Origin of the sequence: Paenibacillus sp. oral taxon 786 str. D14 (assembly GCF_000159955.1) — a bacterium.
Classification (GTDB): domain Bacteria; phylum Bacillota; class Bacilli; order Paenibacillales; family Paenibacillaceae; genus Fontibacillus; species Fontibacillus phoenicis.
Genome location: NZ_GG695980.1, coordinates 27,910 through 79,319 on the forward strand (window position 1 = coordinate 27,910; position 51,410 = coordinate 79,319).

34 protein-coding genes and 3 pseudogenes are annotated in these 51,410 nt (G+C 47.2%); 7 read left to right on the top strand and 30 right to left on the bottom strand.

Annotation, left to right across the window (positions count from 1 at the left end):
- From POTG_RS13855 to POTG_RS13865, 3 genes are all read right to left on the bottom strand, one after another.
- Nucleotides 1-1,270: response regulator (locus tag POTG_RS13855; protein WP_009225456.1), on the bottom strand; the 1,270-nt coding region annotated here is incomplete at its 3' end.
- Entirely contained in the window at nucleotides 1,251-3,095 is a 1,845-nt protein-coding gene (locus POTG_RS13860) for a sensor histidine kinase (RefSeq protein WP_009225457.1), read from the bottom strand. The genes POTG_RS13860 and POTG_RS13855, both read right to left, overlap by 20 nt.
- Before the next feature lie 533 nt (nucleotides 3,096-3,628).
- A complete protein-coding gene (locus tag POTG_RS13865) occupies nucleotides 3,629-5,137 on the bottom strand; it encodes a sulfatase family protein (protein ID WP_009225458.1) in 1,509 nt (502 codons plus the stop codon).
- A 126-nt stretch (nucleotides 5,138-5,263) separates the two neighbouring features.
- Between POTG_RS13865 and POTG_RS13870 the strand changes: the two genes are divergently transcribed.
- Nucleotides 5,264-6,196, top strand: coding sequence for an AraC family transcriptional regulator (locus tag POTG_RS13870; protein ID WP_009225459.1), 933 nt, complete (start codon nucleotides 5,264-5,266; stop codon nucleotides 6,194-6,196).
- 87 nt (nucleotides 6,197-6,283) lie between these two features.
- Here POTG_RS13870 and POTG_RS22765 read toward each other — a convergent pair whose 3' ends face one another.
- The 4 genes from POTG_RS22765 to POTG_RS13890 all read right to left on the bottom strand — a co-directional run bounded on the left by POTG_RS22765 (nucleotide 6,284) and on the right by POTG_RS13890 (nucleotide 15,562).
- The gene (locus tag POTG_RS22765) at nucleotides 6,284-11,275 is read right to left on the bottom strand and encodes an S-layer homology domain-containing protein (RefSeq protein WP_009225460.1); all 4,992 of its coding nucleotides are present in this window, start codon (nucleotides 11,273-11,275) and stop codon (nucleotides 6,284-6,286) included.
- Between the two features lie 89 nt (nucleotides 11,276-11,364).
- Entirely contained in the window at nucleotides 11,365-13,293 is a 1,929-nt protein-coding gene (locus POTG_RS13880) for an extracellular solute-binding protein (RefSeq protein WP_050769773.1), read from the bottom strand.
- Between the two features lie 397 nt (nucleotides 13,294-13,690).
- Nucleotides 13,691-14,569, bottom strand: a complete 879-nt coding sequence (locus POTG_RS13885) for a carbohydrate ABC transporter permease (protein WP_009225462.1) — start codon at nucleotides 14,567-14,569, stop codon at nucleotides 13,691-13,693.
- Between the two features lie 18 nt (nucleotides 14,570-14,587).
- The gene (locus POTG_RS13890; RefSeq protein ID WP_009225463.1) at nucleotides 14,588-15,562 is read right to left on the bottom strand and encodes an ABC transporter permease; all 975 of its coding nucleotides are present in this window, start codon (nucleotides 15,560-15,562) and stop codon (nucleotides 14,588-14,590) included.
- Between the two features lie 243 nt (nucleotides 15,563-15,805).
- On the opposite strand from POTG_RS13890, the gene POTG_RS13895 reads away from it, so the two are divergent.
- A complete protein-coding gene (locus POTG_RS13895) occupies nucleotides 15,806-17,440 on the top strand; it encodes an IS5-like element ISPaen2 family transposase (RefSeq protein WP_009225464.1) in 1,635 nt (544 codons plus the stop codon).
- A gap of 162 nt (nucleotides 17,441-17,602) precedes the next feature.
- Here POTG_RS13895 and POTG_RS13900 read toward each other — a convergent pair whose 3' ends face one another.
- From POTG_RS13900 to POTG_RS13970, 15 genes are all read right to left on the bottom strand, one after another.
- Nucleotides 17,603-19,111 (bottom strand): sulfatase family protein, encoded by a 1,509-nt coding sequence (locus tag POTG_RS13900; RefSeq protein WP_009225465.1) that lies wholly within the window; start codon nucleotides 19,109-19,111, stop codon nucleotides 17,603-17,605.
- A gap of 267 nt (nucleotides 19,112-19,378) precedes the next feature.
- Nucleotides 19,379-20,527 carry a galactonate dehydratase gene (gene dgoD / locus POTG_RS13905; protein WP_009225466.1) on the bottom strand — a complete coding sequence of 383 codons (1,149 nt, stop codon included), beginning with the start codon at nucleotides 20,525-20,527 and terminating at the stop codon, nucleotides 19,379-19,381.
- A gap of 286 nt (nucleotides 20,528-20,813) precedes the next feature.
- Entirely contained in the window at nucleotides 20,814-23,357 is a 2,544-nt protein-coding gene (locus tag POTG_RS13910; protein WP_009225467.1) for a glycoside hydrolase family 2 TIM barrel-domain containing protein, read from the bottom strand.
- Nucleotides 23,358-23,487: 130 nt separating this feature from the next.
- Nucleotides 23,488-24,954, bottom strand: a complete 1,467-nt coding sequence (gene aldA, locus POTG_RS13915) for an aldehyde dehydrogenase (protein ID WP_009225468.1) — start codon at nucleotides 24,952-24,954, stop codon at nucleotides 23,488-23,490.
- 77 nt (nucleotides 24,955-25,031) lie between these two features.
- Nucleotides 25,032-25,805: an enoyl-CoA hydratase/isomerase family protein gene (locus tag POTG_RS13920; protein WP_009225469.1), complete on the bottom strand. Its 774-nt coding sequence runs from the start codon at nucleotides 25,803-25,805 to the stop codon at nucleotides 25,032-25,034.
- Nucleotides 25,795-26,985 carry a CaiB/BaiF CoA transferase family protein gene (locus POTG_RS13925; protein ID WP_009225470.1) on the bottom strand — a complete coding sequence of 397 codons (1,191 nt, stop codon included), beginning with the start codon at nucleotides 26,983-26,985 and terminating at the stop codon, nucleotides 25,795-25,797. Before POTG_RS13925 ends, POTG_RS13920 begins: the two co-directional genes overlap by 11 nt.
- Before the next feature lie 5 nt (nucleotides 26,986-26,990).
- Nucleotides 26,991-28,145 (bottom strand): ABC transporter substrate-binding protein, encoded by a 1,155-nt coding sequence (locus tag POTG_RS13930; RefSeq protein WP_232282313.1) that lies wholly within the window; start codon nucleotides 28,143-28,145, stop codon nucleotides 26,991-26,993.
- 56 nt (nucleotides 28,146-28,201) lie between these two features.
- Complete coding sequence (locus POTG_RS13935; protein WP_009225472.1) at nucleotides 28,202-29,326, bottom strand: CaiB/BaiF CoA transferase family protein; 1,125 nt, start codon at nucleotides 29,324-29,326, stop codon at nucleotides 28,202-28,204.
- Nucleotides 29,327-29,368: 42 nt separating this feature from the next.
- On the bottom strand, nucleotides 29,369-30,466 hold the full coding sequence (locus POTG_RS13940; RefSeq protein ID WP_009225473.1) for a CaiB/BaiF CoA transferase family protein: 1,098 nt from the start codon (nucleotides 30,464-30,466) through the stop codon (nucleotides 29,369-29,371).
- Nucleotides 30,467-30,589: 123 nt separating this feature from the next.
- Nucleotides 30,590-32,950 carry a glycoside hydrolase family 2 protein gene (locus POTG_RS13945; protein WP_009225474.1) on the bottom strand — a complete coding sequence of 787 codons (2,361 nt, stop codon included), beginning with the start codon at nucleotides 32,948-32,950 and terminating at the stop codon, nucleotides 30,590-30,592.
- Between the two features lie 134 nt (nucleotides 32,951-33,084).
- Nucleotides 33,085-36,162, bottom strand: coding sequence for a glycoside hydrolase family 2 TIM barrel-domain containing protein (locus tag POTG_RS13950; RefSeq protein ID WP_313955169.1), 3,078 nt, complete (start codon nucleotides 36,160-36,162; stop codon nucleotides 33,085-33,087).
- Between the two features lie 92 nt (nucleotides 36,163-36,254).
- Nucleotides 36,255-37,061, bottom strand: coding sequence for a sugar phosphate isomerase/epimerase family protein (locus tag POTG_RS13955; RefSeq protein WP_036645469.1), 807 nt, complete (start codon nucleotides 37,059-37,061; stop codon nucleotides 36,255-36,257).
- Between the two features lie 133 nt (nucleotides 37,062-37,194).
- Nucleotides 37,195-37,965, bottom strand: coding sequence for an SDR family oxidoreductase (locus POTG_RS13960; protein WP_009225477.1), 771 nt, complete (start codon nucleotides 37,963-37,965; stop codon nucleotides 37,195-37,197).
- A gap of 15 nt (nucleotides 37,966-37,980) precedes the next feature.
- The gene (locus tag POTG_RS13965; protein ID WP_036645471.1) at nucleotides 37,981-38,997 is read right to left on the bottom strand and encodes a (R,R)-butanediol dehydrogenase; all 1,017 of its coding nucleotides are present in this window, start codon (nucleotides 38,995-38,997) and stop codon (nucleotides 37,981-37,983) included.
- A 23-nt stretch (nucleotides 38,998-39,020) separates the two neighbouring features.
- Nucleotides 39,021-40,124, bottom strand: a complete 1,104-nt coding sequence (locus POTG_RS13970) for a mandelate racemase/muconate lactonizing enzyme family protein (protein WP_036645474.1) — start codon at nucleotides 40,122-40,124, stop codon at nucleotides 39,021-39,023.
- Nucleotides 40,125-40,299: 175 nt separating this feature from the next.
- Here POTG_RS13970 and POTG_RS13975 point away from each other — a divergent pair, with 175 nt between their 5' ends.
- On the top strand, nucleotides 40,300-41,103 hold the full coding sequence (locus POTG_RS13975) for an IclR family transcriptional regulator (protein ID WP_260842983.1): 804 nt from the start codon (nucleotides 40,300-40,302) through the stop codon (nucleotides 41,101-41,103).
- Nucleotides 41,104-41,199: 96 nt separating this feature from the next.
- Here POTG_RS13975 and POTG_RS13980 read toward each other — a convergent pair whose 3' ends face one another.
- Nucleotides 41,200-42,297: a glycoside hydrolase family 117 protein gene (locus tag POTG_RS13980; protein WP_143811925.1), complete on the bottom strand. Its 1,098-nt coding sequence runs from the start codon at nucleotides 42,295-42,297 to the stop codon at nucleotides 41,200-41,202.
- A 199-nt stretch (nucleotides 42,298-42,496) separates the two neighbouring features.
- The gene (locus tag POTG_RS13985) at nucleotides 42,497-43,327 is read right to left on the bottom strand and encodes a phytanoyl-CoA dioxygenase family protein (RefSeq protein ID WP_009225482.1); all 831 of its coding nucleotides are present in this window, start codon (nucleotides 43,325-43,327) and stop codon (nucleotides 42,497-42,499) included.
- Between the two features lie 131 nt (nucleotides 43,328-43,458).
- On the opposite strand from POTG_RS13985, the gene POTG_RS13990 reads away from it, so the two are divergent.
- Nucleotides 43,459-44,346: a helix-turn-helix transcriptional regulator gene (locus POTG_RS13990; protein WP_036645477.1), complete on the top strand. Its 888-nt coding sequence runs from the start codon at nucleotides 43,459-43,461 to the stop codon at nucleotides 44,344-44,346.
- 115 nt (nucleotides 44,347-44,461) lie between these two features.
- Here the strand turns inward: POTG_RS13990 and POTG_RS24875 are convergent, their stop codons facing one another.
- Nucleotides 44,462-44,770 carry a hypothetical protein gene (locus tag POTG_RS24875; RefSeq protein ID WP_009225484.1) on the bottom strand — a complete coding sequence of 103 codons (309 nt, stop codon included), beginning with the start codon at nucleotides 44,768-44,770 and terminating at the stop codon, nucleotides 44,462-44,464.
- A gap of 270 nt (nucleotides 44,771-45,040) precedes the next feature.
- Nucleotides 45,041-46,153 (bottom strand): annotated as a pseudogene (locus tag POTG_RS25405) (IS110 family transposase); the annotation flags it as partial.
- A 38-nt stretch (nucleotides 46,154-46,191) separates the two neighbouring features.
- Here POTG_RS25405 and POTG_RS14005 point away from each other — a divergent pair.
- Together POTG_RS14005 and POTG_RS14010 are read left to right on the top strand one after the other, a co-directional pair.
- Entirely contained in the window at nucleotides 46,192-46,584 is a 393-nt protein-coding gene (locus POTG_RS14005) for an SOS response-associated peptidase (RefSeq protein ID WP_009225486.1), read from the top strand.
- A 206-nt stretch (nucleotides 46,585-46,790) separates the two neighbouring features.
- The gene (locus POTG_RS14010) at nucleotides 46,791-47,333 is read left to right on the top strand and encodes a flavin reductase family protein (protein WP_036645480.1); all 543 of its coding nucleotides are present in this window, start codon (nucleotides 46,791-46,793) and stop codon (nucleotides 47,331-47,333) included.
- 86 nt (nucleotides 47,334-47,419) lie between these two features.
- On the opposite strand, the gene POTG_RS14015 is transcribed toward POTG_RS14010, so the two are convergent.
- From POTG_RS14015 to POTG_RS14025, 3 genes and pseudogenes are all read right to left on the bottom strand, one after another.
- Nucleotides 47,420-47,803, bottom strand: a complete 384-nt coding sequence (locus POTG_RS14015) for a DUF488 domain-containing protein (RefSeq protein ID WP_009225488.1) — start codon at nucleotides 47,801-47,803, stop codon at nucleotides 47,420-47,422.
- 31 nt (nucleotides 47,804-47,834) lie between these two features.
- Nucleotides 47,835-48,173, bottom strand: a pseudogene (locus POTG_RS14020) (MFS transporter); the annotation flags it as partial.
- A gap of 18 nt (nucleotides 48,174-48,191) precedes the next feature.
- Nucleotides 48,192-48,626 (bottom strand): MarR family winged helix-turn-helix transcriptional regulator, encoded by a 435-nt coding sequence (locus POTG_RS14025; protein ID WP_379401793.1) that lies wholly within the window; start codon nucleotides 48,624-48,626, stop codon nucleotides 48,192-48,194.
- 384 nt (nucleotides 48,627-49,010) lie between these two features.
- Here POTG_RS14025 and POTG_RS14030 point away from each other — a divergent pair, with 384 nt between their 5' ends.
- On the top strand, nucleotides 49,011-49,922 hold the full coding sequence (locus POTG_RS14030; protein ID WP_036645483.1) for a transposase: 912 nt from the start codon (nucleotides 49,011-49,013) through the stop codon (nucleotides 49,920-49,922).
- 471 nt (nucleotides 49,923-50,393) lie between these two features.
- Here POTG_RS14030 and POTG_RS23915 read toward each other — a convergent pair.
- Nucleotides 50,394-51,410: pseudogene (locus tag POTG_RS23915) on the bottom strand (glycoside hydrolase family 2 TIM barrel-domain containing protein).

The window sequence follows — 51,410 nt, forward strand, 5'->3', positions numbered from 1 at the left end:
ATAAAGCAATCATATTGGTAACAAGCCGCTTCATTCGATCGATAATGTCAGACCATGTGGTCGATTGCTGGAGTTCGCGCTGTAGATCCGCTAATTCTCCGATTGCCCATTTGGAATCGGTAGCATTGGCTAGCAAATATTTGTTGAGGTATAGGTACAAGTCCACACAGAACCATTCTACCATTAGATAAGTAGAGCTTGGATCTTGTACGATCGCTCCAAGTCGGCGTTCTATCCAACGATGTACTTTATCAGTATCCAATTTGTTAATCCATTCTCCCAGCAGCTTCGCATCCTCATTCCCGATAAACGATTTGCGCTGGGTATTATGAGAGGACTCCATCACTTGATTAAACTGATAAATGCGATTGCTGCCATGTAGAATGGCATTCCGAACAAGTTGCTTCGCCTCCCGATAGCTCTCCTGCACCTTGGCAATTTCTATCTGATAAGGGCCAACACCGATTGTAACGCTTAGTTTCAAATATTTGCGAATACCGAAAGATATAGATTCCAGTGTTGAGACTACAACCGCTGCATCTTGTCCATCTTTAAGACCCAACACGTATACAAGCTCATAACGTCTCAAGGAATGGTGGACAAATATTCCTTGTAATCGATTCGTTAAAAATCGTTCTGTTACAATATTTTTGATAGCGAACCACAAGAGTTCCTCCTCCTCAACTCCGAAGGATTCATGCGGCATCTTGAACGGCTCCAGTTGGATAACGATCGCTGTGAACCTATTCGCATAAGCAGCCAATTCGTCTAATTCTTCAACGGCAACAGAAAAGTCCTCTTCTTGAAGAAATTGAGTCAACGCCTGCTGCTTCGCAGCTTCTTGACTGACCTCGGCTACTATCTTCAGCTCCTTGATCATATGATTAGTCTGCATCTCGGATTCCTTCTGTTCAAGCAGAGTAGTGAGTGTCGTGTACAGCTCTTCGTCTTCAACCGGCTTGACAAGATAATTGCATACCCCAAGGCGAATCGCCTGACGAGCATATTCGAACTGGTCATATCCGGTAACGATAACAAACTTCACTTTTGGATCGAGCTCTATCGCCTGTCGAATAAAGCTCAAGCCATCCATTCCCGGCATATGAATATCTGTAATAATAACATCCGGTCGATATTCCTTTATAAGCTCAAGCCCCTTAACACCATCACCACCCTCAGCGATAACTGCAACGGGCAATTGAATTTGTCGAATCTTGTGAACAATACCCTGACGGATAATCGGCTCATCATCAAGAACGATAATGTTCATCCTGCTCTCCTTCCTGCTCTGGCAAGCTCATTTTGATCGTTATAGTAAAGGTTGTGCCGTATTCCTCATCACTGCTAAATGAAAGACCATATGGAGAACCATATAGCATTCGTATACGAGCTTTTACGTTTCTCAAGCCTATTGAAGAGTGACTACTCTTGCCTTCATCATCAATTGAACCGTCGTGCAGCAGATGATGAAGCCAACGCTGACGCTCCTCATTCATAATAGCTCCGTTATTCCATATCCTCACCTGCAAGCTGTCATCATCAATACGCTCCGCCTCGACTCGAACGGTTCCTCCTTCAATACTGGGACTAATGCCATGATTCACGCTATTTTCTACAACCGGCTGGAATAGCAACTTCGGAACAGGCACCTTCTCAAGTCCCGGCTCCAGATATATGGAGTAGTCCAAACGACTATCGAATCGTATCTTCTGTATCGACAGATACAGTCGTATTTGTTGAAATTCTGCTGCTAGATTGGATACATCATTGCCATTAATATTGTATCTGAACATCTTGGCCAACGACCTGCTGATCGTTGACACCCGATCGTCTCCATTCACAGAAGCAATACTGTCGATGATGCCAAGTGTATTATAGAGAAAATGCGGATTAATCTGAGATTGTAACGATTTGATTTCAGCATTTTTTTTCACAATTTCCGATTCATACACTTTGCTGATCAGACGATTTATTTCTCGTGTCATTCGATTGAAGGATGTACTCAAATAGCCGATCTCATCCTCTGTTCGTACCGGAAGAGTAACAGAATAATTCCCCTTCTCAATCGCTTTCATCCCTTTGCTCAGTTCCTTGAGCGGGGTTATGGTACGCGACGAAATCCAGCCAGCCAACAGCATGGAGACCATTAAAGTGAAACCGCCAATCCACATCGTGCGCTTTGTCAAGTCATTCACTGAATTCGTCAACAACCGATCAGGCACTTCAGATACAAGGAGCCAGCCTGTTTGACCAAGACTCTCGAAGACAATAAGCTGATCTTCAGAGAAGCTTGTCCGGTAATAATATCCTTTGTCTACTGTACGTATCATATCCAGCTCCTCTGCAGATAGAACCTGACTGCTTCTCTCATCCATCATGGTAGAGTAAACAATCGTTCCGTTCTGCTTATCGATGATATATGTGCGATTCGTACCATCTCTCTCGATTTCCATCAACCATTGCTTCAAGAATTCAGGGGAGAGCATATAGATCATTACACCAATAATAGGACCAGGAGAGGTCAGAGAAATATTACGAATAGCCTGCACATACGATAGTGTATAATCCAGCTGATTGGAACTGACGCTATACATATGTGTAGAGATCCACTCTCCCCTTCCATTTCCTTCTATAGCAATACTATTCAATCGACGCATCTCATCCTCAGAAATAGAGGTATTGATCATGCCGCCGACTCTCATTGAGACTCCATCCAGCTGCGATATGACTACATTAGACACAATGGGGTGATTATATAAAAAGTTGGAAATTTTGCTTCTATAGGAGCTTTGGCCTTCGGGATCTGTTTCCATTCCCCGTACAAATTGATGAAAGTCGGAATCGCCAAAATAATTCCAGGCAAAACTCTTTACATTCGATAGATACGCGTTAAGTGTCGAGGCCGATTGCTGCGTCATACTCACACGCATATCAACAGCCTGCAATCTTAAATCAGCAGCTGTTCGTGTATAGAAGTCATATACAAGAATGAAGATAATAAGTGCAATAATGAATGTAAAAGAAAAAAGCACCTTGCGATATAAGGACTTTCCGATATAACGGTAAAGCGAAATCTTTCTTAAGAACGACCGCAATCCAGTTTCACCATCCTTGCTATCTATTCATCCGGTTAATGCGATCTTACATGGTTTCACTAACCTATTGCAAGATGAATGCTTGGAATCAAAAATAGAAATGAGCGCTGTTACAAGCTCGCTGAACTCAATTATATAACACACCTAATGAAACAAATATTACTCAGCATGCGACGCAAGACTCCGTCTGCTAGCACGTTCATGATAAATAAGCTTGCTTTTGGCATAAATAATGCAGCTTGAAATCTTTGCCTACTCAAGTGCTTTGTTTAGTTGAGACATCAGCATTTCAGTCATTCCTTACTATATTTTTGCATGATTTTATTATTAATCTCCCTCACGCTGGCTGGAGGCTTGGCACTCCCCGCGACTGGACTTACATCACCTAGAAGAGGCGATTCGCTGAGCGTTCCGTTCAAAAAAAAGACCATCGAGCCAAACATTTAAAAAAACAATGTCTGACTCAATGGTCTGTCGATTATTGGGAACAACCCCTATCCACTTTGAAACCTCAGGTTCTGGTGTATCTGTTTCTAAGCGTGATATATTCTTGGCATCGCTAGCGGTTCCTTGCCAAGCTCGGCCCATACATACTTCAGCAGAAGCTCCGACTTCAAGTTTGCGTAGGACGGATCATTCCATCGATTATTCAACTCGCCAGGGTCCTCCTGAAGATCGAACAGTTCGCCGTATGGCTGATTGTAATAAACCGTCAGCTTGTAGCGCTGATCGACATACGTACGCTGATGAATCGTCGTCGGTTCATGTCGGAATTCGCAGATGATATGGTCGCGCGCACTGCTCTTGCTACCCGTCCATACTGCAGACTGATCAACGCCAGTCATCCAGACCGGAATTGGCAGCCCTGCAAATGACAAAAACGTCGGTGCGAGATCGACAAGCGACACGAGCGCATCCGATTGTACATTCGCTGGCACCTTGCCCGGATAACGGACGATGAACGGCAACTTGATCAAGTCCTCGTACATGAAGCCACCTTTCGCCTGCAGCCCATGCTGACCGAAGAAATGGCCGTGATCTGTTGTAAACACTACAATCGTATCCTCGGCAAGACCGAGTTCATCCAAACGATCCAGAATACGTCCGATGTACTTATCCATCATACTGATCATGCCGTAATACGTTGCAACAAGCTGTTTGCGCTCCGACTCAGGCATCAAGTGGGAGTGGTAGCCATGAATAGCCTGCCCAGTCTCCTTCCAAGCCGAGAAGTCCGGACTCTTCTGCTGCGTCATCCCGAAATGTGGCGGGTTGTTATCATGCTCACCAGGAGATACTTCAGGAATGGTCAGCGACTCGGGATCATACATCGTATCCCACGGCTCGGACACGAGATACGGCGGATGCGGATCGAAGAAGCTGGCCCACAAGAAGAAGCTCTCGTTATTGTTCTTATACTGCTCAAGCAACGCATTCGTACGCTCCGCAATCCATGTATTGTAATGGTACTCTTCAGGCAAGTCCCATCGATGCAGTTGCTTCGGACTCATCGTACCCGTCGGCGGCAAGAAATAATCGCGCCAGTTTGTACAGCCCTTCTCCTCCATCCAAATCGCATAATGTTGCCCAACATGAGCCTCGTTCGTATGATTGCGTGCAAGCTCGACATGGTCGAAGCCATAGAAGCTGTCACTGAACTGACGCCAGTAGTCAAGATCCTGCAGCAGCGGATATGACTCCAGCGATGGATATTCCTCATTCCCCATTAAAGGTTGAAAATGTGCCTTGCCGACCAGAGCCGTACGATAGCCTGCCTCCTTGAAATTAGTCCCGACAACGGGCCGATCCTCCAGTAGCTTCGTACCAAGCGTCCACGCCCCATGCTGACTCGGATATAGTCCAGTGATGATGGAAGCGCGGGTCGGCGTGCATGTCGGATTTGGGCAATACGCCCTCGTGAAGGTCGTCCCTTCTTGCACAAGACGGTCCAGATTCGGTGTCGACAGCTCCGGATTGAAGGCACCGATCGTATTCCAATGCTGCTGGTCGCTCGTAATTAGTAAAATGTTCGGTTTTTTCATCGTTCGCCAACTCCTTCTCTTCTATAAATATTTGATATTATTGATATGTTATCAAAATATGTACACAGGCTACATATCATAATGTTATACTGTTTAACAAAATGTTAGATCAGAGGTTGGTGACACATGAAGGAATACACCCACGAGTACGCGGACATCCGCATGCAGGTGCCGAGCGACCTACAGCGAAGTGCTGGTCTCTATGTGCTCCGCTCCGGTTTCAACCGCGCGAAGCCGGGCTATGATGTCGGGCCGAAGCGAATTGAATGTTACAGCTTCCACTTCATACTGAAAGGAAAGCTGTGCCTAGAGGATGAAGAAAACTCACACGAGCTGCAGGAGGGACAGCTGTTCGTCCTGTTCCCCCATGTCTCCTACAGGTACTACAAGGCAGAAAGCAGTCCAGAACTGTCCCTCAGCTGGATTGCAATGGGAGGGCCGCAGACTTCAGCTGCAGTGGAAGCACTGGGACTGACACAAAGTCGGCCGTCCATGTCCATACGGTTCAATGCAGAGCTGCGTATCTTGTTACGACGCATCCATACCTCCATGGGCGGACGACCGTATCAGCAACTCAGCAACGTATACGCACTATTGGATTTGTTGCTGCTCGGATGTGAGCAATCGTCCGGACACCAGCTAACAATGTCCGCAGTAAACCCCCAAAAAAACGGGCACATGCCGCATAAGGAGCCAATAACTGAAGTGGAGCAACACAAGGGAGAAACGTCCGTCCAAGCACTCTGGCTCGACTATTGCGCACGCTACATGCAGCTGCATTATGCAGAGCCGCTGCGGATTGACAACCTTGCTGCCGAGGTAAGTGTTCACCGTTCTCACTTCTCATTTGCCTTCCGTGAGCGCTTTGGGATGCCGCCTAAAGCCTACTTGACAAAGCTTCGAATGACAAAAGCACACGAGCTCGTCACAACAGACCGAGAAGCGCCCATTCACGAGATCGCACTCACTGTCGGATATCCAGATCTGTTCACCTTCACGCGGGCGTTCTCCCGATATTACGGTATATCGCCGAGCGATGCGAGAAGGCAACAAGAATGAGCATACAACACAAATTTCTCATTCCCGCAAAAAATAACGCGCAAGAGACCTCCATAGAGAAGTCTCTCACGCATCTTTTATACCAAACTAGATTAAATCAGAATTGACAAGCAATCTACGAACGATCTCAGCTACTTCCGCTCTTGTGATGGCTGCCTTGGGCGCAAGTACATCCGCGCTTCTGCCCATAACAAGACCTGCCTTAATGCTGGCTGCAATACCGCTTTTTGCATATGCTGCCGCTTCGGTTCTATCCTTGAATTTTGTCAGAATCTCATCCACTTCGCTCATGTCGGCAACAGCCTCATAACCAGTAATCTCCATTGCTCTTTCCATGATACTCATAACCTGTTCGCGTGTGATCAGTTCATTCGGTCCGAATTGACCATTCGCATAGCCATTGATCAAGCCGTACGTTGTTGCAGTATTCAAATAAGCTTCATACCAGCTGTCTCTAGCAATGTCGCTGTATGACGATTCGCCTTCCTCTGCATTTAAGCCAAAAGCTCTTATTACAATAGCAGTAAACTCGGCACGAGTAATCGAGCGATCAGGCTCGAAGCGAGTGCCGTCAACACCGGATATTATCAATCTGGATCCCAAGTCATTCACAGTGTTCTCTGCCCAATGTCCAGACATATCCTGAAAATTGACAGGGTTCCAAATGACGGCGTAAGTGCCATTCGTCAGACTGTTCATAATTGCATAATAGCTGCCATCCTGTTTGACAAATCTAGTTGGAATCGGTTTCACTGTTCCGTCCTCTTCCACCACTACCCCTGTTGTAATTTGAGTCTGGTTAACATCTTCTGGAATGACGATGGATCTCTCAACAAACGTATCGAATGTACGGACTTCTATTGTTTTCTCCTCATAAGTGTAAGTGATATGGAAATCCACAGGTGGGGACACAACCGTGAATCCGCCCTTCACTGCTGAGCTTTCCAGTGCCTTCTTGGCATCGGCATCCGCTGAACTAATTTTCATATCAATGGATATATCCTCAAGCTTTACATCCGAGCCCAGTTCTTGAACTAATTCGTTCATATTGATCTGCTGAACAGGAAGCTTATATGAGAAAGTATCGGTCCGTAGTTCAATAACAGCATTTTTCTGCTCCAAATCCTTCACACTCTGACCATTAAGCTTGCCGTACACAACATCGGAGCTATTGGCAACAACAATCGCAATGATGGCGTCATTATCCATATTGCCCAGACTGTTCTTCAAGAGCTGCTGATCGACAGTAATCGTTGTAACCGTACGATCTCCCTCTTTTGTTGTAACCGATTTGGCAATATTGTCATGCTTCTTGCCATCCACCAGAACATCTACGTTAGTCGTCTGTGGAATACTTGGCATAGGATTAATCGGACTGTTATTGCCTCCAGGTGAAGTAGGAGTAGCAGCCTTTTGAAGCACCGTTACTTCAATATCCTTGGTTGTGCTTGCCGCTCCAATCGTGATGGTTGCAGTCAGCGTTACAGTTTGATTCCCGCTCCCATACTCAGGTCGCGAAACCGTCCCGTCATTCGTCACTATCGACGGATGGCTGGATATCCATGTAATGCTTGCATTATGCAATCCGACGGATGGCAGCGAAATGTGATTCGTTACAGCTTGTGCCGTATCTCCCTCTGCAAAGATTAAGGAGTCTGCCGACAACGCATCCGCCGCTTCGGCTGCTAGCTGCTCCTCAGTGTGCTCGTTCGGAACATTGCCTATAATTATTCTGTCAAAGGCAAGTGCTGCGTTTGTAATAGGTTCTTCTGTTGGAGAAAATACATAAAATCGAATGGACTTTATATTCTCGGTATCAATTGCCGTATTTCTTGGGAAATTGCCATCTGCAAGCCAGGTTCCTCCCGCAACGCCGAAATCTTCAATGCTGATGCTCCGCGAAGCGTTTGCTCCTAATGCATAATAATAAGTACCTTTAATGTCCGATGTGTCCGAAATTTCTACGCGCAGCTGTATCTTGTAATTTCTCAGATTCGTAACGTCGAATGTGAATGGATCCTCTCCCAGACTCCAGCCTTCCTCTGGCGCTGTGAAATCAAGGCTGCCTGAGTATGTGCCTGTTGTATCCCATGCATAGGAGGTGAAGGATGTAAATTCTGTATGAAGCGCTTTGCTGCCGTCAGTCGCGCCTTGTGAGTCTGTCGTTGTCGTCACGGTATCGACATTGTACGTATAATCTACTGCTTCTCCGTCTTCAAAAGAGATTTTAGCTCCACGATTACCTGTAGGGGTTTCCTTCGTTTTCGTATATTGATCAAAGATCCCCATCGCCTTGGTCAGATCTTCTAGCGCTGTATTAATTTCACTGTCTGTGGCCAAAGCATCCTGTGCAACAACCTCCGCTTTCATCACTTCAATGTTAAGCGTATCGTGAATATGTTTTTCCACCCATTTATTTCCTTGTTCAACTTCATTTCCCGTAGATGATACAACAGTTGACGAAAGCTTCGACTTGGCATCCGCGATAGAAGCAGTAAGCGCATCAGTAGCCACGCCTGTTGGAGCTTCCTGTTCATCGTACTGAATCATTTGTACGCTTGTAATATAGCCGCCATCTTCCGGAATCATAATGTGAATGGTGTTGTCCGCCAGCAGCTTACTCGCATCCAGTTCGAATTCGGCAAAGGTTAGCAAATCACCCGGCTTGTTCGTGTACTCCAGATCCTTACTGAAGTTTTGCGTATTTGCCGGATTGTCCGGATTGACAACAACGGACATGTCCGTCGTAAATCCGCTGCCTGTTTTGCCAAAGCCTATGCGAAGCGTCGCTTTAGCTAGAGTTGTCGGCAAACTTTCAATCTTAAACACAGCAGGGGCATTTGGGCTTGTAGGCACAAGCTCCTCAGGAGCATACGCAAACTGTCTCTCCCACGTTTTCGTGAACGACGGATTGGAATCAAGCGTGATCTCGAAAACACTCATCTCCTGCACTCTCATGTACACGTTATCCAAATCTGCAACATTCTCTTCCTCATAGGTCAGCTTCCCCTTCTCAAGGAAGAAGTGCTTCCGTGTCACGCTTGCAATATTGGCATCTCCTGTGAAAACATTCAGATCAAGATTGACACGCTGCGTGTTGAGATTGTGAACGGCCACATATACCTTGTCATTGTAGCGAACCGCATTCGTGTAGACCCTCTCCTGATCTGCTTCTGAAGGCAGGAACGCTCCCCGATAATCCTTCCACATGTCCAAATAAGCTTCCAGTGGCGTCATCTCTTCCATTAACCCGTTCATCGTTTCATTATATTTATAGAATGTATCGTTGGAGTTAGGGCGCCAGTTAATAATAGGATACAAGTATGGAACCAGCATGCCGATCGTATCGGAATAGTTCATGAAGCGCAGCATGTAGCCATTATGAGCAACCAGCTTCTGGAAGTAGTCTGCGTCACTACCGGCTGTGTTATAAGTACCTTCCTCTGTAATATAGATGGGCTTCACATTATCCGTATTCACCATGTGGGCATTGAGCAAATCGAGCACCGCTTCCATTCGTCCGCTTAGGAAGCCATCCGAATTGTTCTCTCTGTCGTGAATAAACAAGTTCGAATTTTCATAGAAGTGGTGAGAGTACCAGTCCAGAGAATCTTTTGTTTCATCCATAAATTTCAACTGGGCACGCGCCTCGTCAAAATCATTTTTCTCCAAATACATGAATGCGCTTGACGGACCGCCGACTAATACATCTGGATTTTCCGCCTTAACTGCCTCAGCTACCTTGTTATGGAACTCGGACAAATAGCTCCATGCATGCTGTGGATCTGACTGGAAGAACCACCATTCCTGCGGGATGGTCGATTCATTTTTGACTTCCACGTACTTGGGACCAAGTCCATCGAATCTGGTATCGATGCTCTTGATTAACTGGGCAGCTGCATCCGCTGCAGCATCAAAGTTCGAGTAAGACGGTGTGCCGAAATGCTCGGATTGACCGGAATTCGGGTTCTCCCACATCCACTTCGGCCATCCATCAAGTGTAAGCACATAATCTTTGCCAATTGATGGATATAAGCTTTCGAATTTATCAATAGCTGGCTGACTCTTCGCATAAATCTCTTTCGTCGTTGTAAAGTCCGCATAGCCAGGACGCTCCGAATCTTCCTTAAGACCAGCCCAGCTTGTCATCAGTGTGTAATGAAACGCGCCGCGGCCAGGAATAAACCCATAATCATTGGTTGTCTTGTGATAGGCCTCGTCCAGCACTGTGATTTCACCGTCTGCTTGCTCCACGCCGATCGGACCGCTATTCACATGATAGCGCTTGAACACCTCTTCAGGAAGCTTGTTGACACCGTTCATACTTAAATTTGTAAGCGCATCCACATTAACGGATACATCTAGAATCTCCTTGTCTCCTCCGAGAACAGTCCATGCGGATGTATCGAATTCCAACGGTACGCCTTCCTCCTCCCAATGATAAACACTTCGAAGCGTACCATTACCGACGATTTTCATTTTATAACCGTCATAAATGACGTCGCCGTTTTCATCCTTAATTAACCAAGGATGCGTAATTCCTTCCGTTGGGTTGGATTCCTGGAATCCCATCTTCGTATAGTTCGTATATAATCCTGTGACACCGTCTTTCCAGCCACCATTTTTGAATACCGTCCACTGAGTCTCAACGCCATTTGGGTCAATGACATAAAGCTCCATCGTTTGTGCAACGGAACCCTCGAATCGCACATCACCAAACAGACGCCATACTCTCGCATCCATCGCAGGAATGTCAATTGTCACCTGCCCATTAACCTCCAGGTATTCGCCTTCTGGATATTGCAGAAAATTAATACGCTGAATACGGCTCTCTCCGTTTATACTTTTGAAATAGGATACCGCATTATCACCGAACAGTTGCTTGTAATGCTCGGCAACATCAGGAATCGTATCGAAATCAGCTTTATCGACTCTAATATTTTCTGGAAGCTCGTCGCTTGCCTCAACCGCATAGCTTATAGTTGTCGGGCCTGCGAGACAAGATACAATCAGCAATACCGCACATAATAATACAGCCAATATTCGTTTAATCTTTAAATAAGATTTCAACTTTTGCACACCATCCCATCTTAATTTTTGTTTGCGTTTTACATAGAGAACTCCCTCTGGCAACAGTGTTCCAGAGGGACTTCTCCTTGTGAAAGCAATTATGATTGGGCGCTGATGAAGCGGTCGTATGCTGTCTGATAAATACTGATTAACTCGTCAACCTTCATCTTATTCAGATCGTCCAGGTAGTTATCCCATTCCTCTTCTACCCCGCCTTCAAGCAGCCACTTGGCACTCGTTTGATTAATGTAGCTGTTCAAATCGGTGTCCAGCGTTTTAATTCTTTGGGACTCCTCAGCAGTGAACATCACGCCAGGGAACGTTTCCGAAGTCATGTAAGGCAAATAATTTTCTTTGATACCGTCAATCTTGACTTTATCCTTTTCAGCCATTGCCAGTCGAGTACCATACGTATTCTCTAGAATCGCATAAGGAGCTTCTACTGGTGCCGTCTTAAATACATATTGGTCAGTTGTCAAGCCGTCTGGTGCATCCTTGAGCGTCAAAGTACCATCCTTGTCTTCCAATGTCGTTCCAATTGGGCCCCAACCTGCTTCGATGGAGGTATCCGTTGCGTAGGACAGATCGATCCATTGCATTGTAAGCTCTGGATGCTGATTTTCGACTGTCATCGAGAAGGCAAACGGATTAACGCCCTGGTTATTATTCAGTGATTTTCTCCACACTTGATCCCCGTTCGGTCCTTTCAGAGCCGGAACAACAACATATTTCGGATCGTTGTCGACGCCGACTATAGAGAAAGCATTCCAAGCGAAGAAGCCACCCAGACGCTGTTCCGTTCCACTTCCTTTACCAAGCAGTTGATTACGGTCTTGAGCAAGGCTCTCTTTATCAAATAATCCGTCCTCGAAGAAGGTATGGAAATATTGAATTGCTTCTTTGTACTCCGGCTCCTTCGCGGAGAAGACCACCTTGCCATCCTCGACGAAGATATGGGTAGCGGAGTCCGCTCTGCCGAAGGCTCCGAACAAAGAGCCGATGCCATTTACATTGTAGTTCGCAAAATCCCACAGGAAGGAGAACGGAATTTCATCATTTTTGCCATTACCGTTCGGGTCCTGCGTCTTGAACGCTTCCAGAACGTTCCGTAGCTCTTCCATTGTTGTTGGCACTTCAAGTCCTAGATTATCCAACCATTCTTTGTTTAGATACATCATGTCGGGAGAGAGCCACAGCATCAGTTCACGGATGCTCGGTAATGAATAGATATGTCCGTCCGGCGCCGTCAACATGGCTTTATATTTTGGATTCTGCTCGATCAACGCTGACAGATTCGGCATTGTTTCCTTCGTAATGTATTGCTCTAGAGGCACCAGCATGCCCTGACCGCCATAGTTGATGACATCGTTGCCTGTCAGCGCAAGCGTTCCGTAGAAGGCATCAGGCAGCTCTCCGCTGGCAAGAATCAGATTGCGTTGCTCCTCACATTGTGAGAATTCGATGTCCGTCCAATCAATATGCACGTTTGTTTTCTCTTCATATTGCTTAAAAAAGTCCATTTCATTGAACGGTCCATTATTTGGATGCTTACAAGCTACCATCTCCAACGTAACTTTCTCATCCAGTGGGAATACACTCTTCTCTGCGTCTCCATCCGTTGCTTCAGGCGATTGCGAAGCTTCTGATTGATCCGGTTCATTCGAAGTCGGTACATTTTCATTTGTGTTATTCCCTCCACAAGCGGATAACACACTCATGATCAAAACTACTGAAATAAATAAAGCTAACAACTTTTTATTTCGATTTTCCAATTCGACGCCCCCCCAATTTATTGTTAAGCCTCCCGGAATTAAATTTTCCGCATCGGCTCCGACATGACGTCCAGAGGCTTTTCTTCTTTCATCCCAAAACAGGAATGTGAACAAACTGTCCTCTGAACTTTTCAGAACGCCCCAATAATCGCTGATAAGGAATTTTTTCAATCTCTCACGAAATTGGAGATTGTTTTGAAAGTTATATCTCGTTCTCGCCAGGACTACTTGACATTCGTAATCCAACAATCTCATAAGAAGTACGACTCACTGGAAGAGTTGCTGTTTTGCGGAACTTTTACAACGACCTGATCTTCTGAATCACGCCGATTAATCTGTCCGCCACCGCTTCCTTAATGCATTCGGCTTACGCTTCCTATCCCAGAGGCTACAAGCCTCAGGATCCAGCTGAAAAGTAAAAACTATTATTCATTACGAGCCAGTCTGGAACGTCCCATCAATCTTCGAAAACGATTACAATTTCATGCATGCCCTTTCATCGACGCCACCTCCATATCGCCCCCTTATTTCGAACTAACACCCCTGCTGTATTTCCAAGCTCCTAGATTGCAAATATACGCTTAATGCAGTTGCAAATCTCGTTACTTCCAGGCGCCCACCTCCCTTTCATAATAACGTTTGATCTTCTGAATTACCCTTTAATGCTTCCGATCATAACGCCTTTGACGAAGTAGTTCTGCAGGAAAGGATACAGGATCAGCGGCGGCAGCGCCGCAATAATGATCATGCCGTATTTGATGAGCTCCGCCGTTCGAAGCTGATCCCCCATTGTAGATTGATCTGTTATCATGTCACTTTGGATCTGATTCTCGACCAGAATGGAACGAAGTACGAGCTGCAGCGGGAATAACTCTTGATCACGCAGATAGATTAATGCATTGAAGTAGGAGTTCCAGTGAGCAATACCATAGAACAAAATCATGATCGCGATGAGCGCCTGAGAAAGAGGCAGCACCATCTTCCAGAAAAACTTGGCATCCGAGCAGCCGTCGATTTTCGCTGCTTCTAGAAGCTCATCTGGAATTGTAGATTGGAAGAACGTTCGAGCAATAATGAGATTCCATGCACCCACGGCATTGGGAATGACCATCGCCCATACCGAATTCACCAAACCCAGTTCCTTGACTGTCAAGTAAGTTGGAATGAGACCTCCACTGAAAAACATCGTGAATGTAATGAAAAGCATAATCGAGTTGCGCCCCTTCATATCCTTCCGCGACAAAGCATAGGCCGCAGGGAGAGTGAGGCATAAATTAATAAAGGTACCTAATATTGCGTATACAAAAGAGTTTTTATAGCCAATCCATAGATTGTCGCTATCTAATATTTTTTTGTATCCCTCTAAGCTGAACTTCTCCGGCCAGAACAATGTCATTTGAACTGCTCCGGGATCCGTAACAGAGGCCAATACTACGAAGTAGAGGGGATAGATAATGATGGCCAGTCCTGTCAAAATCAACAGCATATTCACTCGATCGAACCAGATATCTGCTAGACTGCGTTTAAACATGTTGACCCTCCCCGCTTATTACCATAACGATATATTTGAAGCTTTTTTTGCTATTTGATTAACCGTTAAAAGAATAATGAAATTAATAATGGAGTTGAATAGTCCTACAGCAGTCGAGAAGCTGTATTGGGCTCCGACCAATCCTGTTTTGTACACATAAGTTGAAATAATCTCTGATGAAGGAAGATTGAGAGATGTTTGCAGAAGATATACCTTTTCAAAACCAAGACTCATAATATTGCCTGTACTCAGAATCAGCAGAATGACTGCTGTCGGCATAATCCCGGGAATATCAATATGCAAGATCCGCTGAAATTTATTCGCGCCGTCCACAACAGCAGATTCATGAAGCTCGGGACTGATCGCCGTAAGCGCTGCCAAATAAATAATCGTTCCCCAGCCGGTATTCTGCCAAATCTCCGACAGCACATATACCGGTCTGAACCAATCCGGGTCCCCCATAAAAAATACGGGTTCTCCGCCAAACGCCTCAATGATTTTGTTGATCAAGCCTGTATCTGGCGATAAAAATAAAAACAGCATGCCTGCAATAACAACCGTCGAGATAAAGTGAGGTGCATAAATAACGGTCTGCACAAATTTTTTGAATTTCTTGTTCATTAACTGATTGAGCATCAACGCGAGCAAAATGGGAGCCGGGAAGCCCACTACAAGCTGCAGGACGCTGAGCTTGATTGTATTCAGAATAATTCTCTCAAACTCAAAGGAATTGAAGAATCGTTCGAAATGCTCGAATCCAACCCAGGGGCTATCTGCTATCCCTTTAAAGGCTAGATAGTTTTTGAAGGCAATCTGAATACCATATAACGGTACGTAATGGAACAGCACATAATACAGTACGACAGGAAGCACAAACAAGTATAACTGGTAACTCTTCATCAGCCTCGAAACCTTTTGTTTGAAAGGCATCTTGCGCTTAATGTCGGGAATATTCAACTGCTGGACTTCTTTTACATTTTCCACAAAAAGCACTCCTTCTCTAGTAAGCCTGTAATCCTTAAATTCATTCCTCCTTAGAAAACGTTTACAATTTGTTAATAAAATATTAACGAAACATAACATCAATATTTTTATTATTAAATAGGGCTTGCTGAACACTTAAAAAAAACAACAAAAACCGCATAACAACAAGGATTCTAAGGCCCATTTGTCGAAATCATATGCAAAGGAAATGTTTGAAAACCACCTAAAACCTTTGCAGATGGAGTGACGAAGATGTTTAAGCCGACCGCGCACCTCGATAATCAATTGATCCTGCCCGGCGATTTCTTTCTGCCCTTTGGCGGAAAGCTGGACGAGGACAATCGCTGGGTCCAGTTGGCGCGGTTGGTGCCGTGGGCGGAGGCTGAGAAAACATACGGTCAATTTTTCAAAGACACCTTTCGCGGCCAGCAAACGATCAGTCTTCGGATGGGGCTCGGTGCGCTCATCATTCAGGAGCGAATGCAACTGACCGACAGAGAAACGTTGGAGTCGATCAGCGAAAATCCTTACATGCAATACTTCATTGGTCTGCCTGGATTCGTCATGAAGCCACCGTTCCATCACTCCATGATGACGCATTTCCGCAAGCGTCTGACGGACGTGCTGGCAGAGTTGAATGAGATCGTCGCCACCGAAGGTGCGAAGGAAACGAAAGATGATGATGACAGCAACGACGCGACCGGCGGCGGTAAAGGCCAAGGGAAGCGCTCGAAGAAGCGCGCCTCTGATGAAGAAGTCGAGCAGCAAACCATGTTTGCACAATCGCAAGTCGCATCGTCAGAAGCAGCGTCTCCCGTGGAGTCGATGGCTACAGAGTCAGAGGTTCCTGAAACGAATAAACTTGTTTGCGAAGCGCATCCGAAATCGACCGCAGAATGGGAAGCCCCTGAGCAGCCGAATCAAGGGACCGTGCTGGTGGATGCCACCTGTGCGCCGGCGGATGTGGCGTATCCGACCGATCTGAATCTGTTGAATGAAGCGCGGGAGAAGCTCGAAGCGATCATCGATACGCTGCATGAGCCGGTCATCGGACAAATGGCGAAACCGCGCACGTACCGGGAAAAAGCGCGCAAACAGTTTCTGGCCGTTTCCAAGCAACGCAGACCGGGGCCGAAAGTGATTCGCAAAGCGATCAGGAGGCAACTCGGTTACGTTGGACGGAACCTCTCCATCATCGCCGAGCAAGCCAAGTCGCAACCGCTCACGCTACTTGGCCGCAAAGCCTATCGCGACCTGCTGGTGATTCACGAACTGTACCGTCAGCAGCTTCACATGTACAACGAGCGTTCCCACCAGATGGAAGACCGGGTCGTCAGCATTCATCAGCCGCATGTCAGGCCGATCGTGCGCGGGAAAGCCAAGGCGCGCGTCGAGTTCGGAGCCAAGATCGCGGTAAGCATGACGAAGGGCTACGCGTTCCTTGATCGGCTATCTTGGGATAACTTCAACGAGAGCACGACGCTCATGGACGTGATCGAGAAGTATCGCAGCCGCATGGGATTCTATCCGGCTGTCGTCCAAGCGGATCAGATCTACCGCACACGCGAAAACCGGAGATTCTGCAAACAGCATGGGATTCGGCTCAGCGGACCGGCACTGGGACGCAAGCCGAAAAACGGCCCGACAAGCGAAGATAGGCAAGTGGCCAAACAGGATACCGGAGAACGAAACGCAATCGAAGGCAAGTTCGGAGAAGGCAAGCGCAAGTACGGGCTTGGCTGTATTCGAGCACGCCTCGCAAAGACAAGTGAATCCGTGATTACGCTGCAACTTCTGGTGATGAACCTGGAGCGCAGGCTCCGCGTTCTTTTTTGCCTCATTTTTACGCTGCTATCTCGCAGTCGCCTAGCCATGAGTTTCGGTTAAAGAATCGTTCAGCAAGCCCTAAATAACTAATCGAAACTTGTTTCGTTTTTATTGTATTCAAACCAACAATCATTGTCAACACGCCTCATAAAATGGAACAAAAAGAAAAGCTGTCTAGGGAAGTAAAAAAATCACTCTCCTAGACAGCCTTAGGCAAGTTGCTTATGCTCCTGTTATTCTAATCGTATCAAATCGATCGGTACGAATCAGCTCCCGCAACAACTGCTCCGTCATCGTATGCCGGACGTGCGCGTATTCCGGTTCGTTCCATAGATTGTTATGCTCGTGAGGGTCTGCCACAAGATCAAACAATAGCCCCTCTTCCGAATTGATAAACAACGTTAATTTAAATTGCTCTGCAACCAGAGTTCGCATACGGGTCGTCTCTGGAGCATACCAATCCTCATCATATTCAATCAATGCTGGTCGAGCAGACAGCTCCTTGCCCGCTTGAACAGCTTCACGCAGACTACGTCCTGGCAAGCCTAAAGGAGGTGCGCTGTATACGCCTCGAGTATCCATTACAGCCTGATCGATACCCGCAAAATCAAGAATAGTCGGCACAAAGTCAAGCAGGCTCACTACGCGGTCACGATAGACGCCCTGTTTAGCGGCTTGGGGGGCTTTCCATATATACGGGACATTCAGTAGTTCCTCCCAAGGCCACTCCGCCTTGGTCAATAGACGATGGGAGCCCAAATATTCTCCATGATCAGCCATAAATACGATAACGGTGTTATCGTATAGCCCTAATTCCTTCAGCTTTTCCAACACCTCTCCTATACAGCTGTCCATATGCGTAATCATGCCGTACGTTTGTGCCAATACTTCCCTTAAGGTCGTTTCATCGAACTGTGTATGACCAGGATGAACCTTCCGTAATCCCTTTAGCCAATCGATCGAATCCGCTTCATTCTCCCAGCCCTCCGGCAATGTCAGCGACTGTGGGTCATACATTTCACTATAAGGACGGCATGCCGCGAAAGGATGATGCGGATCGGGGAAGGAGCACCAAAGATAGAAGGACTCTTCCGGCTGAAGGTTCTCAAGGAAAGCCACAGAGCGGTTTGCAATCCACCGGTTGTAGTGCAGCGATTCAGGCAGATCAATCTTCCAGTTTTGCTCGTATAAAAGATTCTTCTCATAGGCTCCTGCCCGCAGTAGCTGCTGTCTCCCTCCCGGTAGCTCTTGTTCAAGCCATGTCAAATAATCACCGTAGCAGTCTACATGTCCGCCTACACACTCTGTCGTTTGGTAGCCATAATAACCACTTGGCAATGCTGTAATTTCCCCGGATTCCCACCGTTCCCTGCTCTCCCAGGAGAAGGCCATCTCCTCTCCATTACTTACAGAGCCGATCGGCTGATGATGCAGCTTACCGACGGCATGCGTCCGATATCCTGCCTCAGCGAGTACCCCTGGCAGTGTAGGCAACTGCTCGGGGACGGCGTTGCCATTCGTCAAGCAGCCGTGCTGTCTGGGAGTCAACCCCGTCAGCAATGTCGCACGCGACGGCATACACACTGGATTGTTGCAATATGCTCTAGCGAAGGAAACGCCTTCACGTCCCAACTGATCCAGATTCGGCGTTCGCACATCGGGATGTCCATGCAGTGACAGTGTACGAGCTTGCATCTGATCTGCAACAAATATAAGAAAGTTAGGCTTCATCTATATTCCTCCATTCATTCTTTCATCACATTACCACTAAGATACCAGGAGCGCTCAGTGCTTTGTCGAAGCAAGCCTTAATATTATCCAATGACTCATGCACTATCCAGGCCTGCTTCACGAACGCCCCGTTGACCAGAGGACAGCAAGAACTCTATTGTTCTGACAATGTATAGCTGATCCGAATTCAAGCCCATGACAACAATATGCCAAATGCCACCATTAGACAGCGGTTTCCTGCACATTCCCCTTATCCGAATACCTTTTTTACCATTCTGCATAGGATCCGTCTTCATTGCGCCAAATAGGTGAATGCCAATTATGGCCTTTTTTCGCAGCTTCTCTAACAGCCTCCTCATTAATGGCAATACCAAGACCAGGCTTGTCAGACACACGAACATAACCGGCTTCATATTGGAATATGTCCGGATCTATTAAGTAACCCGGAACATCGCTACCTTGATTATATTGAATACCTAGCCCTTGTTCCTGAATAACGAAATTCGGCGTGCAATAATCGACCTGGAAGCAGGAAGCCAGTGCAATCGGTCCAAGCGGGCAATGCGGCGCCAGACTAACATCATAAGATTCCGCCATAGCTGCGATCTTCTTCGTTTCCAAAATACCGCCAGCATGAGAGAGATCCGGTTGTATGATATCTACGTAACCATCCTGCAACAGCTGTTTAAAGCCCCAGCGTGTGTACATTCGCTCGCCCGTTGCAATAGGTGTATTCGTCATTCTTGCAATCTCCCTAAGTGCCTCATTATGCTCCGGCAACACAGGCTCCTCAATAAACATTGGCCTGTATGCCTCCAGCTCCTTCACTAGAATCTTGGCCATAGTCTTATGAACACGGCCGTGAAAATCAACCGCAATTCCCACGTCTGGCCCGACAGCATCCCGTACTGCCTGCATTCGTTCCACTGCCTGATCAATTTTCCTATATTCATCTAAATAATGAAGCTCATCCGTCACATTCATTTTTAGCGCCTTGAAGCCAAGAGCTACCTGCTTCTGAGCATGACTGCTCACATCACTTGGCCTGTCTCCTCCAATCCAGGCGTATACTTTGATTTTATCGCGAACCGATCCGCCAAGAAGATCGTAGATAGGTGCGTCATAATATTTGCCTTTAATGTCCCATAACGCTTGCTCAATGCCGGAAATCGCACTCATGAGAACGGGACCTCCCCGGTAGAAGCCGCCGCGGTACATGACCTGAAAGTGGTCCTCGATCTTGAGCGGATCCTTCCCTATCAGATAGTCCTTCAACTCCTCGACTGCTGCCCTAATGGTAGAAGCTCTTCCCTCCAAAATAGGCTCTCCCCAGCCTTCAAAGCCCATATCGGTGCTAATCTTCACGAACAACCATCTAGGCTCGATCTGGAATAATTCCACAGCTTTAATTTTCATAATATGAACCTCCTTTAAAATACGGTTCTCTTCCAATTGCATATATTGAGGATTGCGGATAATCAAGACATTCTACGAGCAACATTTCTTCATGACATTGGTCAGAGAGCCAAGCTTCTCAATCTTTACAGTAACGATGTTTCCATCCTTCAGCCATACCTGACTATCCATTCTATAAACTACAATGACGCCTTACGGCGTCCAGGTAAGGAGAAGATCAGATTATAATGAACAACAGGAGAAAAGCATGTCAGTTCAATCGGATGATCTCCCTTGAAATGGATTACTACTCGATAACGCTTACATTACACGTATTGGATACGCTATGAATATGAGTGCATACAGCCCGGATCATGAGATTTCCTGGCACAGAGCCTTGCACAATGAGCAGTCCTCTGCCCAGCTCCGTCATAAGGCGAGTGCTCTGATAAGGTTGTACGTTATCGGAGCTTCCATTGTCCACCCCAAGAATTCGGCATTCGCCCTCCACCTCAAATTCAAGCTCTACATTCTGGTTTGTAATAGCATGCCCCTTGGCATCCACTAACTGCACGGTTACATGAACGACACTGTCTGAATCAATTTTAATCGTATCCTTATCTGCTAGCAGCTTGATAGAATGCACAGGCCCTACCGTATAAAGCTTCGAATCAACTACCTTTCCGCCTTGTTTGCCAATGGCTTTCAATTCTCCAGCGCCATAAGGCACAGCCCACTTGTAGATATGATCCTCAAATTGTTCAAGACGCTTCGTAGCAAGCAGCGAATCATTCAGATACAACGATACCTCCTCACAGTTCGAATAAACCTCGACTACAACGATCTCCCCATCCCGATAGTTCCAATGCGAATTCACGTCGTGCCAGAACCAAACCCGCTGCTGCCAGCCACCCGGATTCTTCTCTACCAGCTCACCGGATTCATCTAGCCTGTACAAGGATTTCTCCAGAACCTGCGTTGCCAGATGAAGATGCGGTTCTTCATTCCATAGGCTCTTGAACATATGATAAGAAGGCTTCTCGAATCCAGCAAAGTCCAGAAGACCGAGATTCGACCCTTTCCGAGGCCAAGGCTTCTGAATAGCTTCTCCAATATGATCAATGCCCGTCCAGAGGAAAATTCCCGGAATATATTCTCTCTCCAGAACTGCCTTCCATTCATGCCACTGGGCCACATTCTCTGTTCCCATAATCGGCTTGTCCGGATAATGATGGTGCCCATAATCATAGATAACTCTGCGATAGCTGTACCCTGCTATATCCAATTCGTCGATAAATCCCGATTCGTAGCTGGCGCTAGGCAGGATGCAATTTGCTGTAACAGGTCTTGTTGTATCCAGCTCCTTGGTCCAGCGAGTCAAGAGCCGGGCTGTTTTGTCAATATCATACGCATCTCTTGGCAGCTGCTGAATGATCTCACGTATTTTATCCTTCCCGTTAGGCGGCAGTGTCCAGAAATAATTGCCTGATGCATTCATGCCAAAATATCCTGTTGCCTCATTATATTTCGGATACGTCCACTCAATTTCATTGCCAATGCTCCACTGGAATATGCAAGGATGGTTGCGATCCCGCACTACAGTATTCTGAAGGTCCTGTTTGGCATATTCGCGGAAGTATTCAGCATGTCCACGAGTAATATAATCAACCTTCTGTTCCCCGCCATTGCTTCGCTTATCTTTCGGATTATCCCATTCATCGAAGAACTCCTCTTGGACCAGAAAGCCCATCTCGTCACATAAATCCAGGAAATCCTCCGATGCAGGGTTATGGGCCGTTCTGATCGCATTGCATCCGCATTCCTTCAGCTTCTCCAATCTGCGTCTCCATACATCCAGAGGAACAGCTGCTCCTACCAACCCACCATCATGATGGAGATTTACACCCTTGATCAAGGTATTCCGTCCATTGAAAAAGAAACCTTTGTCCGGATCAAATCTGAACTCTCGAATCCCTATAGTGTCCTCTACAGTCTGAATGATTCGCCCGCTTGTTACAACTTCAACACTTACACGGTACAGCTTGGCTGCATGAATCTCCCATCTCTGCGGATTTGGGATCGTCCATTCTAATGAAAGCTCCTCCGATTGATTCGCTGCTAGGGAGCAAGTCTTGACTTGCTTGGCCACAAGCTGATTATCAGGGCCAAATATTTTGCCGATAATTTCGGCTTGCTTGCTAACAGCTTCATCATTCTGCAACGTTATTCTGCCTTGCACAATTGCTGACGAGTCACTCACTATCGGCGTCGTATAATAGGTGCCCCATACGGGGATATGCAGCTTCGGAACAATATGAAGGGCTACCTTCCGATAAATGCCTGAGCCCGTATACCACCTACTGTCCGCATATCGGGAATGATCAACCTTCACGGCAATGATATTTTCTTCACCTATGTCATTCAGGTAATCGGTTACATCCACCAGACATGGCGAATAACCGTAAGGGTGGAACCGTACAAGTTCACCATTACAGTATATGCTTGCTCGATTATATATGCCGTCAAAGTTAATAATTACCTTGCTTTGGTCCATCTCAGGCGTTGTCGTAAAGCGCTTTCTATACCAACCAATACCCCCTGGTAGATAACCCGTGCAAGCTTCCCCCTTCTCTTGATCAAAAGGAAATTCCACACTCCAATCATGGGGTAAACTTAATGTTCTCCACGAGGAGTCATCGGTCGCCAGCAAGTGCGGAGCCTCTGGCTCCCCCAACATAAACTTCCAGTCCTGAATAAAAGGAATACCTCTCATCTCTAAACTCTCCCTTCGTCCATCCTCATCTATAAACGCGGCACTCGACACATAGCAGACTCGTTCCTCGTGCGCCATTATGCGATTCTTCTGATTGATAAATCATAAATTCGTCCATTGGATCAATGTAAAGAAAAATGTCGTCTCCTTCGGCACCCCATCCTAATAGGGAATCAGCCTGCGGTCGGTAAACCGCAGGCCAGTCTCATTACTTATAATTCAAGTAGACAACACGCTTCTGCATGTAGCCTTCCAGTCCGTATTCGCCATCCTCGCCGCCCAGACCGCTCAGCTTATGTCCGCTATGATAACCTTGCATACAGCCGGACATACCTTGATTGACGAACACGGTGCCAACCTGAAGCACGTCCGTACCGTGCATCATCTTCTTCATATCGCTTGTGAACAAGTAAGCAGACAAGCCCAGCTCACTTGAGTTGGTAATTTCAATCGCTTCTTCGAAGCTGGAGATTTTTACAATCGGTAACACCGGACCGAATATTTCCTTCTGTGCTGCAGCCATATCCGGTTTCACATCAACAAGCACAGTTGGCTCGTACCAGTAGCCTTTATCGAAAATGCCGCCAGTTGGACGTTTGCCCCCTGCCGCTACTTTGGCGCCTTGTGCGACCGTTTCTTGAACAATTTCTTCGATCTTCTTCAGATCATTGCCATTCGCTTTTGGCCCCATCGTTACACTGCTATCGAAGGGATCTCCAACTTTAATCGATTTCATATGCTCCAGCAGCTTGGCTGTGAAAGCTTCGGCCACCTGTTCGTGAACCAGCACCAGCTCATTGCACACACATACCTGTCCGCAGTTCGCGAATCTTGCGGAAACTGCTGCTGCCGCCGCCTGGTCAATATCCGCATCCTCCAGAACGATGAACGGAGCTTTTCCGCCGAGCTCCAGTGACAAAGCTGTAATGTTATCGGAAGCGGCCTTGTAAATTTGTTGACCTGCCCGTACACTGCCGGTAACAGTTACCAGCTTTGTAATCGGACTGCTTACCAGAAGCTGTCCTACCTCAGCTCCTGTGCCCGTCACGAAGTTCGCTACTCCTGGAGGGAAGCCTACCTCATGAATCAGGTTGAAAAATTCAGCCGATGCGATCGGCGTCAGCTCATGTGGTTTAATAATCATAGTATTGCCTGTCACCAGTGCCGGGCCAAGCTTTCTGCCGATCAAGGCTAACGGATAGTTCCACGCACATAAGCCAATAGTGACACCGTAAGGAACCTTGCGAATTTGCAGCATTTCTCCTTCCTTATTGGACGGAAGGATATCTCCTTTAATTTTGTTGGCTGATTCCACCGCGTACATCATATAAGCCATCGTATCGTCCACTTCACCAAGCGCTTCACGGTACGTCTTGCCCTGCTCCATCACAAGAAGCTTGGCAAGAAACTCTCGCTTCTCCTTCACCTTCTCAACCAACTTCACCAAATAAGACGCGCGCTTCACAGAAGGGAGCGCTTGCCAAGCCTGTTGAGCCCGCTCAGATGATTCCAGTGCCCTCTGTACACCCTTGGCAGTAGCATCGCTCACAAGCCCAATCACTTCTTCATTCGCTGGATTCTGCACCTCAATTAGTCGATCCGAGGCAGAATCCACCCATTCACCGTCAATATATAAACGATAATATTCCTGTCCATTGCGATTGCCCTTCATCATGTATACCCATCTCCTTTAATTATTATAGTGAGGTAGTAAGAATAAAAATTTTCTAACAGGGCTTTCTTCTACGAACTTTACATCCCCTTGAATTCTGGAGCTCTCTTCTCCTTAAAAGCTGCCTTTCCCTCTTGCGCATCCCTGGTTGTGAAACAGAAGGAGAACAAACTGTTCTCGTATTGCAAGCCTGCATCAAGCGGCATATTCATAGCCGCACGAAGCGCAAGCTTAGCGTTCTCTACAGCGATTGGACTGTATCCGGCAATTGTGTGCGCTGTCTCGTAGACAAGCTTTTTCAACTGATCTAACTCAACGACCTGCTCTACCAATCCACAACGCAAAGCCTCTTCTGCCGTCAATAGTCTGCCCGTTAAGACCATCTCTGCAGCCTTCCCTGCGCCTACCACTCTCGGCAGTAGCTGTGTGCTGCCGCTGCCTCCGATCCAGCCCAGCTTTATTTCACCTGCGCCAAACTTAGCATTGGAAGAAGCTATGCGAATATCTGCATGCAAGGCAAGCTCGAGTCCCCCACCAATTGCATAGCCATTGACCATTGCAATTACAGGCTTGCGAATGCTGCGAATCGCCATACAATAATCGTCGCGGTTACGCAGATCCCATGGACTTCCGTAATCGTCCAATACCTCAATATCACTTCCAGCCGAGAAGCTTTTCTCACCCTCGCCAGTCAAAACGACGACCCTTATCCTTTTGTCCCTATTAATTTCCTGACAAAGAAGACTCAACCTCTCACCCATCGCACGAGTGACAGTATTCAGTTTGTCTGGCCTGGATAGGGTAATCGTCCCGATATAGTTGTCAACCTCATACCGAATATCATTATTCTCCATCGATCAACCCCCTATCATCGTTTACTTTGGAAGCCTCGAGCCCGAAATCCTTATTAATTTGTGCAGTATGTTCGCCGACAGGAGGCGCTCCCTTTACATGTTTAAGAAGTTGGCCGTTCACCCTAGCCGGATATCGGGTCGTCTTGAACACAGCTCCACTTGGCCTTACGACCTCCTGGAACATATCCAGTACTTTAATTCCTTCATGCTGGAGAGCTTGCTCCCAATCAAACACCTCTGCGCACCAATAATCAGCCCGCTCCAAAATATCGAGCCAGTGCTTTGTCGACCTCGTCTTCAGATGACAATTCAATAATTGCTTAATGGTATCGCGCTCATCGAACCAGGACTCCTGCTCTGTATATTGGAGCAGCTCTTCGCACTGTAGCAGCTTTCCTAGCGTAAGAATGGAGCCCATAGCCAAAGCGATATACCCATCCTTTGTTTCATAGATGCCATACGGTGCGCCTAAATAGGCATGCGCATTGTGGAACCCACTCCGCTTGGGAAGTTCTCTAGGCTCCTTGTTCATATAAGCACTCAGCACTTCAAATTGAAAGTCTAGCGCTGCCTCCATCAGACTAATTTCTACAAACCCTCCGACGCCTGTTTTCTCCCGCTTATACAGCAAGCCAAGTAAGGCCTGAACAAATATCGAGCTTGTATGCAAATCGATTGTTGCCAGTCCGAAGGGGACCGGTGGCTGTTCGGCATCGCCGTTCAGCCATGCGAGACCGGACAATGATTGCACGAGCAAATCCTGTCCCGGTTTGTTCTTCCAGGGACCTTCCACACCATAGCCGGTAATACTGCCGTATATGATGCCAGGATTCAGCTCCTTAACTGACTCATAGTCCAGACCTAGCTTCTGCATCGTGCCGGGACGGAAATTTTCTATGACTACATCCGCCTTCTGTATCAGCTGTTTGACTCTAACGAGATCGGCCGGATCCTTCAGGTTGGCAGCATAGCTCTCTTTGTTCCGATTCATCGATTGGAATACGGTACTCTCCCCATCGACCCGAAGATTAGATAAGGTTAATTGACGGCTTCCATCACCCGCATTCGGTCGTTCAATCTTGATAACTCGAGCCCCCAGATCAGCTAGCCGAAGCGCAGATACAGGCCCTGCCAAATATTGACTGAAATCCAATACAACGATATCCTCTAATAGCTTCATCCTGTTCACCTCCCTGCTTCCTGATATTCACGCCTAATATGCATATACATTTCATTTAAGGTTTGAATGACCGTTTGTCGTTCAGGTGTTTGACTCATTAATCGATAACGAATCAGATTACCCGCCTGCTCCTGGAAGCTGATATAGCCATGGAATCGAGGTCTCAGCGAGCCATGCATCAATGTCTCCAATGTACGCTCGAAGAAACCTCCGGACATACGATTCACCTCAGGATCCAGCCACGCTTCCCGATGACCAGGCTGACCATCATTCAAGAAAAACGACGTTCGTTGGAAGGAAGGAGAAGCCACCATAACTGCAAACTTCGCAGCTATATCGACATACCGACATTTCGACGAGATTGCAAGTCCCACGCCGCCAATCATGCTTCCGCTTGGCACTCCGCTGTCAGACGGAATATTGCCGAAACTCGTGACGAATGGTCTAAAACCTTCTCTTGCATAATTGGAATAGCCGTAAATAAGCGGGACGTACGCAATTTCATTGCTGGTTCCCATAAGATCCAGCATTTGAATGGGATCATGATGAACCGATTCCGAATGAAGATACGGCATCAAGCCTTCCATTAGCGCGAGCGCCTGCTCCCCTACCTCCATAGGAAGATCAATGCCTTCACTCCAGTAAGCCCGGTTTGACAGCTGTGCACATAAAGTAAAGAAGGTCGAATAGGCATGTACTGGAACCAACGGAAGACCAATATACTGTCCCTTCGGCAGCTTCTTGGCAATCGACAGCACATCGCTCCAGCTCCGGGCAGGCTGCAGTCCAGCCTGATCCAGCAAATCCTGCCGGTATGCGCTGACTTGAGCTGCTGCATCCACAGGCAACGCCCACTGTTTCCCTTCATACGTATAACTGGCATAGCTCAGACCTGTCGAATGAAACTCCTGATCCTGCAGGAATGCTTCCTCTACTAGACCATTCAAGGGCAGCAGCAGCTGCTTCGCTACCGCAGTTCCAATATGAGGGTGATCAATCATAATGAAATCATACTTATCTGCAAGCAGCTCAAGCGGATAAAGCTCGAAATCCGACAGAGAACGCGCATCCCATTCAATCTCGACATCTGGCTCCAGCTTGCGAAATGCCTCTGAGGCGGCTACCAATGGGTTCAAGCCTCGCTCATGAGACCAGGTCATTCCTTTCAATTTCAATTTTATCACCATCTCTTCAACGTTTAATCATAAATGTACAACTACGAGTGAGACAGCCATTCCAATTCGATTGCACCATTATGCTCACCGATGTAAGGTGCTCCTCTCGAAGATTGCAGCCGGTAGCCATTCAAACGAATGGGACAAGAAAGCGCAGTCAATCGAGCACCATTACTTCTATAAATATTCTGTGTGATATTCAGATCGCGGAACGCCTCCTGCCCCAGAAGTTGTTCCCAGTTAAGCAACTCCTCACAAGCAATGCCGGCTTTCCTCAGTTGAATGCACCAGTAGTCTGCAGGCTTTGTTAGTAATAATTGTTGTATGCTGTCAGCTGTCACTTCGTTGATTGTTGCCGAAGAGAAGTGTGCTTCTAACGCTTTCTTCAATTCGTACAGAGACATTTCTTCTAGCGCTATATATCCCGTAGCTGTAGGATACAGGCCTTTCAACCATCGGCTGGATTCAGCTTCTCCAGCACCCTCGTTAGAGCACCTGTCCGGCATCCACTTCTCATCCCAAATCTCTTGCATGACGTCCAAGGTAGATTCCAGCATATTAACCTCCACCAGTGCGCCTGTCCCTTGTACAGATCGACGCACAAGAGCTGCCAGAATACCTTGCACAAGATGGGCACCGGTCATCATATCTGCGATGGCAAGACCGAATGGTATAGGCCTGTGTATCGCATCGTCGCGATTCAGCCAGGATAGACCAGTAAACGCCTGCATAAGCAAATCCTGTCCTGGTCTCCCTCGAAGAGGAGTATCCCATCCATATCCGCTAATAGAACCATAGATGAGAAACGGATTGATCGCCTTTACCTCTTCATATCCGAATCCAAGCTTCTCAATGACACCCGGTCGAAAGTTCTGGATCATAATATCCGCATGGCTTAACAATTTCCTCACCTTATGTCTGTCCGATTCCGATTTCAAGTCGACAGCATAACTTTCCTTGTTCCGATTAATCGAATGAAACAGCGTACTGTCCCCGTCCAGCTCCATATTAGATATATAGAGTCTTCTGCATATATCCCCACCGTCCAGTCGTTCAATCTTAATGACTCTTGCTCCCAAATCTGCTAATCGCAAGCCGGCATACGGACCGGACAGGAATTGACTGAAATCAAGAACTAATAAGCCTTCCAACGGTCTCGGTATCATGACATTTCACTCGCACTTCGACTTAATCTTTAACAATGACGCCTAGAGCAACTGGAATTCCTCCTCAATCCTGAAGTTGTCCTCGCCCGCTCGTACAATTCCTCGACGACTCCTCATATGTTTACCGTCGATACGAATAGGACAACAAGTAGTTAAGAACAATCCTTGCTCCTCCACTTGCACGCTCTGTACATTACGCAAGGCAACAAACCCTTCATGCCGAAGAAGATCGTCTACGGTCTGCACCTCGGCACACCAGTATCCGCCTTCTTCCAAATCGTTCACCCAGACAGCTGCCGGCTTGCTCCTCAGATGATCAGCAATCAACTGCTTAATTTCATCCCTCTTCAAGAACCAACTAGCAGGATCTGTATAGGAAGCTAAGGCGCGGCATTGCAGCAGCTTTCCCAGTTCAAGCACTGACCCCATCGCAAGAGCCAGATATCCGCTCGCCGTCTCGTAAATACCATATGGTGCTGGAAGATAAGCATGCGCATTATGGCTCAAGCTTCTCTGCGGCAGCTTTCCTCCATCATTAAGATGAGTGGTCAGCACCTCGAATTGATAATCAATCGCCGATTCCAGCAGACTAACTTCTACCAGCATTCCAACTCCCGCTTTGGAACGTTGTACAAGCGCAGCTAGAATACCTTGAACAAGGTTGGCACTTGCAAACATTTCCACAGTCGAAAGTGGGAACGGAATTGGCGGATCATCCGCATTCCCATTCAACCAGGGTATACCTGTAAGCGCCTGGACGAACAAGTCACTATATGGCTTCTTCCGCCATGCTCCCTCTCGTCCGTAACCGGTAATGTTGGCATGAATCAACGAAGGATTTAGCACCTGCGTTTTCTCATAAGGAAGCATGGCCGCCTGGGGGGAATCAACAGGAAAACCTTCTATTAGAACGTCTGCTTCAGCAATAAGCTTGTGCAGTTTCTCTACATCTTGATCTCTAGTGAGGTTGAATAACAATCTTTCTTTATTGCGGTACAAGCTGCTGAGCGGCAGCTGCTCATCCTCAATCTGCTCTATCCTGACGACACGTGCCCCAAGATCAGCCAGTCTTAACCCGGCGAACGGACCAGCAATCTGCGTACTGAATTCCACAACGAACAAACCCTCTAACGGAAGCAAGCTACCCCTCCTAAGCGATGGACATAACAGACTTCAAAGCAGGGAAAGGGATCGAACAAACGTGAGCGTATGTTCATCCCCTCCAGCATCAAGAATGGTTAACTTCGTGCCAAATATTCTAGATTACTCAAGCTCCCAGAGCTCTGGGTTGTAGCGGTAATAGCTGCTACCGTATTCATCACGCAGCTTCCTACTTTCATCGAGATGCTCGTTGCATATGCGCTTCGCCTCAGCTTGATCGCCAATGAGCAGCTTGTATTCATTGCTTGCCAGAACACTGCCTGCTTGCTTCAGATTGAGCGTGACTGTGAACTGGCCTGTGGCATCGGCATCAACCTTCCATGCAATATCGCTAAATTTTGCGGCGCTATTCGAAGCGATCTGTGCAGCTATTGCTCCGCTGTGAACGACCTCGTCCTTATGATTGCAAAGCGTCCACTCCAGTACCGTATCCGCATACTCCTTATGATAATCGTTGACAATCCACAGTTCGCCTTGGAACGTCTCTCCCGGATTCCATCTTCTTTTCTCAAATGCCAAGCTTGGCAGAAGCGGCTGATAACTTGTCTTTACGTAGTCGAAACTAATTTTCTTCAAGCCATAATAATCGACGAGTCCCCATTTAATGTCGGGCCAATGCGTAATGAAGTGACAAAGTGACACACCGCTCATCCGCGGTTTCCGTCTCCGGTACAATTCAAGTGCAAACTGTAGAATTGTGCCGTGCGCAATCTGAGTCGATTCTACGAATTGCTCCAGTGAATCCATTCTCTTATCGCCGAACACTTCAATGTTCAATCCTTGGAGAATGTGGATATCTGCCCAATGATAACCCCAGCTTGGTCCCATAGGCCATAGCTCATTCTCCGGAATAAACTTCTTCAAGCTTTCAATCGAAGGAGCTGACGCCGCGGTTAATTCAGGAATGATCGAGCAATCAAGCGAAGGGTAATATTCCTCCATGAAGGTGCCACCACCGCCGTAATAATGCTCATTAGCGTGCTGGGACTCCTTAGGTTTGAATCCCATACTCTGACCGAACTCATTGCTAAGCGGTGATGCCAATCCGTATGGAACAGACGTATATGCTCCAATTGCTACACCGATCGCTTCCATAAGCTCTTTATTGCCGCTCTCTACATGTGCATCCGTAAAGAATACTTCTTCTCCGCCCATCCAATAAATATTGGATGGATGATTGCGGCGAAGTTTCACAATTTCAATACATTCCTTCGACACGGATTCCACAAAAGCTGGATCATTGGAGAAGGCTTGTGTGGAGAACGTGAAGTTTGTCCATACTGTAATACCAAGCTCATCGCATAGGCGGTAGAAGGTTGGTATCTCCGGCGGATGCCAGCCAAAAATTCGCAAATTGTTAATATTGCATTCCTTCACCAGTGACAGCAGATGTTCATACTTCTTCGTGCTGTTCCTTCCATATAAGAAAGATGGCTGGCCTCCCCAACATGCGGAGCGCAGGAATTGACGTTTACCATTAATAACGAAGGTCCATGGATATTCGCATTCTTCTTCTGTAAATCCCGGATTTTTCTCCATCTGAATCGTACGAATACCGATTCTGTCCTGTACACGATCCAATTCAGAACGATTCTTTGCAACTGTAATTTCCAGATCATACAGATGTGGAGTTCCCATGTCCCAAGGCCACCACAGTTTTGCGTCCGGAACCTCTACACTTACTTCTACGAGACCGTTGCCTGATCGAACATCAGCCTCCACTGTACGAGTGATTGTCTCCGATGTGAAGTTGTGGCCCTTCATCGCAATCTGAAGTTGAATGCTTTGATTCTCTGCAGCCATGTTGTCGAGTTCCACTTGCAGATGGACTACAGCGCCTTCCTCCTTAAGCTCGGATTCTGAACGATAATTAATAATTCGCACATCCTCCGTTGCAACCAAGCGTACCGGACGCCATATGCCGAATGGCACCAAGCCAGTGAAATAATCGCCGGAGAAGTTCACCTTCTTGCCTCCAACATTGCGGAAGTTCTTTGGCGGCGGATCAAGCTTGACAGCCAGCTGATTCGAACCACCAGCCCAATTATCGAAGTTCAAATATTGACTGACCTCAAAGGAAAAAGGAGAGAACATACCCTCATGACTACCCAGCAGTTGGCCGTTTAGCCACACGGTACAGCTATAATCGACACCTTCAAATTCCAGATGAATCTTCTTGCCTTTCATCTCTTCAGAGACGTTGAATCTCCGAATATACCACCATTCGTATTCTTGCACCCACTTGGCCTTGTGCATATTACGTCCAAAATAAGGGTCCTCTAATTCGCCAGCACGCTGAAGATCGGTATATACATCTCCTGGAACAGATGCGTAATTCCAGCTAAAGATTACACCTTGACGCTCTGCAGGAAGGATATGGAATCCCTCTCGTTCTCCTTCGCCTACTCTCATCTTCTCCATCTGCCAGAGCTTTCCGCTTAAATCCTTCACTACTCTCGACATTCCAGAACCTCCAGTACTGCAATCGCATTTTTACAGAACAACAACCCAAAAATAATAAATTATAACTAATTTTCGAAACGTTGTTCCGTTTTAAACGATTATACATTTGGTTGTACTTTGCGTCAATACTGTTTTCATTCATCTTCTTTAAATACAGGTCTTAAGGTAAATTGGAAGTCGAACTGCTTCTCATTCAACTGATACTTCTCCATCAATTTAGGGCCACAGGAGTTCGAGCCGACACCACTCATCTTGTAATCGAGCTGAACAATCGTTTCCTTCCTCTTCCGCAGCTCATACGTGTGCTTGGCTGCCGTAAGATCCTGAGGCAAATAATTCGAAACATTAAACGAGAAAGATGCAGTGCTATCCATCAACATGCCCATGCCAAGCTCATTGGATACGATGACCCATTCCGTGCCCCATCTAGAGCCATTCTCCTGCGGCATAATGTAACACTCGCTCATCTGATCTACACGCTGCAAATATCTACCTTTGCGTACGCTCTGACGCTTATCTATATAGCTCTCATGCGGTCCGTACCCGACGTAATCCACCGTATTCATTGCTGCAGGCATTCTAAGCTGCAGACCAAAACGAGGCAGGAAGTCAATCTCTTCCTTCACCTGTACACTTGTCTTCACCGTTATCGCACCTTGAGCATCTACATGCCACTTAGCAACACCCCGCACAATCGGCTTGCGTGTGTAGATGCCTAAAGAAAATTCTGTTGTAACAATAACCTCTTCCTCGCTTGGTTGCTCCCAATCGCAATGATAGACTTTCATACTGGCATGCTCTAGCCCTTCATATTCCCATCTAGAGGCTATCACCCTATCGTTATCAAGTGGAGCTCGCCACATATTGAAGGATAGAGGATGCTCCAACAACTGCACGCCATGTCTGGTCAACTGATTCGGCACACCTCTGCGTAAATCAAAGGAGTGACTGAAGTCGAAGCCATCTATACGAAGCATGCGATCTTGTTCAAGCACTTGGATAGATACATGAGAAGCTTTGTTTTTATATGAATTAAGAGCCAAGCTTTCTTCACTCGCCGTATATTCAAATTGTTGGAACATGATCTCATGACCACGCTCCGCCCATATATTCTGCTTCTCTAAGCAGCAGGATATAGTCAAGCAGATCGTCCCAATCGCGCTTTTATCCGATTGAAATGCTAGCTGTACTTCTTCTCCGGAATGAGGAGGCGTTCGCAGTCCGCGCAGCTCGCCTTCTTCTAAGAGGACGCCCTCTCGCTCCACCTTCCAGTAAAACACCAAATGGGATAGGTCAATGAAGTCATACAGGTTTCGAATGAACAGCCGTCCCTTCTCAAGCTCAATCGCTTCAATTCGAACAGGTGCTATCACCTGCTTTAGTTCAAGCAAACCGGTATGCGGTGTACGATCTGGAGCAACAAGTCCATCGATGCAGAAATTCCCGTCATTCGGCTTGTCACCGAAATCACCGCCGTAGGCATAATACACTTCTCCATGCTCGGTCGTCCTCTCGATGCCGTGATCGCACCACTCCCACACACAACCACCCATTAGCTTAGGCTCGGCATAGATCACGTTCCAATAATCCAGCAGATCTCCAGGGCTATTGCCCATAGCATGACTGTATTCGCACAAAAACAACGGCTTGTCATTTGACTTATCTTTTGCATAAGCCTCAATCTCCGGAACGGATGCATACATACGACTTTCCATATCCAGCACGCTTACATCCGGATTACCGAGATATAGGGATGCTGCTCCCTCATAATGAATCAGTCTGGAGTTGTCTCTCTCCCTCGTCCACTTCGCCATGGCAATGTGATTATGACCATAGCCTGACTCATTGCCCATCGACCAGATCACTACACAAGGATTATTCTTATCTCGTTCCACCATCCTAATCGCCCGATCGACGAATGCTTCCTCCCAATCCGGATTGTTCGACAACTCATGAAATGCAGGATACGATTGCATGCCAAGTCCCTTCGCCATGTTGTCCCAGGTCTCAGCTATTGCTAAACCATGACATTCTAGATCTGCTTCATCCACAACATAGAAACCGTATTCATTACACAGTTCAAGAAATCTAGGATCATTCGGATAATGTGAAGCTCGTATAGTATTAATATTGTGCTGCTTCATCAATTGAAGATCATTAATCATATGCTGCAGCGGAATTGTCTGACCAAGGCTCGGATGAGAATCATGGCGATTGACACCCTTCAGTTTAACGGGAACGCCATTGATCTGAAAGACGCCCTCTCGAATCTCAACACGGCGGAAACCAACGTTGAAGCGAATAATCTCTTCTCCCGAGGATAGAAGAAGTTCATATAGTACCGGCTGCTCGGCATTCCAAAGCTTAGGCTCAGTAACCTGCATCTGAAGCTGACCTGTCTGTCTAACTTCTTCTTGCATCTCTACTATTACATTGCCGCTTGGATCTCTCAGAACAGCATGTACAACAGCTTCACCAGTCATCTCTATCTCTATATTCAGCTTCGCTTCCTTGTCGTCGTTCAACAGCGAAGTACGAACGAACACGTCGCGAATATGCACCTTATCCCGCGCCAGCATATATACATCACGGAATATGCCGGTGTATCTCCATAAATCCTGATCCTCCAAATAAGTGCCGTCACAATATTTCAGTACCATAACCGCCATTCGGTTAACGCCTGGAACGAGGTGATCGCTGATGCGAAATTCTGCGGGAATTCGACTTCCCTGGCTATATCCGACAAAATTCCCATTAACCCATACATAGAAGCATGCATTCACTCCCTCGAACACGACATATTTTTCTTTGTTACTCCATTCCGACGAGATGTGAAAGTCTCGAATATACAGTCCTGCTGGATTATCATCCGGCACAAATGGCGGATCGCACGGTATCGTATAATTGAGATTCGAATAATGCATTTGATCATATCCGTTGTTCTGCCAACAGGAAGGAACTAATAAAGAAGACCAGTCTTCTGCATCAAAGTTGGCTTCGTAAAAGCTTTCACACACATCCTCTACGCTGGAATGATATTGAAATTTCCATGCACCGTTCAAGGTTTGATAATAGGGAGATCTTCCCCTCTTTCGCGAAGCAGCAGTCTCTGCATTCGCATACGGAATGTAATAGGCCCTTGGCTTTTCACGATTTATGTGCAAGGTATGGGGGTCTTCCCAATATTTATCGATCTTCAACAACGTTATCACTCCTATATTATTGTAAGTGTTAAATGTACAGATGATACGAAGAGCACTCGTTTCCAAAGGGATCCAAGTGCTCTCAAATATTTATTGCCTCCTCAAGATATCCAAACCTGATAATTCGCTTTCACCCTGGTCGCGATCCATTCATTAACATCCCATAGATCCGCTACAGGCTGTTTTGTATAAGCAAGTGTCGGCATATAAGGAACAGGTCCGAATTCCGGTGTCATCGTGCTGACGGATTCGCCTTGAGAAAGTCGGTAGCTGAATATGCGCTTCCACCAGCCCTCAAAGCGTTCTCGTTCCGCTGTCCATTCCGGCGCTCCGGGATGCGGAACCTGAGGACCTTGCGAGAAGCCAATTCTGCCATGAATATGATGCGTATGAGTAATGGCCAGGGCGATCTCCTCCTCCATATCTTCAAGGAGTGATTCACACACATTCGTCCAATGGCTAAAATCCGCGGTAATGCGTAATTGCGGGAACTTGTTCAACAGCCTTGCTGTTGTCCATGGCGAAAACATTGCCCGATGCCTGTGTGTCTCATGTGCAACCACAATGGCATTGTCAGACTCTATACGCAGCGCCGCGTCAAAGAAACGATCCTGCTCACTGTCGCTCATGCGATCTCGAGCGCTGTGCGAAACAATAAACTGCGGCTGGAAACCGATAGCTCTCTCCACTTGCTTCTTAAAAGATTGAATATGATCTTCACCGTCTGTGAAGATCTGGGCTATATAAGAAAGTGAGTAGGCTTGAAGCGCTTCACGGAATTCTTCCTCCTGCTCAGGCAGAGGCATAGGCGCTTCAATGCCGGTATAACCCGCATCCGCTGCCCGCTTGAATTGGTCACGATACGTGCCTTCCATTCCCCATAATGCTTTATATAACTGTAGTTTCATGAATATCTCCTTTTTTCGAGCTATGCATATGCAACTTATACTAATCGAGCTCAAACACCCGTTCCTCACTAATCGGGTCGTAAATGGCAATCATACGACACGGTGATGCCAACGCCTTCCCCCGTTAAGAGTGCTATCTGCCCATCCAACCGCCATCCACCGTTACAATAGTTCCGGTCACATAGTCTGAAGCAGAGGAAGCCAGGTAAATAGCTGCCCCGTTCAGATCCTCTGGTCTTCCCCAGCGAGCTGCAGGAATTCGATCTAGGATCGCCTTGTAGCGGTCAGGGTCTTGTCGCAGCTGCTCGGTATTATCAGTCTCGATATAACCAGGTGCAATCGCATTCACCTGAACCCCCCGCGAGGACCATTCATTAGCCAGTGCCTTGGTCAACTGTCCGATACCGCCCTTACTTGCCGCATATCCCGGTACGTTGATTCCACCCTGATACGTAAGCAAAGAAGCGGTGAATATGATTTTGCCCGCACCTCGCTCCAGCATTCCTTGCCCCATCTCCCTCGCCAATATAAACTGGGAGTTTAAGTTCACCTCGACGACGTGATCCCAATAATCATCTGGATGTTCCGCTGCCGGCTTGCGCATAATCGTACCGGCATTATTCAACAAAATATCAATATCAGCATGCTCTTCCTTCACCTTGGCGATGAAAGCATACAAAGCTTTACGGTCACTGAAGTCGCAGGCATATCCGGTGAAGCTTCGCCCTTCATTGCGAACCTCTTGCTCCACTTCGCTACCTGACTCCTCCAGTGTTGCACTGACTCCGACAATATCCGCTCCAGCTTGTGCAAGCGCAACTGCCATCGACTTGCCAATGCCTCGCTTGCAGCCTGTCACTAATGCTTTCTTGCCACGCAATGAGAATAATTCCAAAATATCCATCTTGCTACCTCCCACTTAATTGCATTGGATAAGAATCTTCATAACACCGCTTCCTGATTCCATCTGCTCGAAGCCCTCTTGAATCTGCTCAATCGGGTAAATCTTGCTGATAATACGCTCAAGCTGGAGCTCACCGCTCGCCGCAAGCTGAATCGCTTGCTCGAAGTCCTCATGTTCGTACACACGTGCGCCTAGTAGCTGAATCTCTCTCCAGAAGAAACGATGCAAATCCACTGGAACAGGCTTACTGAAGATACCTACGATTACAATTCGTCCTCTTACCTTAGGCAGCTTGGTCATAACCTCGGCGCCAGCGAGCGATGAGGTTACCTCGAACACAACATCAGCCCCTTTGCCGCCTGTAGCCTCCTGAACGTATTCCGCCAGATCCTGCTCATTCGAGTTACAGATTTCAAAGCCCATCTCAGACAGCAGTTGGAGCCGGTATGGATTAATCTCCGCAACGACAACTCTGGCACCAGCGGCACGGGCAACGAGTGCGATCAACGTACCAATCGGTCCTCCACCAATTACAACAACATACTCTCCAGGCGCCACCTTACCCAATCGAACGTCATGACACGCTACTGCCAACGGCTCAATCATTGCACCATGCTGCAAGCTGAGATCATCAGGCAGCATATGCAGTGTGCTGGCCGGTACAGTCCAATATGATTGGAAAGCACCGTCTGTCTCGATTCCCATAAACTTAAGACGATGACAGATATGACTGCATCCATCCTGACAAGCAGGACATTCACCGCATGGCCCTAGCGGCCTTACAGTTACTCTGTCTCCCGGCTTATAGGATGTCACCTCCTTGCCGACACGCTCGATTACTCCCGACATCTCGTGACCCATCACTTGCGGCAGCGTTACACGATGATCCATATGCCCGTGATAAATATGCAAATCCGTACCGCATATGCCTGCATAGGCCACCTTTATTTCAACCTCACCAGGTCCTGGTTCTTTGCGCGATCCAGCTCCGACTACAATGTTTTTATTTCCCTCATAAAATGCAGCTTTCATTCTGTTCACTCCCTGTTATATCATTAAAATATTTGCTTATAAGGCTGTAATAGCTCCCATCGGAATTCCACACCAGTACCTGGTACATCTGGCGCTACAGCTCTTCCATCTTGAATGACAAGCGGTCGTTTCGTATATTGATCGATCGGGAAACTGTGCACTTCCAGATAAGAAGCATTCGGCATAGCTGACATCAGACTGACATGGAGCTCCTGCATGCCATGTGTGCAAACTGGCAAGTTATAAGCATATGCCAGATTCGCAATCTTCAACCAGCCTGTAACACCACCAATATTAGAAGCATCCGGCTGAGGGAAATCAATCTTGCCCCGAGTAATCATATTTACAAATTCATAGACGGTATGAAAATTCTCTCCTGCCGCAATAGGTAAGCCTCCCTCTGCACCGATACGACGATACCCATCATAATCATCGGGAATCGTCGGCTCTTCCAGCCAAAAGATATTATATGGTGCTAACAGTTGTGCTGCTTTAATAGAGGTCTCGACTGACCATTTCATGTTAGCGTCAACCATAAATATCCGATCTGGTCCAATCAACTCTCTGACAGCTGCCACTCGTTCAATATCCTCAACTAATCGTTCTTGACCCAGCTTGATCTTGACTGCCTGGAACCCCTTGTCCAAATAACCCTTAATATTGTCCAGCAGCTTATCCTTAGTGAAATTTAGATCGATCGCACCCGCATAGGCTTTTGTAGAAGAAGCATGACCGCCAAGCAGTTTCCATAAAGGCTCGTCACTGCTCTTCCCACGAAGATCCCATAGGGCAATATCGATAGCCGAGATCGCGAACGAGGCGATTCCTCCACGACCGACATAATGAATCTTCCAATTCATCTCTTCCCAATGCTTCTCGATGCAGCTGGCGTCCTTCCCAAGCAAAAATGGCTTCAGATCATGCTCGATCATCTGACAGATCGCCCTTCCACCAACACCTCCGGTATAGGTATATCCAACCCCCTCACTGCCATTCTCCAACACAATCGTGACGGTAATCAATTCGAAGTGAGAATGAATGCCATGTCGTGCATCTCCTAGTTGCTCCACCAAAGGTACGAGGAAATAGTCGGTTTGAATATCAGTAATTCTCTTTCTTTTAGCCATTGTGTTCACCCTTTATTATCATTGATCAGAAACCAATCGTTCCAATTAATTAAATGTTATTACACACAATGCGTTTAGTCAATATAAAATCAGAACAACGTACCATTTTATAAATAAGATTGACTCATATCAAAACATTAATTAAAATAACGGAATAGAGATGAAATGAAAGAAGGTGCTTTCTTTGAAAATTGAAGCGAATAAAACAAATTCTACGTTAGAACGTGCATTATTTCTGCTTGAGCAGCTGTCATTAAATAAAGGCGGATCCGGAATCGGTGAATTATCGGAAGCGACTCAGTTGCCCAAGAGCACAACACATCGCATACTGGAGACACTTATGAAGGCTGGGTTTGTGATGCAGGAACCGTCAACGGAGAAATATTTTGTGGGACTGAAGGCCATAGAAATCGGTATGGCAGGACTTCATAACATTGATCTGGTAGAAGCTGCGATTCCTCATTTACAGGACTTGGCTGAGCAAACAGGCCAAACTGCGTTTCTCGCCGTCTATAATGAAGGTGAAGTAATCTACATTTATAAAGTAGACGGAAGCGCATCCGTCATTATGAATGCGATTCTCGGTTCAAGAAACCCCGTTCATTGTACAGGTCTCGGGAAAGCCATTATGGCGTACTTCTCGCTTGAGGCTGTCGACAAGATTATCAACGAAAAAGGGCTCAAGCAATATACGCCAACGACGATAACAGACCATCAGCAATTTCTTCAAGAGCTGAGCAAGATCCGACAATCGGGCATTGCCATCAATCGCGAGGAATACGATGATGGATTAAGCTCCATCGCTGGACCCATCTTTAATTATACAGGCAAGGTCATTGCAGCCATCAGTGTAGCCGGGCCAACCGCTCGCATATTTGAAAAGCAGGATGAACTGGAATCGTATGTCAAGGAGAAGTCCTCTCTTATCTCCAAACGACTAGGTTTCGTGCCTTCCATGCGCTCCATCTACCTTTCCTAACTTCTACAAAGGACGTTGGCTCTTGAGCCAGAGTCCTTATTTATTGTGTGCATACAAGAAGCCGAGCGTCCTTGCAGACAACTCGGCTCATCCCTCTTAATCCTTCTTTTGTTTCGCTTTCTTCCCTAACCAGAGAACCTCCGGATTAATCTTGTTCGCATAATAATGCTTATAATCCTCAACCGTTCTGAATTTGAGAATATGATTCCATTTCGTGTGAACATTATGGCACAAGCCCCAACGAATGCCCTCCAACGGACTACGATCTGTATCCTCTGTCCGAAATGGTCCTGCCGCTTCAGGTGGATTCTTGATAACGGCTTCAATTTCGAAGTTAATGCCGTCAGGTGCATATTGAATCGTATTTTTCTCCGGGCCATCTGTCGAGAGAAGTGCAGCCATGCCGCCTCGATAGTGCCAAAGCAAGGTTTCGTGACCGCTATTGGTAACCGGATTATATTCCGATTTCACGTATGGACCCTCAGGATGATCTGAGATCGCTACCCCCCATTTGGTTGTCCGTCCGCCAAAGTTCATCTCTTCACCCTTCTGCTCACCTTTATAATACAACCAGAACTGATTATTATAATAGAACAGAACAGGATCATGCACCTTCAAACTGTCGAAATCGCCTTTATGCTTCACCGTCAAGCGATTATCATCATCACCGAACCATTCGCCGTTCATTGCAGGACGAAGAATAGGAGCATCGAGCTTACGCCACGGACCTTCTGGAGATTCCGCTACTGCCATTGCAATATTCTCATACTTTCTAAGTAGATATTGTCCTTCAATGACTTGATACACAAGATAAAACTTGCCATCATGATGCAGAATTTCCGGCGTGAACACACTTCGGTCATCGTAGGACCCCTTCGGCCCCCGTCCGACTGCCATTCCACGTTCAGTCCAGGTTGTGCCATCTGGAGAGGTGGCATACCACACATCGGATTGATCCCACGGGAACACCTTACTATCCGGATCGCCTGTGTTAAAACCAACGGCTTCTCCTACCGACTTCGTATACCATACATAATATAAGTCTCCTACCTTAATTACACTACTCGGATCACGGCGATGAATTCCCTCTTCATACCCCAAGCCTTCGACAGGCTCATACTTAAACTCACAGAACCAGTCAGCATTTTTTGTATATTGTTTGGCTCGAATTGTTGCAGCGCTTTCTTTTTTCATTCCCATACCCTCTCTCTTGAATTTTATAAGATATAAAACCATTCTACTATAAATTAAATATAAATTTCGGAATACATTTCGTTTTGTTTGACATTTAGATTATAACTCTCTATTCTATTTTGGTCAAGAATATGTGGAAGAATACAATTCAAGAAAGAACCCCAGCCTGCATGCAGACTGGGGTTCGCCAATTGTGATCTTATACATCCTTCTTATAGACAATAGGATTAAGCTTGCTTGCCGCCAGATCGCCAGGAGCTAGGCCTGGAAGCCACTTTTGCAGGTCTTTCTTGCGGGCATTCGTATCCGGCTCAATGACCTTTGCGCCATCTGCGTAATAGATAACTGTCATGACCTCGCGCATAGTGTTGGTCGGATTGCCAGGTGCGCTGTGCAGCGTCCAGCCGTAATGCCAGGTTGCGTCACCCGCTGCCAGTGCACCATAATTTTCAACCTCAAGACCTTTGGCCTCGATATATTGACCCAACGTTTTTTGTGATTCATCAGAAATAGCCAGCTTGCTAATATAACCAAATTTATGGGAGCCGTTCGCAAAGTTCATCGAGCCCACATCCTCAGAGACTGGAACCAACGGCATCCACATCGTGATGAAGTTATCCGTATCTACAGGCCAATAGATTTGGTCCTGATGCCAAGGCGTGATTCCGCCTCCCGGCTCCTTGAACAGCGCCTGGTCATGATAAATTCGAACCGCATCTACCCCCATCAGCTCGGCTGCAATCTTGGCGAACCGGCGCGCAAATACGAAGCGTTGGATTTCAGCGGATTTTTCCCAAATATTAGATATTTGGATAAAAGCTTTGCCATAAGTATCTCGCTCTTCTATCGGCTTATCATGATAATTAAGCTCTTTCACTTTCTCCCCGATGATAGAACGGTATACGGCAACCTCATCGCTCGAAGCTACCTGATTCAGCTTGATATGTCCCTTTTCTTGAAACTGTTGAATTTGCTCCTTGGAAAGCTGATAATCACTTGAAAGCTCTGGTAGATTATTCAAATCCGACATCCCTATTCACTCCTCGAAATGTTTTTGACTCTTGATATCCCTTATGTTATCATGTCCATACTTCTTTGTAATTGAACTATTGAGGTCAATAGTTGTACTTTACCGACTTATTAAACAGGAGGGAAATTATAGTGCAGTCATCATCGCAAGCCAAACAATTAAACCCGGTTGTGCATTGGGCACAGCAACATAGACAAGCCAAGGAACGCGTCATTGAACGGCGTATTCGGGATTTTGAGATCCTGCTGCTGGAACATGGTGAAGTCGAGGTACAGATCGAATCGGAGCCTTCGTATTTAGTTCAACCTGGTCAGTTCTTCCTGCTGCCCGCAAAACTCAAGCACCGGGTAGAGGTCCTATCGGATCCGGATGCGCTGTTTCTAGGCGTTCACTTCGATTTTTACGACGAGCTTCGTATCACTAAGGATGAGGACATCATTGTTTCCGTTGATCATGAAGACGATGATTATTATTGCACTATGCCGGATATGGCGGAGTTCCATGAATGGATGACCACCGGCAGCATGCATACAACCTCCGAGGTATACAGCGTGCTGGAATCCATCATCCATGAATTCACTCATCGGCCCGCCGGGTACATGATGTGTTGCCAAGGCCTGCTGCTGCAGCTGTTCTCTCATTTGTCAAGAACATTCCGGCATCACCAGCATCGGGCGAATGCCAGTGCAGGCATGCAGCTGGCAATCGCCGAACTTGCCTCTGCTATTGAGCAGAATGTGGGGGATCGATGGTCCAACGAGAAGATGGCGGACATGCTAAACATCAACGTGGATTATATGGGACGTCTGTTCAAAAAATGTATGGGCGTCAGCCCAAATAAATTTGTCCAGCAGATCCGTCATACTGAGGCGAAGCGCCTGCTCCGCGATACAGATGGCACTATCGAATGGATCGGCCATACGATCGGCTACTCCGACGTGCATTACTTCGTTCGGATATTCCACAAATGGGAGGGTATGCCTCCAGGCGAATATCGCAAGTTCTGCAGGCTGCTATAGTCTCTGTTATGCATGATAATCCAGTAGCGAAATATTATTCATAATGAGTAATCCACCGGCAACGACAAGCGGAAGCATATTGGAAACCCCTGTCATCAGGTGCTTATAAATCCCGTTACGCTGCGGCTTTCTTGTTTGTGTCTCTTGTTTTGTCTCCTATTTGTTTGGTGCCGCTTCCTTCGCCAATGCTTCCTCCAGCAATCCCTTTGGATTCCGAATGGCCTCCGCCACAGGAAATTTTAACGATCGGCTTTCCTTCAAAACGCGCCTCCTGAACATCCGTATCTGCAGCAATAATAATCGCATGTGCAGCTTCAATTTCTTCCTCCGTAATACCGCCCTCGACTCCCATTGCCTCCCACTTTTCAACCTTCAAAGAAATATTCATCTCTTTGGCTGATTGCTCTAAAGCTTCAGCCGACATATAAGTGTGGGCAATCCCTGTCGGACACCCTATTACCGCTAATATTTTTTATTCATTAATCTCCCCTCCCATGTCACACTGGGTCTAAGCCCTCACATTCCTTCGTCCTGCCTCTCAAGGGGTGGACGCCGCTTCTTGCTCCTTTACTGGGTCGTTGCCCTTATGGAAATTGTTTCTGTGGCTACTCCATGCTTCTGTTGTCGTGATTGAAAACCTAAGTGATGCAACTGTTGATGTTTGAACCTTCTATGTTGATGTTTGAACCTTCTATTATGCTGCCATCTGAAGCTGGGACTGGCGTAACGGCCCCAAAACATCGATAGGGTTGTAACGAATTTGTTTTGTCCCCAACGTGTATAACACTCGAATGAGTTTTCCACATAGGGCGACGATGGACTGCTTCTTTTTTAATGGATTGTTTGCACGTTTTGTGTAATATTCATGCAATGCTTTAAACTCAGCGTTTTTCGCTACCATCGGCAGTACCGCCCGGAACAACAATGCCCGAAGGCGGGATCGTCCACGTTTGGTGATTGTGGACTTGCCCTTCCTCTTGCCGGAGCTGTTTTCTTTCAGGTTGAATCCGGCAAGACGTATGATTTGTTGACCGTGATCGTAGCCTCGTAGATCTCCGACTTCCGCCATAAATCCGGCCAGCGTGACGACTCCGACCCTTGGTACCGTCAGCATTTCTTCGGAACCGGGAACTTACCCAAGCAGTTGTTCCACCTGTTGCATGATGTCTTCAAGTTGCCGGGCGAATAATTCGTATTGCTCCAATAAAGCCTTCAACTCCATCTTGGCTGCGACGATACCTTCGGTTAGTCCGATGGAGGATTTGGCGGCTTGAACCAATTGCTCCACTCTCTTCATCCCTACAGCACGTTTCACGTCTTGCTTCCAACGCTTCAGAATCGTATAGGCGCCTAGAGATACGATGTCTTGTGGCGTCGGAAACTCAGACAGTGTGATAAGCGATGCTTTGCCTTCCCAGTCTTTAAACACCTGTTGGTATTCCGGAAAGAAGCGGTCAAGCCAGTTTTGAATCCGCCTTTGGACTTGCCCGAAATTCACCATCACTTTTTCCCTCAGATTCATCAGGATGCGTAAGTCCGCATAGACGCTCTTTGGGAATTTCGGTTCGGTGTACTTTCCGTTTCGGATCAAATCCGCGATCACTTTGGCATCTTTGTAATCGTTTTTCGTCGGTGAATTATCCTCAAGCTCTTTGCTCTTATTCACATGGTGGGGATTAACGACAATCGCTTTAATGCCTTCATGCTGCAGAAATTCCGCCAGCGGGAACCAGTAGCGTCCGGTCGGCTCGATGCCGAAGATCACATCGGTTTTGGCACATTGCCTCTGAAGTTCCTTCATCCACGATCGGCTCATCAGCACGCAGCGTTGCGTGATCCCCTGCAATGGCTTTATTATTGGAAGAAGACGGCAAGAAGGAATATCCCGTGCGCGTTGTGCTCAAAAACCGCGGTATCTTTGGGGTCGCTGGTCTGTACGAAGTTTGGCGGGATACGCGCGGCGAGCCGCTTCGCACCTGTACCCTCGTCATGACGGAGGCGAACCCGCTGATCGGAGAATTTGAGAGCCGGATGCCGGCGATTTTGTCCCCCGAGGACATGACCCGGTGGCTGGATGAAGGAATTAGTGATCTCGACGCGCTGGACCCGATCCTGCGGCCACATGCAGCAGAGGAGATGCAGGCCTACCCCGTGACGCCGCCGATCGACAACAACCGGTACGATTCCGATGAATGCATCCGGGAGATGGATTTGGAGTTAGCTTGGGTGAAGCGTTAAGCGGATAAGGTCGACATCGAAAAAAAAAGCAAAATCAGCTCTTGGACGATTGTGTCCAGGAGCTTTTTAGTTTGCTTTGAAGTTGTCCATCCTCCTTCATTCCGCGTTATCGGCATGTGACCGGAATCACCTTGTCGCTCTTTTCACAGCGTTATCTTCAAATAGAGAGGGATTTGATAAGAAATATAGGATTAGGAGGATGCAACATGGAGAAAATCGAGGTTAATTTTGAAAAAATGTACTATGGTTTTCCGGTCATTCTAACCAGCTTTTACGATGAACATGGAGTTGCACACGTGACGCCGTCTTCGTCCTCTTACTCACTGAAGGACCTGATTGTTCTGGGCTACAACAGCAAGGGCTATGCCGCGCAGCATCTCAAAGCGGGAGCCGACTTCGTGGTGAACCTACCGGATCTCTCCCTGCAGGAGTCGATTAACTACTGCGGTTCCCGTTCCGGTGCAGAGGGCAGCAAATTCGCCGCAGCCGGTTTGACACCGGTAGCTTCGGAGCATGTCCACGCCCCGTCGATCCAGGAATGCCCGATCTCCATCGCTTGTCGGGTCGTTGAAGTTGTCGAAAGCGAACAGTTCCCGGGCCTGACCCATATTTTTGGACGAATCGTCAGCCGCTCTGTGGCCAAGGACTATTTGAGCGCGGAGGGACGTTTGCTAATTGACAAGCTAAATCCGGTGATCTATGCCGGGGATGGAGTTCACAAGGGGTTACGGTTTTTGCAGGAGAGCTGACAGCGCGGCGGTCGCCTAGCAGCAATTCCTTTCGTGCGAAAAAAAGCTGCTTCTTCGCTTCTATAGCGAGGGAGCAGCTTTTTGCTTTACTCATCTAACAGCCAACGCCGCAGCACGTTCGCGTGATTATACACCGGGTCCTTGGCGGCATACAGCAAGGTGACCGGACGTTCACGTGCGATATCGCGGATCCGGTCCGCGAGTACGGCACATTCCGGGCGGCTACTCAATTCCCGCAGATAATTGGCGCTAAATTCCGCGTACCGTTCCATTCGGTGCGCGAATTCCTTGCGCAGCTCCGGGCTCGGGGCGATCCCCTTCATCCACTCGTCAATCGCCGCATCGGCCTTGCTCATCCCGCGCGGCCACAGACGATCCACCAGGATGCGATATCCGTCTTCGGGAGCCGGTGGTTCGTAGATCCGTTTGACCCGGATCTGCCCATGCCGCACTTCGTCAACCGTTGGCATGCCTGCCTGGGCGCCGAACTTCGTCACGGCCACCGGCACCGATTCCTTGAATCCCGCGGTAGGCGATGAACTGGAACACGTTCGAAGACGTCCCCGTCATAAATGCGCCCACCATAAAGAGCAATATCCCAATCAATAGGAACGGCTTCCGCCCGTACATATCGGACAACTTGCCGACCAAGACAGTAGCAATTGTGGACGTCAGCAAGTAAATGTTAATCGTCCAAGTATAATAGTCCATGCCGTCCAGAATCGAAATGATTCGCGGCATGGCTGTGCTCACGATCGTCTGGTTAATGGCGGCGAAGAACATCGCGGCCATGATGGCGATCATGATCGAAACTTTACGTTTAAGTGATAAATGTTCCATGAAGTTTCTCCATCTCCGTTATGATTTATTTTCTATATTTGCAAGCACCACGCCAAGAATTCGCCGCAAATGCTGTAGATCTTCCTCATGCAACTGATCAAAAATCCCCTCGAGCATCTCCTTCTGCCGCTCGGTGATCTGATTCATGATTTCTCTCCCCCGATCGGTAATCGAGATGTTGACAACCCGGCGGTCGTTCTCCCCGCGTTCACGGTTCACATATCCTTCCGTGACCAGCCGGTCCGTAATTCCCGTGATGGCTGCGGAGGTAATCCCCAAGCTCTCTGCAATCTGTGATACGGTATGCGTCCCGGAAGTATTGAGCATGTAGAGCATCTTATATTGCGGAAAACTAAGGTTAAACTCGCCCCCGCGCTTGTTCCACTCCTGGGTGATCGCCTTGAACAGCATTCGAAACATCGAGGTAACTTCGAACAGCTCTTCTTTTTTCACCAACGTGTCTCTCCTCCTTCCTGCCTTGAGCCGTTCGATTCGATTCATTTCATAATTTAATTACTTTACTACTTAAATATTTTAGCGGTTAATAATATACTCCTTAATAATTTTCGCGTCAAGCTTTCGTCTAAATATACTTTTGGGCAACACAAAATGAAAAATGTTGTATACCCTGTCCCTTCCTTTGCGCCCCCCTTTTGCACCATTATCCCTTTCGTTCAGTAATTGGGGATTTATTCATTTAATTTATAGGGGATCATTTCATCCGACCTTTTAGAAAAAGATGGGGGTTGGAATATTTTTCTTGATGAACGAACATGCGTTTGGTATAATAATAAAAAAGAACAAATGTGCGCATTTCTGATTGTGGAGGGATCGGACATGGAGATCAGTACGAGTTCAGAGCTCCAATCTTTTAGCAGCCGTTTTCGAAGCGAAGACGACTGTATCGAGGCGATCATCGCGATGAAGTGGCCAAATGGCTTTGTCTGCCCGCGCTGTGCTTATACCGACTGCACCCGTCTGTCCACTCGACATATTCCTTTATTTGAATGTGGAAAATGCGGCTATCAAGCCTCGCCGTTGGTGGGTACGATATTTGAAAGAACCCATTTGCCTTTGGTGAAGTGGTTCCAAGCACTGGAACTGTTTCTGCTTCCGGATGGCATCTCGGCGCTGCGGTTGAGTCAGGTAATCCAAGTGACCTACAAGACCGCTTGGCTCATGCTGCACAAAATCCGTCATACCCTTGGCGAATGTGAGGCGAAGGTTTTGCTCTCTGGAGAAGTAAAGGTGAGCCGCGATCAGTATGGGACGGATCCCAAACGCTTTCATCCAGCTTTTCAGCCTTATGCCACTGCCGTCGTCACCGGCTGCACGGTCACGGAGACTGGCGAGCCCGAGCGAGTGAAGATTCAACTGATTCCGCATAAAAGAGGGGGCGAGCAACAGGCTGACCGGAGCGATCTTGAGGCATTCATCAACAAGTATGTCGATGGACAACATACCTCAACCAAGCGGTGGTTTCCTTTCGCTTATCGGATGTATCTGCCCTTGCGGAGAGTCGTGAGACAAGCAAGAGACTCAATCCGACGCACGTATGTCGCCTTGGGAACAACGCATTTGCAGGCGTATTTGAATGAGTACACCGTCCGCCGTTACCTGCGCATGACTTGTTCCGAGGAAGAGATGCGCCAAAACCTGCTGCAAATGTGCTTGTCCATTCCCGCCATCCCTTACCGCCAGTTAATCGCACATCATCGGAACCATCCGTCCATTGCAACCGCAGCTTAATCCATCTTGCAACGGCTGCTTAATCTCTCGGCACAACAGGCATCGGGAGAATCCATAATTCAGCATGCAGATTTGCACTCGAATCTATATCTGATTAACCATTTCTAAATATTTACTTTAATATATATTTTTCATATATATTATGATCTATATCGAAATCTACTTTTAGATCCATGTTTTTATATACAAAAATACCAATATCAATATCTACTCCTTTTCTATATACCTACTTCTTTATATCTACTCCTTTTAAATTTTAACTTTGGGGCATCTTACTCTTCTTTGCTTTTTCTTTTTTTAATTTTACTTACGGTTACTCCTTCTCTTTATTCACCACCTGATGCAACGGGATAATCCTTCAAAAAGGGGGATCGGATAGACCAACTCTTCCTCCTCCCCCGCAGCAAGAAATAACCGCTCACCCAGCCGCTTGGCCAGGGAACGGTTATTTACACCAACTATACGCTATCTCTATTCTTCTTCCTTAAATATCGGCTGGATGGTTAGCTCAAAATCGAACGACTCCTCGGCAAAACGGTAAGGCTCTGCGAGCTGCGGGCCGCAGGAGCCGGAGCCGGCGCCGCTCAAAATAACGTTACCCATCGCATGGCTATATTCGCAAAGGAACAACGGTTTGGTGCTGTTCTCATCGAGGGCATACCGCTCGATCTCCTTCACTGAAGGGTACATGCGGCTGTCCAAATCCAGGCAGGACGTGTCCGAATTGCTGTAATACCGGGGATCCGCTCCTTCGTAATGCACTAAACGTGAGGCGTCCCGCGCTTTTGTCCATTCCGCCATGACGATATGGTTATCCCCGTATCCGGATTCATTGCCCATGGACCAGATGATGACGGAGGCATGGTTTTTTATCCCGTTCGACCATGCGAACCGCCCGTTCCACGAACGCTTCTTTCCAATCCGGATTGTTCGACAACTTATGGAAAGCCCCTGCTTCGAGTTCACCGGTTCTGGTCACACCATGGCACTCCAGATCCGCTCATCAATGACGTAAACCCCGAATTCATCACATAGATCAAGAAACTTCGGGTCATTCGGATAATGCGAGGTCCGGATCGTGTTAATGTTATGCCGCTTCATGAGCTTCAGGTCTGCAATCATATGGTTCACCGGAATGGTCTGCCCCAGCTCCGGATGGGAATCGTGGCGGTTCACTCCCTTCAGCTTCACGGCGCGGCCGTTGATGCGGAAGATGCCATCTGTGATCTCCACCTTTTTGAAGCCAACCCGAAAACGCAGCACTTCTTGACCCGCTGTCAGAATCAGCTCATACAACCGGGGTTGCTCAGCATTCCACAATTGAGGCTGCGGCACGTCCAGCTCAATCGCCTCTTTGCCGTCGATTTGTGCCTCATGACGTCCGATCAGCTTACCCGCCGGATCCCGCAATTCCGCTTGCACCGTCAGGCTGCCCGTCGTTTCGATCTCTGACCGCAGCTTGCCTTCGGATAGGTCGGAAGGCAGCAA

What these genes read in the sequence shown, in the direction of transcription:
- POTG_RS13925 (WP_009225470.1), bottom strand. Translation starts at nt 26,985, where the DNA reads ATGAAGCTATTAGAGGATATCGTTGTATTGGATTTCAGTCAATATTTG.
- dgoD (WP_009225466.1), bottom strand. Translation starts at nt 20,527, where the DNA reads ATGAAAATTAAAGCTGTGGAATTATTCCAGATCGAGCCTAGATGGTTG.
- POTG_RS13900 (WP_009225465.1), bottom strand. Translation starts at nt 19,111, where the DNA reads ATGAAGCCTAACTTTCTTATATTTGTTGCAGATCAGATGCAAGCTCGT.
- POTG_RS13935 (WP_009225472.1), bottom strand. Translation starts at nt 29,326, where the DNA reads ATGATACCGAGACCGTTGGAAGGCTTATTAGTTCTTGATTTCAGTCAA.
- POTG_RS13895 (WP_009225464.1), top strand. Translation starts at nt 15,806, where the DNA reads ATGTTTAAGCCGACCGCGCACCTCGATAATCAATTGATCCTGCCCGGC.
- POTG_RS13965 (WP_036645471.1), bottom strand. Translation starts at nt 38,997, where the DNA reads ATGAAAGCTGCATTTTATGAGGGAAATAAAAACATTGTAGTCGGAGCT.
- POTG_RS13870 (WP_009225459.1), top strand. Translation starts at nt 5,264, where the DNA reads ATGAAGGAATACACCCACGAGTACGCGGACATCCGCATGCAGGTGCCG.
- POTG_RS13945 (WP_009225474.1), bottom strand. Translation starts at nt 32,950, where the DNA reads ATGTCGAGAGTAGTGAAGGATTTAAGCGGAAAGCTCTGGCAGATGGAG.
- POTG_RS14015 (WP_009225488.1), bottom strand. Translation starts at nt 47,803, where the DNA reads ATGCCAACGGTTGACGAAGTGCGGCATGGGCAGATCCGGGTCAAACGG.
- POTG_RS13880 (WP_050769773.1), bottom strand. Translation starts at nt 13,293, where the DNA reads ATGAGATTGTTGGATTACGAATGTCAAGTAGTCCTGGCGAGAACGAGA.
- POTG_RS13930 (WP_232282313.1), bottom strand. Translation starts at nt 28,145, where the DNA reads ATGACCTGGTCTCATGAGCGAGGCTTGAACCCATTGGTAGCCGCCTCA.
- POTG_RS13985 (WP_009225482.1), bottom strand. Translation starts at nt 43,327, where the DNA reads ATGTCGGATTTGAATAATCTACCAGAGCTTTCAAGTGATTATCAGCTT.
- POTG_RS14005 (WP_009225486.1), top strand. Translation starts at nt 46,192, where the DNA reads ATGGCTTTATTATTGGAAGAAGACGGCAAGAAGGAATATCCCGTGCGC.
- POTG_RS13865 (WP_009225458.1), bottom strand. Translation starts at nt 5,137, where the DNA reads ATGAAAAAACCGAACATTTTACTAATTACGAGCGACCAGCAGCATTGG.
- POTG_RS13960 (WP_009225477.1), bottom strand. Translation starts at nt 37,965, where the DNA reads ATGGATATTTTGGAATTATTCTCATTGCGTGGCAAGAAAGCATTAGTG.
- POTG_RS13910 (WP_009225467.1), bottom strand. Translation starts at nt 23,357, where the DNA reads ATGGCGCACGAGGAACGAGTCTGCTATGTGTCGAGTGCCGCGTTTATA.
- POTG_RS14010 (WP_036645480.1), top strand. Translation starts at nt 46,791, where the DNA reads ATGGAGAAAATCGAGGTTAATTTTGAAAAAATGTACTATGGTTTTCCG.
- aldA (WP_009225468.1), bottom strand. Translation starts at nt 24,954, where the DNA reads ATGATGAAGGGCAATCGCAATGGACAGGAATATTATCGTTTATATATT.
- POTG_RS13955 (WP_036645469.1), bottom strand. Translation starts at nt 37,061, where the DNA reads ATGAAACTACAGTTATATAAAGCATTATGGGGAATGGAAGGCACGTAT.
- POTG_RS13885 (WP_009225462.1), bottom strand. Translation starts at nt 14,569, where the DNA reads ATGTTTAAACGCAGTCTAGCAGATATCTGGTTCGATCGAGTGAATATG.
- POTG_RS13920 (WP_009225469.1), bottom strand. Translation starts at nt 25,805, where the DNA reads ATGGAGAATAATGATATTCGGTATGAGGTTGACAACTATATCGGGACG.
- POTG_RS24875 (WP_009225484.1), bottom strand. Translation starts at nt 44,770, where the DNA reads ATGTCGGCTGAAGCTTTAGAGCAATCAGCCAAAGAGATGAATATTTCT.
- POTG_RS13970 (WP_036645474.1), bottom strand. Translation starts at nt 40,124, where the DNA reads ATGGCTAAAAGAAAGAGAATTACTGATATTCAAACCGACTATTTCCTC.
- POTG_RS13980 (WP_143811925.1), bottom strand. Translation starts at nt 42,297, where the DNA reads ATGAAAAAAGAAAGCGCTGCAACAATTCGAGCCAAACAATATACAAAA.
- POTG_RS14030 (WP_036645483.1), top strand. Translation starts at nt 49,011, where the DNA reads ATGGAGATCAGTACGAGTTCAGAGCTCCAATCTTTTAGCAGCCGTTTT.